General features: G+C 57.3%; 28 protein-coding genes. 24 read left to right on the forward strand and 4 right to left on the reverse strand.

The window, feature by feature from the left end; all coding sequences use genetic code 11:
- Both ABL922_RS07775 and ABL922_RS07780 read right to left on the reverse strand, forming a co-directional pair.
- Window positions 1-11269, reverse strand: an 11269-nt coding sequence (locus ABL922_RS07775; protein WP_349023643.1) for a hypothetical protein, incomplete at its 3' end; no start/stop codon positions are given.
- 173 nt (window positions 11270-11442) lie between these two features.
- The gene (locus ABL922_RS07780) at window positions 11443-12741 is read right to left on the reverse strand and encodes a sugar MFS transporter (protein WP_349023644.1); all 1299 of its coding nucleotides are present in this window, start codon (window positions 12739-12741) and stop codon (window positions 11443-11445) included.
- A 161-nt stretch (window positions 12742-12902) separates the two neighbouring features.
- On the opposite strand from ABL922_RS07780, the gene ABL922_RS07785 reads away from it, so the two are divergent.
- The 7 genes from ABL922_RS07785 to ABL922_RS07815 all read left to right on the forward strand — a co-directional run bounded on the left by ABL922_RS07785 (window position 12903) and on the right by ABL922_RS07815 (window position 22057).
- Window positions 12903-13367, forward strand: coding sequence for an NAD(P)H-dependent oxidoreductase subunit E (locus ABL922_RS07785; protein WP_349023645.1), 465 nt, complete (start codon window positions 12903-12905; stop codon window positions 13365-13367).
- On the forward strand, window positions 13364-14875 hold the full coding sequence (locus ABL922_RS07790; RefSeq protein ID WP_349023646.1) for an NADH-ubiquinone oxidoreductase-F iron-sulfur binding region domain-containing protein: 1512 nt from the start codon (window positions 13364-13366) through the stop codon (window positions 14873-14875). The genes ABL922_RS07785 and ABL922_RS07790 overlap by 4 nt, the downstream gene beginning before the upstream one ends.
- Before the next feature lie 12 nt (window positions 14876-14887).
- Window positions 14888-17728, forward strand: a complete 2841-nt coding sequence (gene fdhF, locus ABL922_RS07795) for a formate dehydrogenase subunit alpha (protein WP_349023647.1) — start codon at window positions 14888-14890, stop codon at window positions 17726-17728.
- Entirely contained in the window at window positions 17728-18516 is a 789-nt protein-coding gene (gene fdhD / locus ABL922_RS07800) for a formate dehydrogenase accessory sulfurtransferase FdhD (RefSeq protein ID WP_349023648.1), read from the forward strand. The genes fdhF and fdhD overlap by 1 nt, the downstream gene beginning before the upstream one ends.
- An 88-nt stretch (window positions 18517-18604) precedes the next feature.
- Window positions 18605-19924: an MFS transporter gene (locus ABL922_RS07805; RefSeq protein WP_349023670.1), complete on the forward strand. Its 1320-nt coding sequence runs from the start codon at window positions 18605-18607 to the stop codon at window positions 19922-19924.
- A gap of 55 nt (window positions 19925-19979) precedes the next feature.
- Window positions 19980-21185: a glycoside hydrolase family 68 protein gene (locus ABL922_RS07810; RefSeq protein WP_349023649.1), complete on the forward strand. Its 1206-nt coding sequence runs from the start codon at window positions 19980-19982 to the stop codon at window positions 21183-21185.
- Window positions 21186-21187: 2 nt separating this feature from the next.
- Window positions 21188-22057, forward strand: coding sequence for an ROK family protein (locus ABL922_RS07815; RefSeq protein ID WP_349023650.1), 870 nt, complete (start codon window positions 21188-21190; stop codon window positions 22055-22057).
- Here ABL922_RS07815 and ABL922_RS07820 read toward each other — a convergent pair.
- On the reverse strand, window positions 22041-23045 hold the full coding sequence (locus ABL922_RS07820) for a LacI family DNA-binding transcriptional regulator (protein ID WP_349023651.1): 1005 nt from the start codon (window positions 23043-23045) through the stop codon (window positions 22041-22043). The two genes, ABL922_RS07815 and ABL922_RS07820, sit on opposite strands and share 17 nt — an antisense overlap.
- Before the next feature lie 211 nt (window positions 23046-23256).
- Between ABL922_RS07820 and ABL922_RS07825 the strand changes: the two genes are divergently transcribed.
- The 5 genes from ABL922_RS07825 (at window position 23257) to ABL922_RS07845 (ending at window position 31892) form a co-directional block, all read left to right on the forward strand.
- On the forward strand, window positions 23257-25785 hold the full coding sequence (locus ABL922_RS07825) for a TonB-dependent receptor (protein WP_349023652.1): 2529 nt from the start codon (window positions 23257-23259) through the stop codon (window positions 25783-25785).
- A 171-nt stretch (window positions 25786-25956) separates the two neighbouring features.
- The gene (locus tag ABL922_RS07830; RefSeq protein WP_349023653.1) at window positions 25957-27468 is read left to right on the forward strand and encodes a tryptophan halogenase family protein; all 1512 of its coding nucleotides are present in this window, start codon (window positions 25957-25959) and stop codon (window positions 27466-27468) included.
- Window positions 27369-28844, forward strand: a complete 1476-nt coding sequence (locus ABL922_RS07835) for a putative 2OG-Fe(II) oxygenase (protein ID WP_349023654.1) — start codon at window positions 27369-27371, stop codon at window positions 28842-28844. Before ABL922_RS07830 ends, ABL922_RS07835 begins: the two co-directional genes overlap by 100 nt.
- Before the next feature lie 110 nt (window positions 28845-28954).
- Complete coding sequence (locus tag ABL922_RS07840; protein ID WP_349023655.1) at window positions 28955-30994, forward strand: glycoside hydrolase family 97 protein; 2040 nt, start codon at window positions 28955-28957, stop codon at window positions 30992-30994.
- Window positions 30995-31103: 109 nt separating this feature from the next.
- Complete coding sequence (locus ABL922_RS07845; protein ID WP_349023656.1) at window positions 31104-31892, forward strand: DUF2569 domain-containing protein; 789 nt, start codon at window positions 31104-31106, stop codon at window positions 31890-31892.
- 244 nt (window positions 31893-32136) lie between these two features.
- On the opposite strand, the gene ABL922_RS07850 is transcribed toward ABL922_RS07845, so the two are convergent.
- The gene (locus ABL922_RS07850) at window positions 32137-32565 is read right to left on the reverse strand and encodes a hypothetical protein (RefSeq protein WP_349023657.1); all 429 of its coding nucleotides are present in this window, start codon (window positions 32563-32565) and stop codon (window positions 32137-32139) included.
- 326 nt (window positions 32566-32891) lie between these two features.
- Here ABL922_RS07850 and ABL922_RS07855 point away from each other — a divergent pair, with 326 nt between their 5' ends.
- The 12 genes from ABL922_RS07855 to ABL922_RS07910 all read left to right on the forward strand — a co-directional run.
- Entirely contained in the window at window positions 32892-33986 is a 1095-nt protein-coding gene (locus ABL922_RS07855) for a phosphatase PAP2 family protein (protein WP_349023658.1), read from the forward strand.
- A gap of 311 nt (window positions 33987-34297) precedes the next feature.
- Window positions 34298-34483: a Flp family type IVb pilin gene (locus ABL922_RS07860; protein WP_349023659.1), complete on the forward strand. Its 186-nt coding sequence runs from the start codon at window positions 34298-34300 to the stop codon at window positions 34481-34483.
- Window positions 34484-34577: 94 nt separating this feature from the next.
- A complete protein-coding gene (locus ABL922_RS07865) occupies window positions 34578-34763 on the forward strand; it encodes a Flp family type IVb pilin (RefSeq protein ID WP_349023660.1) in 186 nt (61 codons plus the stop codon).
- A 116-nt stretch (window positions 34764-34879) separates the two neighbouring features.
- Window positions 34880-35827 (forward strand): Flp pilus assembly protein CpaB, encoded by a 948-nt coding sequence (gene cpaB, locus ABL922_RS07870; protein ID WP_349023661.1) that lies wholly within the window; start codon window positions 34880-34882, stop codon window positions 35825-35827.
- A 4-nt stretch (window positions 35828-35831) separates the two neighbouring features.
- Entirely contained in the window at window positions 35832-37283 is a 1452-nt protein-coding gene (locus tag ABL922_RS07875; RefSeq protein ID WP_349023662.1) for a type II and III secretion system protein family protein, read from the forward strand.
- On the forward strand, window positions 37273-37560 hold the full coding sequence (locus ABL922_RS07880) for a hypothetical protein (RefSeq protein ID WP_349023663.1): 288 nt from the start codon (window positions 37273-37275) through the stop codon (window positions 37558-37560). Before ABL922_RS07875 ends, ABL922_RS07880 begins: the two co-directional genes overlap by 11 nt.
- Window positions 37561-37585: 25 nt before the next feature.
- A complete protein-coding gene (locus tag ABL922_RS07885; protein WP_349023664.1) occupies window positions 37586-39196 on the forward strand; it encodes a pilus assembly protein TadG-related protein in 1611 nt (536 codons plus the stop codon).
- Window positions 39197-39199: 3 nt separating this feature from the next.
- A complete protein-coding gene (locus ABL922_RS07890; RefSeq protein ID WP_349023665.1) occupies window positions 39200-39700 on the forward strand; it encodes a TadE/TadG family type IV pilus assembly protein in 501 nt (166 codons plus the stop codon).
- Window positions 39697-40335: a TadE/TadG family type IV pilus assembly protein gene (locus ABL922_RS07895; protein WP_349023666.1), complete on the forward strand. Its 639-nt coding sequence runs from the start codon at window positions 39697-39699 to the stop codon at window positions 40333-40335. The genes ABL922_RS07890 and ABL922_RS07895 overlap by 4 nt, the downstream gene beginning before the upstream one ends.
- 13 nt (window positions 40336-40348) lie before the next feature.
- Complete coding sequence (locus ABL922_RS07900; protein ID WP_349023667.1) at window positions 40349-41542, forward strand: AAA family ATPase; 1194 nt, start codon at window positions 40349-40351, stop codon at window positions 41540-41542.
- A gap of 2 nt (window positions 41543-41544) precedes the next feature.
- On the forward strand, window positions 41545-42906 hold the full coding sequence (locus ABL922_RS07905; RefSeq protein ID WP_349023668.1) for a CpaF family protein: 1362 nt from the start codon (window positions 41545-41547) through the stop codon (window positions 42904-42906).
- A partial coding sequence (locus ABL922_RS07910) for a type II secretion system F family protein (protein ID WP_349023669.1) occupies window positions 42906-43836 on the forward strand: 931 nt, incomplete at its 3' end. The genes ABL922_RS07905 and ABL922_RS07910, both read left to right, overlap by 1 nt.

A 43836-nucleotide genomic window follows, 5' to 3' on the forward strand; every position in this document is an offset into this window, starting at 1 on the left:
AGGCAAGCGATTTGGGTACCCCGTCATTGACCGTCGCCGAGGTCAGGTTGCCGATGCCGTCATAGCTGTAACTGGTGGTGAAGTTGGTGTTGAAGTTGGCGAGGTTGAAGGTCGGGCCGTTGTTGTTCGACCATCCATAATGCTTGTCATAAGCGATGCTCGACTGAACGGCGCCATCGCGCCAGTCGTAGTAATAGCGCGTCATATGGTCGTCGATCGCGCTGCTCGAGCCGTTCTTCCACGTCTCGCCATGCGCCCACACCACGCTGCCCAGCGCATAGCCCGAGCCAGCTTGCGTGTAGAGATTGCCATCGGCGTCATAATCGTTGCGGGTCAGCGTGCGCCAGCTGTCATAGCCGGTCGCGGCGTAGCGCGCGCGCATCGTGGTCGCATCGTCGGTGAGCACCTGGCCCTTGGCGTTGTAACCGATCGACCGGCTGAAGGTGATGGTGGTCGCAGCCAAAGTATCGATCCCGCCATAATCCGATTGCTGGGTCATCCGGCCGAGCAGATCATAGCCAAAGGACGACCGCAAGGTGCCCCCGGTGGGGGCGGCGGGCAGCGCAGTGTCGGGAAGGTTATCACCATCCTGATCGAGCACTGTGCTGCCTTGCGATGTGTGCACCGTGGCAAGCCGCCCTGCGCCATCATAGCCATAGCTTTCGCGGCGCTCGCTGAAGGTGCCCGAGTTCCAGACCTCTTCATAATCGCCATTGGGATATTCAATTAGATGCCAGCGGCCCAGCTTGACGTTGGTCGAAAGCGCCGCAACGCGTTCGCCCGCGGCATTATATTGGATGTCCCGCCCATCGCCGAACCCGCGCGTGATGGCGCCGCCCGAGAGCACGCCCTTGTCGACGACCAGCCGGTTCGCGGCATCATAGCGGTACCAATAATCGCGGCTGCTCGCGGTGGCGGCGGCATTGCCATAGCCATCGAGCCCGCGCCAGCTCGCCTGCGTCCGCCTGATATTGCCCACCGCGTCATAGCTGTTGGTGGTTGAAGCGGCGGGGGTGGAGGCGCTGCCCGCCTCGGTCCATTGCGTCATGCGGTTGAGCGCATCATAGCTGGCGCTGGCATTTTTGACGACCGCGCCGTACGCCCCGGTCATATATTCGGTCAGCCGGTTGCCGTTCGCATCATAGCTGTAGCTTTCATAGCCTTGCGGGCCACTGGCGGTGGCGACCTGGCCAGTGTTGAACCAGCTGTAGCTTTGCACGGTGCCTGCGGTGTTGCGCGATACCACGCGCCCTGCCTGATCATAGCTGACCGTGGTCGTGCGCCAGCCGCTCATATCGCGTTTGCGCACTTCATGGCCAAAGCTGTCGGTATCGGTTTCGCTGGTCAGCCCATTGGCATAGCTGGTCGTCGCGCGCCAGCCGCCAAAGCTGCCAAGCCCGGAAGTGACGATCCCCGATTGCCAGCTATAGACGGTGCTGGTCACATCGCCGCCAGTCGCGCGGCTGACGGTGACGCGGCCAAGCGCGTCATAATCTGTCGTCGCGGCGTCGCCTGCGCCGTAGAGATTATTCCATGCCTTCAGCCGACGGCCGAGCCCGTCATAGCTGTAATATTCAACCAACTGCCCGGCGCTGCCCGCAGGCCGGGTGATCTGGGTGACGCGGCCCATCTTGTCAAAACTTTGCGCCGTGCTGCGCCCCAGCCCGTCGAGCATGACACGGGCGTCGCGATAGGCATCATAGCGGGTTTCCCAAGCGCTGGCATCGGCGCGGAATTCCTTGGTGACAAGCGCTTCGCTACCTTCATGTCCGGTGCCAGCGAGCAACAGGCGCGTGGTCAGATAATTGTTCGCATCGCGCGTAGCGATCAGGCGGCCGGATATGTCATAATGATAGGTTTCGGTGGGCCGGATGCTGCTCGTCACCCCGTTTTCGGAGGTGACATTGACATAGGGGCTCTGCTTTTGCGTGACGCGGCCCATATTGTTGTAGCTGTAATTGGTGGCGAAACCTCGCGCGTCGGTCTCGCTCGCCACTTCGCCAAAGGCATTGTAGGTCTGGCTGCGGGTAAGTGTCTGGGTGGTCCCCGCAACTTGCCGCCCGGGCTCATAGCTGGTGATGGCCTGCCCGCGCTTGTCATAGGCGACCACGGTGGCGTTGAAGACCGATTGGTTGAACCCTGCCAAACCGATGGAAACCGCTCCATAGCTGCTGTTTACCGAAGCAAGGGCATCGGTCTGGGTGTAATGGCCGATGCTATAGGGTCCGGCATTTACGAGCGTCAGCGTGACATTGCCGTTCGCGTCATGGACGAAGAATTTCCACACCCCGTCGCCAGAGTTGGTTTTGACCAGGCGACCCGCGGCGTCATATTCGAACCGCTCCTGCACCACCCCGCCGATGCTCTTGGTCGCGACCTCGCCATAGGCGTTGTAGCTGGTATCCTGTGACGGCATGTTGTGCCAGCCGCTATATCCAAGATAATCATGGTGGAGCGTTAAAGTCCGGCGACCCGCCAGATCGTAGAGGTAGCTGATGCTACTATTGAGACTTTCTCCGCTCGACCGGGCATGGTCGACATATTCGCGCTGCACATTGCCGCGAATGTCATATTGATAGATCCGTGTCTGGCCTGCCGCATCGGTCATGCTGCGCAACCGTCCGCCGGGGCCATATTGGTAGCGGGTGATGCGGTCATTTGCCGACGAATAACCGCCGGCATAATTATGGTTGATGTCGACGCCCTGCTCGGTCGTGCGAACCAGATTGCCCAAACCATCGTAGAAGAACCATGTGCGGTGGTGGACTGCCACGCCATTTTGATCGGAAATGCCAGGGTCACGCTGCCAGGTCAGGCGACCATGTGCATCATAAGCATAATCCGTGCGATCGCCATTGGCCTCGGTTTTTGCGGTAACCAGGCCGAGGCCATTATAGGCATATTGGATGGTGGAATCGTTGCCTGAACCGCCCAATGCTCCATTGCTGGAAATAGTGAACGAACCGACGCCAACCCGCGTTTCTGTCAGCCGTCGGCCATTTTTGTCGTAGGTGAAATTGGTGATCCGGTCAGCGCTGCTTGCCGGTGTCCATGCCACCATCGACGGAATGTCACTCAAATAGTGGACGCCAGTCCCGATCGGGCTGGCATAGCGCCGTTCTGCCGTGACATTGCCGTCCTCATCGCGGGTCCATAGCGACAGGAAATTGAGCGGATCGACCTTTGCAGTTGCCCGCCCGTTCCGGTCGTAGAAATGATAGGTCACATGGCCATTGGCATCGGTTTCCTGAACCAGATTACCGAACGCGTCATAGACATTTGCAAAAATGATCGTCTGATCCGCATTGCTCACATAAGCCGAATCATTCCAGCTGCCGGTGCGGACGCCTGCGATGCGACGCTCGATCTGGCGACCGTTGCGATCATAAACGAAGCTGGTTTCGCGATACTCGCCGCCGGGTGTTGCGGGCGGCGTGCCACCGGCCGCTGCCGGGAGCCCAACAAGCGTTCCCCAGCTCCGTTCGGTCAGGACATTGCCTTGGCCGTCATAGGTCCAGCTCTTATACTGGCCAACCGGACTGATTTCGGCAACTTTGCGGTTGTCGCGATCAAAGTATGAATAGGTTTTCGCCCCTGCCGGATCGGTTACCAGGATCAAATTACCCCGTTGATCATATTGGTAGGTTTCAATCGGTGTAGCCGACGTATCGCCGCCAGAGGGCGGATCATAAACCTGCACGGCATCGAGCGTCTTGGTCGTCAAACGGCCCAATTTATCGTAGGCATAATATTCGTTGCGCTGATGGGTATAACCGCCTGCATCGGCCTTGTGAATCAGGTTACCGGCAGCGTCATAGAAGAAATAACGAGTGATCGTGCTACCCAAAAGCCCACCGTCGGGAGAATAGACATTCGCTCCATGTTCAACTTCGGTCGCCACGCGCCCTAGGGCATCAAAAGTATAAGTTGTCACCCCTCCAAGCTTGTTCGTTACCTGGGTGCGGTTGCCAGCTGCATCATATTGATAGCTTTCCGTATATCCCTCCGCATCCGTCGTGCTGGCGAGCCGGTTGGCATTGTCGTAGGCGAAGGTGGTGACTGCTGCGGTCGAAGGCGGGTTGTCGATGTTGCCAAAATGAGCGTCCAGATCTGCCTTGGTGGTGCCGTTGCCCGCGCCATAGCTGGTCGCATAGACCACGGTTTTGACGATATTGTTCGCACCATCATATTTGAATCGCGTAACATAGCCTTCGCCGTCGATAGCATAAGCGCGACGACCATCGCCGTCATAATAAATGCGCGTTACGCGATCACGCGAATCTGCCTGCAAAAGCGACCGGACAGTCGCCTCGGACACCTCGGTTGATAGGCCGTCTAATGTCGCTTGCGCAATTCGGTTCGCCCACGCGCGCGTCCAGACAACGCGGCCCTCCGCATCATAACCTGTTTCCACGACTTCACCATGCGGCGAGAGCGAGAATATCTGCCTATTTTCCTTGTCATAAACAAAACGGGTTGCAAAGCCGCGCGGGTCGCCGATGGCAATGACATTGTCGTTGACATCATAAACATAGACGGTTGCCAAATTGAGGCCGAGAGGATCGACCCGTTCAATGTAAAGCCGACCCGTCGAGTCATATTCATAGTCTGTACGGCGTTCAGCAGTGGTGCTGACGCCTTCCGTCATGCGCGTGATCTTGCCGTCGGCACGATAAACATAGTCGGTGCGGATCGCCAGCCCGCCCGCATCCTGAACGACCTGGATCTTCTGACCTTTCAGGTCATAGACTATCAGGTCGATACGCTGCTGCGCGGTGCCGAGCGCCTGCGTAATCTGGATCTGCTGTCCCTTGGCATCATAGGCATAGGCGGTGGTGATGTTGAGCCCGCCTGCATCGCGTATTTCGGTCAGCACTCGACCTGCTGCATCATAGCTATACTGGGTCTTCACCCCGCGCCCGTCGATCACCTCGATCAACCGGTCGGCATTGTCGTAATTTTTAGTGGTCGTGCCCGCATCGTCAGTAACGGTCTTCAGATTGCCGTTTTTGTCATAGGTGTAACTGGTGGTCCGCCCCGCACCGTCGGTTATCTGGATCGTTTGCCCGTAAGCATTTTTCTTGACGGTCGAGACAATACCTTCGGCGGTGGTTGTGGTTATCGTTCGACTGTGCTGGTCATGAACGAAACTTGTGGATCGGCTGTTGCGGTCGATCTGGCTGCTGAGGTTTGAACGGGAATCGTAAGAGAAGTTTGCATGGTTATCCAATTGATCCCATCGCCGAATTAATCGGTTTGCACGATCATAACCATTTGTCCTGTGTCGCCAATCTGTGTTGTTGGTATACTCGACGGTCATGCGGCCGAAAGCGTCGTAATAATAGGTGTTTTGCACTGCGCCTGCGCCGGAGTTGTTCAGGAACCGTCGCTCATAGTAAACCAAGCCGCGACGGAAATAACTTGTCGAAATCGAATCCGTCTGGTCGCTTCCTTGCGGATAAGCGTATTGATTGATGACGTCGCCAAATGCGTTGTAATAATATGACTGATAGTCATTCAGGCCGCCGCCCGGTCGGGTGTGCACCCAAAGTTCGCCCCGATTGTTGTAGGCAAATTGATCTCTGCTATCGACAGCACTATTGGCAATCGCCGCCACGGCATTGCTAACCGTTGCTGTCACCAGCCCGCCGGTTAATGTGCCAAGCGTACCGGCCGCGATCCGTGTGCCATAGACGATGCTGTCGGTTCGATCCTCGAGCGTGTTATAGCGATACTCGGTCACCTCACCCAATGCGTTGATTTCATAACGCAATTGACCATCGCCATCGTAATAGTAGAGTGTGCGCTGATCGGCAGAATTGCCGCTGCCATCTGGCGTCAGCTTCTGGATTAGCCGATCTGCTGCGTCATAGACAAACCGCGTGCCATAAGTTCGGAAAATAAAGTCCTTTTGCGCTTCCGTGGGATTGAGCCCATAGAGCGCTTCCATGTGCATACTGCCCATTCCGCCGATCATGCCGATCAACCGCCCCTTGGCATCATAGCGGAAGCTCTGCGTTCGGGTGTCGCTTGAAACGGTCTCGCTGGTCGTCTCGGTCAGCTTGTTGCCCATGCTGTCATAGGTCCAGACGGTCGTCTCCGTCCCTCCGGTCAGCTGACGGACGCGGCTTATCAGCTGCCCGCGCACGTCATAGGCATAGTCCGTGACATCCTCTATATTACCACCAAGCAGCCATCCTTGCAGATTGGCGATCGTTCGTTGTGCAGGCGTGGTCGCGATGTAGCTGTTGATGTTGAGCCTTCGCCCACGGATTTCCTTCGCTACCTGTCCGCGCGCGGTATAGCTGAACTGCGTGACATTGCCTTCGCCATCAACCGTGGCCACCACATTTCCGCGGCCATCGTAAAGGGTATAGTTCCGTATGTCGCTGGCTGCGCTTTGCGTGATACTCGCCTTCAACTGCGCCCAGGTGCCGGGCAGCGCGTTGGTGAAGGCACCGCTGGGTTGGTAACTTGCCGAGGCGGCATTGGCATAACGCACGGTTTCGATTTGGCGCCCCGCCTTGTCATAAACATATTCGGTCACGAACATGTCTTCGTCGACGGTTGCGACCAGCAAACCGTCATTGTCGTAATAGTTGAACCTCGTCCGATCGACCGATGAATCCCATGGCGCCTGAACAAAGGCAGTGGGCGGACTAGCCATGAAGCTGGATAGGGTGGCAGCAGCGATCACATTCGCATAGTGGGTGGTTTTGATAAGACGGCCCGCGCCGTCGTACATGTAGGAAACCGAAGCCCCCGCCGCATCAATAGTCTGGATCAGGCGGCCTGCCTTGTCATAGATATTCCAGCTCCAGCGATCCGAAACGCTAGACGCAGGGCGAATGCCCGCAACCTCATTATTCGCAAGCGGGTTTTCGAGCGCGGCGATAATGCCCGCCGAAATCGCATTTTCATATTCAACCGTCGCGATCAGCCGGTCGGCTGCGTCATATTTATATTCGGTCAGCGATCCATCGCCATCAACCTCCGCCATCCTGCGCCCCGCGCGATCATAGAGATAATAGGTTTTGGTGCCAACCGCATCGATTTTGATCTTGAGGCGGCCGAGCGAGTCATATTTGAAGCTGGTTAGCGAACCAGGCGTACGGCTTATACTCGGCGCACCCGCTATTATCCCTTGCCCTGCAATCCATCCTTCCGGACGGTTCGGATAAAGATAGACGCCCCCCGATTCCTCGGTCTGAAATGTACGCACAATTTCGATACGGGTTTCTTGGGTCGCCGAGAGGCCGGTTATGTTCCACAGCCCGCCACCTTCTTGCGTCAAAGTGCCCGGTCCCGAAATGATGCGGGCGAAAGAAATCGCGCTGTTCAAATCGCCCCAGCCCGTCGAATAGCCATAAATGCCGAATGACGCGGACGTTCCGCCACCGACACCCTTAAGCGTCACAGCGGTTGTGAAACTGTCACCCGCCTTGGCATGGATGCCAGTGTAAACGCCCGACCACTGGCTGGTAGAATTGACAATATACTGGTTGGCTGCCGCACCACCACCAATCGTTCCAGCACCCGTTACGGTAACGCCCCCATTGCCCCAATTGTTGATATTGAAATCAGGCGCGGTGAACGACCCTCCGCCCGTCGTTGTGTCGTACCGGCTTTTGGTGAACGATTGCGCCCCGACAAGCACGCCCTGCCCTACGCCACCATAAGCGTAGAAATGGGGGTAGCCATATTGGGCTTCGGTAAAGGTGCGCGTCACTTCAATGCGGGTCGGCTCTGTGGTAGACAGGCCATTTATGGTGAAATAGCCGCCGCTCGATTGATCCTGAGTAATCGTTCCAGGCCCCGAAATGATCCGGGCGGACGAGAAGTTGACGCTGCTCCAGCCGCTGACATTGCCCCAAATGCCGAGCGCCGCCGAAGTGAGGCTGCCTTGGCCCTGTATCGAAACCGACCAAGTTTGCGTTTCACCAGGCTCCATCCAGACATTGGAATAGGAAACAGCGTACGTTTGCCCTGCGGCGGTGGTGTAAAGCGTAGCGGGCGCTCCATCGATTGTCCCGGCGGGCGAGCGCGCCGCATTACTTCCCCAGCTGTTGATATCGGGGTTGATGGCATTTTCCTGCACCACCCCACCTCGCGCCTCACTGCTCGCAACCAGCTCGCCGGCGCGGTTGTACACTGAAGTGGTAGTCAGTCCGTTCGCCAACGTGGTGACAGTGCGCGCCTGCGCGTCGATAAAGCTGGTCCATGTGCCGACGCCCTTGGCATCGGTATGGCGAATAGCGCGACCCATGCCGTCATAGGCGTAGGTTTCTGCAGCGCTGCCATCGTTCGCCAGTTTTGAAAGTAGATTACCGAACTGGTCGTAGACATAGGTGGTCTGCAACCCGGCCTCAACCAACGATCCGCCGGCAGTCAAACGGCGATAATTGGTCTCGGTGGATAGATTGCCGCGAAAATCATAGGCATAGTCAATCCATTCAGCCTGGCTCTTGTCTGCGCCCGCAGCCCAGCTTTCCAGTTCCGATAACGAATTTGTGCTGCTTGAATAGCTGTCGGCTGCATAGGTGATCGCGCTAACCATTTGCCCCGGCGCGTTGTAACGATATTCGGCAACCCTTCCTTCGGCACTGATTTTAAACCGCAAATGCCCTTCGCTGTCATAAACATAGCGCGCGGTCATTGCGCCAGTTGGCTGACCCGTGAAATAAACGCCATCGGCATCTGTGGCAGTGTAAGTCGTTGCCGACAGCTGCTCGTTTTTGGTGCCGTAAGTGTAGCGCGTCGTTTGACCTACCTGATCCACCTCTTCGACCAGGTTGCCATTGGTATCATATTTATACCAGCGTCTTTGGGTGATCTGTTCGCCAAGCGGGATTGCAAATCCGCCAGATGAGATGGTTCGCCCCGTCGCTTCACGGATTTCGGGCTTGTAAAACCAAGTCGAATAGCCTGAATTGACGTCGCCATAATAGTTGAAATATCGAACGCCAATGTTGTCGGCGCCGCCCGAAGCTGCCCAACGATAATTGTTATACAACGAATCCACCTTTTCACCGGTGGTGGTGTCAAATACGCCGCCCAACTGATCGGGTGGCGTCGCAGTTGAACCCTGCGGGAGTACAAAACCAACAACTTTGTACCAACGGTCCTGAACGAAACGGTTCCCTTGATTGCCTGGTGCTGGATAATAGAAGTAAGGATTTGTATCGAGCGCACCATTTGCGAGATTTTCAACCGGCAGGTCGCCCCACAGACCAAAATAGACATAATGTTTGTCAACGCTCGACAGTTTGAAATAGTAGGTGAATTCATATGCCTTGTTTCGGTCGATCGCGATTTGGGAGGAGTGGGTGCCGCCACCAGCTTGATCCGGACTGGTTTGCCCGGTCTGCATGGCAAAAACCGGCTGACCGTTCGGCCCTAATGTTGCTCCCCAGCGGGCCTCAGCAGAAAGCCAATTGGCCCAACCATTTACATTCGCAGCACCTCCCGCCAGATTGATCTCTCGCGCTTCAGGCTTGTAATAGTTGGTGTAAAAACCTTGAGTGCCTTCCTGATAATAGTTGAAGAAGCGAATTCCAGCATTTGAGCCGACCGGCTGAGAATCCGCCCAACGGTAAACATTTACATCAGCAACCCGCTCGCCCGAACCTACATCATAGATACCACCTAGGTCACTGTAGCCCGTTAAATTGCCAGCGGTTGACGGCAGGACATAACTTATAACCTTGTACCAACGACCAGCTTTGAAGGTCGAGTTGGCGTTTGGGAAAGTTGCCATGAAATAAGGATTACCATCGGGCGCCCCGGAAAATGCGCTCACTACTGGCGCACTGCCGTCTAGACCGAAATATATGGTGTGTTTGCCAGTTTCAGTCAGTTGGAAGTACGTGGTAAATTCGTAAGCCTTGTTCTTATCGACGACAAAACTATTGGTATAGTTGCCGCCTCCATCAGGAGCGTTGTCGTTTTGTCCTACTTGGATGACAGCTGTAGGTGTGCCATCCGGACCGATTGTTTTGGCCCAACGCGCTTCGTCTATGGTCCAGCCGGGGTTCTGCCAGTCTGTAACTGTTGCGGCACCGGTTGGCAAAGCATCGGGATTTGACGGCCAGTCAGCCAGATTGATCAAGTTTGAACCGCGCTGTTCGCCAGCCCAGCCTGTCTTGTCGAGCAAGTCGTTTGACCGGTACCCTTCAATGACTTCGATAACGTCACCATCGGCATTGTAGATAAACTCGGTGATTTTCGGATTGCCCCCAGCGGTTGCTTCTGGCTGACGCAAATAGGTCAGTTGTCCTGCGCTGTTATAATAAAGCGCGGTAGTATTTCCCAAATGGTCGGTGACGTTAGTGTATCCCGCACCATAGTTGAAACTCGTCGTCCGCGAGGTACTGGAATCCACCCATTCGGTGAAGGACGTAACGCGATTACTGCCATCATAGCTGAAATCGAGCCGCGATCCGTCGGTTTGTGTGATTGATGCAACCAGCTTTGACGTACCGTGATAGCTGTAACTTGTCTCGTAAACCCGCCCGTCGGTGATGCTGTTGTCTTCCGGGCTTAGATCAACCATGACCTTTATAAGGCGATTTGAACTATCGTAGCTGTAGCGCGTACGGGTAAGCGTCTTTGTCGTCCCTGTCTGAGTATCGGTATAAGTTGTCCGCAATTCGGTAAGGTTGTTTCCCAACCAAATCAGGTCCGTATAGTTTCCATCAGCTGTGGTGATGCGGTTGATCTTGTCGCTCAAATAGCTGTACGTTATGCTATTATAGTCGCGATCAAGCTTTTGGACGACGCGCTGACCGTTGCTGTCCGGAGCATAGACTTCGCGGACACCTGTGTCAGCGTCTTCCCAATTCCAAGCGCCGCTATAGGTGATCAGATTGTAGGCACCTGCATCCGTTTTTGCGACATAAGCATTTTTCGACACATTATATGTGTATCGTACAACACTCCCGTCCCAACCGATCCGGTCGATTGTTGCCCCTGCCGTATTTACCGCCCCAATCTGATTTGTAATCCGAGCACCCATTGACGCCCAGTTGTCGCCGTTGTCGTCAGTAAATTGACCAAGGCTGTTATAGGTGCGGTTGATTGCGCTGTCTGGTCCGCGTCCAATCAGGAATTCATCGTAGTTACCAATTATCAGGTTACCGTTGGCCGCGTTGACAGTTACGCGCTCACTCGCTCGCCCATGGCTTGCCACACCCACTTGTCCGCGCGCACCCAAAGCCGAACCTGAGCTGCGTTCCAGCCCAAGCCCGTTTCCTGTAAATATAGCTACCATCGATGATTGTCTTTCCAGCAGACAGAATTTGCCTTCTGAAAATTCAATCCGCCGAAAGCGCCGACAGTTTAGCTAATTTTCTGTTCTATCGGACCAGCCGAAAGCCAATTGTTCAATTATCCGGAACACATGAATCAGTGATGCGTTACAAACCCTGCGTTAAAGACCAGTTGTTATCCCTCAGCAGGCTTCCTTGCGAACAGGCCAAAGCCTGCGATGATGGCGTAGCACAAGGCCGGCAGGATCAGTGCAGTGGCGAGGCTGCCAGTTGCATCAGCGATAACACCGGTGATCAGCGGAATAACCGCACCGCCGAAGATAGCGATGTTGATGATGCCCGAGCCGTCCGCCGCACGCGCGCCCAGCTTCTCACACGCCAGCGTGAAAATGGTCGGGAACATGATCGAGTTCATCAGGCCGATGGCAAGCAGAGAATAACCCGAAACTGCGCCGGTTGTGCTCGTCGAGATCAGGATCAGCGTGATTGCGCCGGCTGACACTGCAGCCAGCACGAGACCGGGGCTGATGACGCGGAGGATCGCAGAGCCGATGAAGCGGCCAATCATCGCACCGCCCCAGTAGATGCCGATCAATTTGCCCGCTGCCTGTTCCTGCAAGCCCAGGACATGCGCCTGCATCAGATAGTTGACGATCAACGAGCCGATGGCGACTTCGGCACCGACATAGAGGAAGATGCACGCAGCGCCATAGCCAAAGCGCGGACGCTTGAGCAGTTGGAAGCCGCCCAGCAGGCTGCTCGGTTCATGCTTTTCGCCCTTCAGCTTATTGCGGAACATCCACACCACACCCGCCACGATGGCAAGCGCCACCGCCAGCCCCAGATAGCCATTCACAATCGCCTGCGTCTCCGCGGTGCGATAGGCATCGAGCTCAGCGCCCGACAGCCGGTCTGCGCTTACTGTGGCGAGGCTGCCGAGAATCAGGATTGCGCCGAAATAGGGGAAAACGGTAGTGCCAAGCGAGTTGAACGCCTGCGCAAAGGTCAGGCGGCTATGCGCGGTCTCTGCCTTGCCGAGCAGGCTTATCAGCGGGTTGGAAACGACCTGCACAATCACCACGCCGCTTGCGAGCACGAACAGCGCGAACAGGAACACGCCATATGTCGCGGTCTGGCTGGCCGGGATGAACAACAGACAGCCCGTCATCATCGTCAGCAGGCCCGCAACCGCGCCGCGCATATAGCCGATCCGCTTGACCAGCGCCGCGCCCGGCAGACCGATCACCAGATAGGCGGTGAAGAAGCAGAACTGCACCAGCATCGCCTGCGTGTAATTGAGCGTGAAGAGCTCTTTCAGCTTCGGGATGATCACATCGTTGAGCGAGGTGATACCACCGAAAATGAAAAACAGCGCCATCACGAACAGGCGCAGCTCGGGCGCATCGATGTGCTGACCCTCGCTCTCGGCTGGATTGCTGTCGCTGCTGCTCGCTGCTTGCGGCGCTAGTGCCATAGTCCCTCTCCACTATATATTTGTTCTATTTTGCATACCTATTGCGGTTCATGGTCCGCGTCACCGTGTTTTCGTATGCCCTACGCTTTTCGCATAACTTTGTGCGTTTGCGATTTGCGCTGGCCTATCAGGCCTGACGGTTTTATCGACCAATCAAACTCATGCCAGACACAGCCGCCTTGCCCTACCCGCACGAAATATGGCGCGAAATTTGTGCGCAGCATGGCAATCGTCCTGATGCGTTGATAGAGATCCTGCATGCGGTTCAGGCCGAGTGCGGATATTTGAGCGACGACGCGCTGAAGGGCGTCGCTCATGCCGTCAATATCTCGCGTGCCGAGATTTATGGCGTGGCCACATTCTACCACGATTTCCGCCGTGAACCTGTTTCAAATCACTGCATCAAGCTGTGCCGCGCGGAGGCTTGCCAAGCGGTGGGTTCGGAAGAACTGGCGCGACATGCCGAAGCGCGACTGGATGGGCACCCGTCAATCCGGCTGGAAGCTGTGTACTGCCTTGGCAATTGCGCGCTTGGCCCGGCGGCGCTGGTCGATGGAGAATTGAAAGCGCGGCTTACACCCGCAGCATTTGATGCAGCGGTCGAAGCGCTGGAGGCGAAGGCGTGAGCGCGTTTCGGATCTTCGTTCCTATCGATGCGGCGGCGCAATCGGTTGGGGCAAACGAAGTAGCAGCGGCGATCACCTATGAGGCTTCGCAGCGCAACGTTGAAATAGAGCTGGTCCGCAACGGCTCGCGCGGAATGCTATGGCTCGAGCCGCTGGTCGAGATTGAAACTGGCGGGGGACGGATCGCTTTCGGGCCAGTTACGGCAAATGACGTGGTTTCATTGTTCGATGCCGGTTTTCTTGAAGGGGGCGAACATCGCCTTGGCCACGGACCGACCGAAGCCATCCCCTATTTCGCCAATCAGGAACGGCTGAGCTTTGCCCGTTGCGGCCTCATCGATCCCCTCAGCCTTGCCGATTATGAAGCGCAAGGCGGGCTCGCTGGACTGCTTCGCGCGCTGGCGATGCAACCGCAAGAGGTTGTCGCCGAAATAACCGAATCCGGCTTGCGCGGGCGTGGCGGCGCGGGCTTTCCCACGGGCATCAAATGGAAGACCGCGCTCGAGCAGCAAGCCGAGCAGAAATATGTCTGTGCGAATGCCGATGAAGGCGACAGCGGAACCTTTGCCGACCGGATGCTGATGGAGGGCGATCCCTTTGCGCTGATCGAAGGCATGGCGATTGCCGGGCACGCCATCGGTGCAGACAAAGGCTATATCTACATCCGATCCGAATATCCACACGCCGTTGCAACGATGCGCCGCGCCGTCGATATTTGGCACGCAGCCGGGCTTTCCGATTTCCGCATCGAAATCCGCATGGGCGGCGGGGCCTATATTTGCGGCGAGGAATCCTCGATGCTCGAAAGCCTGGAAGGCAAGCGTGGACAAGTGCGCGCCAAGCCACCCATCCCGGCCATATCGGGACTGTTCGGCAAGCCAACGGTTGTGAACAATGTGCTGACGCTGGCGGCGGTGGGCGACATATTGGCGAAAGGTGCCGCGCATTACCGCGACTTCGGCATGGGGCGGTCACGCGGAACGCAGGCATTCCAGCTCGCAGGTGATGTGGCGCGCGGCGGATTGGTAGAAAAGACCTTTGGCGTCACTTTGCGCGAGCTGATCGAGGATTTTGGCGGCGGCACCCGTTCGGGGAGACCCTTGCGCGCGGTGCAGGCGGGCGGACCGCTGGGGGCCTATATTCCCGCTTCCGGGCTTGATATCGAAATGGATTATGAGGCACTGACCGCCGCAGGTGCGATGCTAGGCCATGGCGGCCTTGTGCTGTTCAACGATAGTGTCGACATGGCGAAGCAGGCGCGCTTTGCCTTTGAATTTTGCGCTATCGAATCCTGCGGCAAATGCACGCCCTGCCGCATCGGCGCGGTGCGCGGCAAGGAAGTGATGGACAAGGTGATCGCCGGCGAAGATCGCGAGAGCAATCTGGCGCTGGTTGAGGATTTGTGCGAGATCATGACCGATGGCTCGCTCTGCGCGATGGGCGGGCTGACCCCGATGCCGGTGTTGAGCGCGCTGCGGCATTTCCCCGAAGATTTCGGGCGGGAATAGAGGAGACAGGCGTTGGCGATCCTGAAGGAAAAGGATTTCGGCACCCCGGCTGCCACCTCCGAACGGATGGTGCAGATCGAGATTGATGGCTTTGCCGTCAGCGTTGCCGAGGGCACGTCGATCATGCGTGCAGCGAATAGCCTTGACCTGCCGATCCCGAAATTATGCGCAACCGACAGCCTGAAAGCCTTCGGTTCCTGCCGCCTGTGCCTTGTCGAAGTCGAAGGCCGCAAGGGCACCCCCGCATCGTGCACCACCCTTGCCGAAGAGGGCATGAAGGTGCGCACGCAGAGCGAGCGGCTGGCCAAGCTGCGTAAGGGTGTGATGGAGCTCTATATCTCCGACCATCCGCTCGACTGCCTGACCTGCAGCGACAATGGCGATTGCGAATTGCAGGATATGGCCGGTGCCGTGGGCCTGCGCGAAGTCCGCTATGGGCATGACGGAGAAAACCACACCCAATCCGCCAAAGATGAGAGCAACCCTTATTTCACCTATGACATGTCCAAATGCATCGTCTGTTCGCGCTGCGTGCGTGCTTGCGACGAGGTTCAGGGAACGCTGGCGCTGACCATCGAAGGACGCGGTTTTGACTCGCGCGTGGCGGTGTCGCTCGGCGAAAATTTCTTCGACAGCGAATGCGTGTCGTGCGGCGCCTGCGTGCAGGCCTGCCCCACCGCGACGTTGCAGGAAAAGAGCGTCATCGACTTTGGCGTGCCCGATCGGACGGTGCTGACCACCTGCGCCTATTGCGGCGTAGGCTGTTCGTTCAAGGCGGAACTCAAGGGCGATCAGGTCCTGCGCATGGTGCCCTATAAGGATGGCAAGGCCAATCACGGCCACAGCTGCGTCAAGGGTCGCTTTGCCTTTGGCTATGCCACCCACCCCGACCGCATCACAAAGCCTATGATCCGCAAGGCCATTACCGATCCTTGGCGCGAAGTTAGCTGGGAAGAAGCCATCGGCTTTGCTGCAGACCGGCTGAAGGCCGCGCAAGCCCAATATGGCCGCAAATCGATTGGCGCGATTACATCCTCACGCTGCACCGCTGAAGAAATCTGGGTGGTGCAGAAACTGGTGCGCACCTCCTTTGCCAACAACAACGTCGATACCTGCGCGCGCGTCTGCCATTCGCCCACCGGCTATGGCCTGAAGCAGACTTATGGCACCTCGGCGGGCACGCAAGATTTTGACAGTGTGATGGAGGCGAACGTCATCCTTGTCATCGGCGCGAACCCGACAGACGCGCATCCGGTCTTTGCCTCGCAAATGAAGCGCCGTCTGCGCAAAGGCGCCAGACTGATCGTCGCTGATCCGCGCTCAATCGATCTTGTCCGCTCGCCGCATATCGAGGCCGCCTATCACCTGCCCCTGCTGCCCGGCACCAATGTCGCGCTGATCAATGCGATGACGCATGTGATCGCGACCGAAGGCCTGCTCGATGAAGCCTTTATCAAGGAACGGTGCGACTTGCCCTCTTTCGCTGAATGGCTGGATTTCATTCGCGGTGCGGAAAACGCGCCCGAAAATGTGGCCGCGATCACCGGCGTTCCAGCAGAGGACATCCGCGCTGCCGCCCACCTCTACGCCACCGGCGGAAATGCAGCGATCTATTATGGGCTGGGCGTCACCGAACATAGCCAAGGCTCGACCATGGTGATGGGCATGGCCAATCTGGCGATGGCGACGGGCAATATCGGACGACGCGGCGTGGGCGTGAATCCCCTGCGCGGACAGAACAATGTTCAAGGCTCGTGCGACATGGGCAGCTTCCCGCACGAACTGCCCGATTATCGCCCGGTCAGCGACGATGCGGTGCGCAAGGTATTTGAGGATGCCTGGGGCGTATCGATGGACGCAGAGCCCGGCTACCGCATCCCCAATATGTTCGACGAAGCCTGTGCGGGCACCTATAAGGGCATGTATATTCAGGGCGAGGATGTCGCCCAGTCAGACCCCAATACCACGCATGTCGAAGCGGCGCTCTCCGCGCTCGACATCTTGATCGTCCAAGATCTGTTCCTCAACGAAACCGCACGTTTCGCCCACGTCTTCCTCCCCGGCACGTCGTTCCTCGAAAAGGATGGCACCTTCATCAACGCCGAACGCCGTGTAAACCGCGTCCGCCCCGCGATGAAGGAGAAGACCGGCAAGGCCGAATGGGAAGTGACGCAGGAACTGGCGCAAGCACTGGGCTATCCGATGCATTACGACAATGCGGCGCAGATCATGGACGAGATTGCACAGCTCGCCCCCTCCTTCGCCAATATCTCGTTCGAGATGCTTGACCGGGTCGGATCGGTGCAATGGCCGTGCAACGACGCGGCGCCTGAAGGTACACCGATCATGCATGTCGAAGGTTTCGTGCGTGGCAAGGGCCAGTTCGTCACCACCGAATATGTGCCTACCGAAGAGAAGACCAACCGCAAATTCCCGCTGATCCTGACGACAGGCCGAATCCTCAGCCAGTATAATGTAGGCGCGCAGACACGGCGCACGCACAATGTCGATTGGTGGGAAGAGGATGTCCTCGAAATTCATCCGTCCGATGCGGAAATGCGGGGCGTGCGCGAGGGGCAATGGGTGTCGGTGCGGTCGCGCAAGGGCGAGACTGTTGTGCGCGCAAAGATTTCCGAACGGATGCAGCCGGGCGTGGTCTATACCACCTTTCACCATCCCGAGACCGGGGCGAATGTGGTGACTACCGAACTGTCGGACTGGGCAACCAATTGCCCGGAATATAAGGTCACGGCGGTCGAAGTTACGCCCGCCAACCATAAATCCGAATGGCAGCAAGACTATGCCGAGCATGCGGATGAAATGCGGCGGATTGCCGGGGTTCCGGCGGAATAGTGTTTCCTGTAACCGTCACCGGCACACCTCCTGCAGTCGAACAGGATATCGGCCTGAGCAATGGTGCGCATTGGGCAGTGCCGGAGGAAACACCGGTTGCCTTCGTCTATGGGGGTAGCAACTATGCCGTGATGCTGGCGACCCCGGCCGACCTGATAGATTTTGCCACAGGCTTCTCGATGACCGAAGGAGTCATCGATGCCCCCGACGATATTGCATCACTCGACATCCACCATCTGGCGCAGGGCACCGATTTGCGGCTGCGGTTGAACGAACGCTGCCAACAACGGCTGGACTTGCGCCAACGCCGCCGCACGCTTCCAGGCAATGCCGGATGCGGGCTTTGCGGGATCGAGAATGCAGAGGAGTTTTTCCAGCCGCTGAAACCGGTTGCTGAAAAAGTGGTGCAGCTCAAAGACGCGGTTGTCGAACGTGCCTTTAATGAACTGCCCACGCACCAGCCACTAAACGCCGCCACGCGAACCGTCCACGCTGCCGCATGGGCTGGCCCTGACGGCGGCATTGTGCTCGCCCGCGAGGACGTCGGTCGCCATAACGCGCTCGATAAACTGCTGGGTGTTCTGGCAACGGAGGGAGCAGATTTAGGTTCCGGCTTTATCGTCATGTCGAGCCGTTGTTCCTATGAGATTGTGCAGAAGGCAGCGCGCATGGGCGTCTCTGCTATTGCCTGCCTTTCCGCGCCAACGGCTTTTGCGATTCGCAAAGCGCGTGAAGCGAATATCGCCATCCATGTCCGCGACGGCAGCGGAACAGCCGCAATTTCCTAGCAGGAGCGACGTACGGCATATCAGTCTTGCAATCGATTGCAAATCTGCATAGGCTGAACGCGAGAGAGAGGGACTAACCGTGACAGCCATGCAAAAGCCGCACCTTTCGGTCGCGCAAATCCTGCAGATGAATCTGGGTTTTCTGGGGCTGCAATTCAGCTTTGGCCTGCAGCAGGCGAATATGTCCCCCATTTGGGGCTATCTGGGTGCCGAGGAATCGAACTTCGCGTGGCTGGGTATCGCGGGGCCGCTGACGGGCCTGATCGTCCAGCCGATCATCGGATCGATGAGCGATCGCACCAGTTCGCGCTGGGGCCGGCGCACGCCCTATTTCCTGATCGGCGCCGTAATGTGCTGCCTGGGCCTGTTTTTCATGCCGCTGTCGGCGAGCATCTTGATGGCCTTCTCGTTGCTCTTCCTGCTCGACGTCGGCAACAATGTGACGATGGAGCCCTATCGCGCCTATGTGAACGACCGGCTAAATGCCGACCAGCGCAGCTTCGGTTTCCTCAGCCAGAGCGCTTTTACCGGTCTGGCGCAATGTCTCGCCTATCTCAGCCCGACTATCCTTGTCTTCTTCTTCGGCCTTAGCCGCGATGCAACCTCGGCAGGCAATATCCCGACCTTCACCCTGGTATCCTTCTGGATCGGTGCCGCGCTGTCGATCGGGACAATCCTCTGGTCGATCCTGCGCGTGCCCGAATTAGCGTTGTCCGAAAACGAAAAGGCGCGGATCGCTGCCCTTCCCAAAACGGCGGGTGCGACGATGCGCGAGATCTGGGACGCCCTTCGCGAAATGCCCAATGCGATGCGCGCGATGGCGGTGATGAGCCTGTTCCAATGGTATGCGATGTCGGGCTATTGGGGCTATGTCACCAACTCGATTTCGCGCTCGGTCTATGGCACCGCGGACGCCAGCACAGCTGCTTATCGCGAAGCCGTGCTAACCAATGGACAGGTCGGCGCCTTTTTCAACCTGATCGCCTTTGTCTCTGCACTCGCGATGGCACCGCTCGCGCGCAAGGTCGGTGCCGGAAGACTGCATGCCGTGTGCCTGACGCTTGCCGGTATCGCCATGCTGACCATACCGCATATCGGCGACAAATCTCTGCTGTTCGTCGCCGCCATCGGCATCGGCCTTGGCTGGGGCAGCATCATGGGCAATCCCTATATCATCCTCGCCGACACAATCCCGCCCGAGCGGACCGGGGTTTATATGGGTATCTTCAACATGTTCATCTGTGTACCGATGCTGATCTTCGCGGGCACGATGACCTTTGCCTATGAACCCTTGCTCGGTGGCGATGCGCGCAACGTCCTGATTGTTTCCGGCGTCTGCATGCTGCTGGCGGCGATCGCGGTGTACCGGATCAAGGAAGGTCGCGCGCACCCTGCCCATCCAGCCTGAAGGCTTTCCAAATCCCGCAACGATAGACCATTTATGCAATCGATTGTTGTAATCCATGAAAACCGCGATTATGGCGTCCGCTAACGCACCGGGAGTGAGTGAATTGCACGTTTCATTGGCAGACATTTCGACGTCGCACTGGCGCGCCTGGCATGTCGCGGCGCTTGCCGATTTCAGCGAACAGACCATCCCGCAAGCGCCTGCAAACCTCGCCCGAACGCTGCTCGACGGACTATATCTGTGGGATATGTGGCCGCTGCAGCTTTCCGATGGCAGCACAGCCAAGCCTGATGGCTGGACCGTATGGTTCATCCTCTCGTCACCCGCCATCCCCGATCCGGACCTGCGCCACGGTCTTGCGCGCATCCGCCTCGTCATCGAAAAGGATGGTGAGTGGCGCGATTGCGGCAACGCGCTTCCCGATGGCCACAATCCCGGAAGCCGTGAATGGGCGGGCACGTCGGTGTTCGATCCCGATACCGGCAAGGTCACATTATTCTACACCGTTGCAGGCTATCCGGGCGAAGACCCGATCACTTTTGCGCAACGGCTATTCCAGACCAGCGGCAAATTGCGTTTCGAATATGGTGTTGCCGAAATCACCGACTGGTGCGCCCCGACGGAATCTGTGGAGTCCGATGGGCACCACTATATGATCGTCAACCAGAAGGAAGGCGTTCCCGGCTTCATTAAGGGCTTTCGTGACCCGGCCCATTTCCGCGATCCCGCAACCGGCGGCGATTTCCTGCTCTTCACCGGCTCTATTCCAAACGCCAAGAGCGACTGGAACGGGTGCATCGGCATTGCCGAGGCAACAAGCGCCGGTTTTTCGGGATGGCAGTTACTCCCCCCGCTCGTCGCAGCTGATGGTCTGAACAATGAGCAGGAACGCCCGCACGTAATTGTGCAGGGCGGGCTCTATTACCTCTTCTGGTCGACGCAGCGAAAGGTGTTCGAACCAAAGGGTCCCAACGGCCCCAACGGTTTGTACGGTATGGTCGCGCCCAGCCTCTTCGGTCCCTATGAGCCGATCAACGGTACCGGGCTGGTGGCAGCAAACCCCGACAGCGAGCCGTTCCAATATTATAGCTGGTGGGTCATGGACGATTTGCAGGTCGCGAGCTTCGTCGATCTGGTCGGAGTCGGTACTGGACCCGTTACAGATGACCCCGCGTGGCGCCGTGAACATTTTGGCGGCGTCCCTGCCCCGCGCTTCCGCATTTGCCTTGACGGCAACCGCGCTTGGGTCGACCAAGGCTGACTATGACTGCCTATGGATTGATCGAAGCGGGCGGCACCAAATTCGTGCTTGGTATTGCCGACGCGGATCGCACGATACGCGCAACACATCGCATCCCGACAACGACGCCGGATGAAACCATTGGCGCCGCTGTTCACTGGTTCAAGGCGCAAGACGAGCCATTGGCTGCCATCGGTATCGGATCCTTCGGCCCACTCCAACTTGATAAGGCCGCAGCGGATTGGGGCCATATAACCCGCACCCCCAAACCGCATTGGGCAAATACCGACTTGGTCGGTCCTTTTACCGAGGCCTTTGGATGTCCGGCAGCCATTGAGACCGATGTCAATGCCGCTGCGCTTGCAGAGGCCAAATGGGGCGCTGGTACATGTTGCGGCTCGCTGCTCTATTTGACGATCGGGACGGGTATTGGCGGCGGTTTTGTCAGCGGTGGTCGCTTGTTGCACGGTCTGTCTCACCCGGAAATGGGCCATATCCGCTTGCCTCGCCATCCGGACGATATGGAATTCAAGGGCGCCTGCCCCTTTCACGGCGATTGCCTCGAAGGTCTTGCGAGCGGTCCGGCGATCATCGCGCGATGGGGCCGCTCGCTTTCTGAGCTAGCGCCTGACCATCCGGGTAAAGCCATTATCGCCTGGTATCTGGCGCAGGCCATCGTCACCTTTCAGGCCGTCATGGAACCCGAGCGCATCGTACTCGGTGGTGGTGTAACAGGCACAGCTGGCCTGCTCGACCTTGTCCGCACCGAGGCCAAATCTGCTGCTGCGGCCTATTTTGCAGGTGATCCCGAAAAGGTGATTGTCGCACCGGGATTGGGAGAGCAGTCTGGTTTGCTCGGCGCACTTGCCGTAGCGCTCAGCTCGACATCCTGACGATCAACTGCGGCTCCATCACCACCGATTGCGTATCTTCGCCCGCGATCCGGCGCAGCAGCATATCGACCATATGGTGCGCTCCCTGCGTTAGGTCCTGACTCACAGTTGATAGCCGTGGCACAGTCTGTTCGCAGATCGCCAGACCGTCATAGCCGATGACATGGACATCGCCGGGAACCGCAAGCCCGAATTCGGACAAGGCCCGCAATGCGCTCATCGCGATAACGTCGGATGCGGCAACAATGCCTTGCGGACGTTCGCCAACCGATCCCAGATAGCGCGCAATGTCGGGATGCGCGGCCTCTGCCACCAGATGTGCGGGCAAGACTGACAGAGTTTCGGACAACCCGGCCTCCGCCATGGCATCACGGCAGCCTTCCAGACGCTGCCCGATTTCGAGCGCTTTGGGATCGCCGAAAAAGGCCAGTCGGCTGCACCCGCGATCAATCAGATGCTTGGCCGCCATAAAGCCGCCCTTACGGTTGTCCGATCCGACCGAGCAGTGCACCTGTCCCTCGGTGTAGCCACCCCATACTACCAAGGGCCGATAGCGCGTCGCCACCCTGTCGAGCGTTGCAACCTGATCTGATTGGCCGATGACAATAAGTCCATCGACTCGACCCGAATCGACAAAGCGATCTAGCCAGTTGCCGTCCGTCGGGATCACGCGCGAAAGGACAAGGTCATAGCCTTTTTCGGTCAGTGCATCGGCGAGCAGACCGAGCATAGTGATGAAGAACGGGTCCGAGATATGCTGGCCGGTTTCATGCCCGAGCGGAATCAGCACGCCGATGGCGCCGGTGCGCTGGATGCGCAAGTTGCGCGCCATGATATTCGGCCGGAACCCATGTTCATCCGCCAGCGCCTGTATTTTCTCCCGTGTTTTCTTGCTGATAAGTTCGGACCCGGCGAGCGCGCGCGAAACCGTGCCGGTCGATACACCGGCGAGTTCGGCGATATCCTTGATTGTCCGAACCTTGACCATGCTTGGCTGAATTCCCTGTTGTCTTCCATCCTTGCCGGATAACAGTATAGAATTGCAAGACGAATTTGCGGCATTTTTGCAACGGCTCGCATAAAAAACAATCGATTGCATTTTTGCATTGCAATCGATTGTCATTGCTGTATCCACCCCATGCGATCGTCGGCCAGGAAAGGCCTTCGGCGATAGGATTGGATCGATACTGGGAGGTGTTATGCGCAAGGCATATCTAAGGACATTTGCATCTGCAGCGACTCTGGGGCTGGCTTTGGCGAGCCCTGCAATGGCGCAGGATGAGGCCGCAGCTTCGGAAGAAGAAGCCGGCATGCTCGACGAAATCGTCGTCACAGCGTCTGGGCGGGACCAGACCAAGATCGAAAGCTCGATCTCGGTCACCAGCGTCAATGCGCAAATGATACAGGATTTCCAGCCCAGTTCCGAAGCTGAAGTCTTCAAGCTTCTTCCCGGCATTCAGGTGCCCGGCACCTCGGGCCCTGGTGGTAACTCGAACATCGCGGTTCGCGGCCTTCCCGTTGCAACCGGCGGTGCGCCGTTCGTGCAGTTGCAGGAAGACGGCCTGCCCGTCGTGCTGTTCGGTGACATCCAGTTCGGTAACAACGACTATTGGACGCGCTTTGATCCGTCGGTCGCCAATATCGAAGCGGTTCGCGGCGGCTCCGCCACAACCTTCGCCTCGCAGGCACCTGGTGCTGTCATCAACTATATCAGCAATTATGGTCGCGAAGAGGGTGGTTATGTCGAGCTGAAAAAAGGTATCGACTATAACGAAACCCAGCTCAACTTCCGCTATGGCGGTTCGCTGACCGACAGCATGAATTTCCACGTCGGCGGCTTCTTCAAAAAGGGCCGTGGTCCGCTCGACGCTGGTTACAACACCAGCGAAAGCCTGCAGGTTAAGGCAAATCTCACGCAGGAATTTGCCGACGGCAAAGGCTATTTCCGCCTGCTGTTCAAATATGCCGACACACAGGAACCCAACTACACCGGCGCCCCGGCCCTCGCTGCCATCAGCGGCGGCAAGGTAACTTCGGTTGGCGCATGGCCGGGCTTTGACGGCCGCAAGGACACCAACTATTCGAAGTACAACCAAAGCTTCCTGATCTACAACCGCGATGGCGATCTGGAGCGGGTGAAGATGGACGGCATCACCACCAAGCAGAAGTCGATCGGTGGCCAATTCCACTATGAATTCTCGGACAATTTCACCGTAGATAACAACTTCCGCTGGTCCGACATCAGCGGCGGTTTTGCGTCACCCTTCCTCGGCATTGCGACCCGTGCGAGCGTGCTCGGTTCGACCGTTAACGGCCGCACCGTTGCTGCGATCCGCTATGCAAGCGGGCCGAACGCTGGCCAGCTCTACACAGGCACCTATGTCGACAATAACGTCAACGTCAAAACCAACATCCGCGATCTTGGCAGCCTGGTGAATGACCTGACGCTGGCAGGCAAGTTCGACACCGGCTTTGCCGAACTGACCGCACGCGTCGGCTATTTCTACATGGATCAGGACATTGCGATGGACTGGCATGTGAATAAGTCGCTGCGCGAACTGAGCGGCAACAGCCCTTCGCAGCTTGATCTCTATGATAGCGCCACACTGACCGGCGTCGCCAACAAGATCACGCAGGAAGGCATCTCCGGTTACAACAACAACTGGGGCAATTGCTGCGCACGTGACTATGATCTGTCCTACACCAACACCGCGCCTTATGCGCAGCTGGTGCTCGACAATGATGACTTCAATCTCGACGGCAGCGTCCGCTTCGAACGGGTGAAGGCAGCGGGCTACACCATTGGTGGTGGTGCTGAGTTCAACATCAACTCGAACGGCGTGTTGATCCCGACGATGACAGCCAATGGCGCGCGTGAAATCCTCGACTACAGCCGCAGCTACACCAGCTGGACCGTTGGTGGTCTGTGGAAGGTTTCGCCTGACCTGTCGCTCTTCGGTCGCACCTCAAAGGGTGGCCGCTTCAACAGCGACCGCCAGACTGTCAGCGGCAAGTTTAACGCCGATGGCAGCCTTTGCACCCGTGCACAGGCAACCGCGCTGGCTTGCACCGACGGTGTCACACCTTCGGTCGACTTCGTCACCCAGCACGAAATCGGCATCAAGAACCGTGGTTCGCTCGGCAGCGGTCGTTACTCGGTTGAATTCACCCTGCTGAAGGGCGATTTCAAACGCAGCGACTTTGAACCGACCGTCACCGGCATCTGCCCGGGCGGCGGCTGCGTCATCGACAACAGCTTCAAGACCAAGGGTGCGGAATTCTTCGCGACTTTGAACATCGGCGATTTCAACTTCATCGCCAATGCGACCTACACGAAGGCGAAGCAGAAGTTCACCTCGACCCGCAACGGCACGCAGGTGGCAGGCTCGGCCAACTTTGGTCGCGCCCTCGGCATCCCCGATCTCAGCTACTCGCTCACTGCATCCTATGACGTTGCCGAAATCGCAACGCTGGGCGTGACCGCGGTTGGCCAGTCGGGCACTTTTGACGGCACGCTCGAATATCCCGGTAAGACAGTCTTCAACACCAATTTGAAGGTCCGTCCGATGGAAAATCTTGAGCTCGGCCTCAACGTCTACAACCTGTTCAACACCTATGACGCGCGCGGCAATGGTGTGGGCGTGTTCCAGACGGGTACGCCAGCAGGCATTACCGGCACACCGGTGATCGGCCAGACCTTCACGGGCTCGCTACGCTTCAGCTTCTAATCGGGGGAGCGAAGGCGCGCCGGGTCGCATCGGGCGCGCCTTCCACCGATCAGACTAACTCTTGCAGATTGCCTCCACGGTCTGCAGAGACATTCGGGGATTGCAGCGGCTCAGCCCTTGCAATCCCTTTTTTTATTGGCGCAGCGCGCGCATTTTTGAGATGGGACGGATGTGACACACCCCGACAAGGCGATACGCGAGATATTGATCGTTGGCGGCGGCTCGGCAGGCTGGATGACGGCGGCTGCGCTCTCCAATGTGCTCACGCAAGGTTGCACGATCACGCTGGTCGAGTCTGAGGAGATCGGCACCGTCGGCGTCGGTGAAGCGACCATCCCGCCGATCCGCACATTCAACCAGATGCTCGGCATCGACGAGCGCGAGTTCGTCCGCGAAACGCAAGGCTCGTTCAAACTGGGTATCGAGTTTGTCGATTGGGGCAGTCTCGGCAACCGCTATTTCCACCCCTTTGGCCCGCACGGGAAGCCATACGACATCCTCTCGGTACACCAGCAATGGCTGCGCGACCGCGAAGCAGGTGAGACAAGCAATTTCGACGATCTCAGTATGGCCTGGCACATGGCCAAGGCGGGGCGGTTCAACCTGCCCAGCCCCGATCAGCGTAATGTGTTGTCCACCTTTGACTATGCCTTTCATTTCGATGCCGGGCGTTATGCGCGTTATCTGCGCGGCTATTCGGAACAGCGCGGCGTGCGTCGGGTTGAAGGCAAAATTGCCGATGTCCGGCTGAATGGCGAAAGTGGTTTTGTCGAAGGCGTCACGCTGCAGGATGGCCGCACGATTGATGCCGAATTGTTCATCGATTGCTCCGGCTTTCGCGGGCTGCTGATCGAAAGTGCATTGCAGACCGGCTATGAAGACTGGACGCACTGGCTGCCGTGCGACCGCGCGGTCGCAATGCCCTGCGCCAAGGCCGGTGAGCCCACCCCTTTTACCCGATCAACCGCGCGCGAGGCGGGCTGGCAATGGCGCATCCCGCTGCAGCACCGCACCGGCAATGGCTATGTCTATTCGAGCCAGTTTCTTTCGGACGACGCAGCGATTGAAACCTTGCGCGCCAATCTCGACGGAGCGCCATTGGCGGACCCCAACCAGCTCCGTTTTGTCACCGGCATGCGACGCAAATTCTGGAACAGGAATGTCATCGCCATCGGCCTTTCGAGCGGCTTTATGGAACCATTGGAATCGACCAGCCTGCATCTGATCCAGGCCGGTATTTCGAAGTTGCTGGCGCTGTTCCCAGACCGCGATTTCGATCCGCTGCTGATCGACGAATATAACCATATCGCGATCACTGAATTCCAGCGCATCCGCGATTTCCTGATCCTGCACTATAAGCTGACGACGCGCGATGACAGCGAACTGTGGCGCTATTGCGCGGCAATGGACATCCCCGACACGCTGCAGTTCAAGATCGATCATTTCCGCCGCTATGGCCGACATATCGCGCGCGACATGGACCTGTTCGGAGCGCCGAGCTGGCATGCTGTGCATATCGGCCAGGGCAATATCCCCGAAGCGAGCGATCCCATAGGAGCCTATCGCAACGACGAAGGCCGTGAATGGCTGCGCAAGCTGCGCGCGGCGATGGCATCGGCGGCGGTGCAGCAACCGACCCACCAGCAATTCATCGACCAGCATTGCAAGGCCCCGGCGATTTGACCGACCTGATCCAGCGGGCCGCCGAATTGCGTGCGGCGCAGCGGATGGAAGAGGCGCTGGAAACAATCGCGCAAGCCGCAAAGCTTCACCCCGAAGATCCGCGCGCTGCGTTCGGGTTTGCGCAGATCAGCTTTGAATGCTGGCGTCCGGCAGCTGCGCTTTTTGCCCATGCCCGCACGCTCGTTCCCGGCAATCCCGATATTATCCGCAACCACGCGCTGGCCTTGGCTGCGGAAGGCGATGGTGCGAGGGCCCGGAGGCTGTTGGAAGATACCCTGAAAGCCGCACCCGGCTGGGTCGATGGCCACCGAATTCTGGCTGTGCAGCGCATTACCGAGGGTGACGAAGCAGGTTTTGATCGCAACTATGCCGCAGCGGTAAAATCCGAACCTCAAAATACTGCGCTTTGGATGGGATGGTTCCAATTGCACGCCCAGCGCAAGAATTGGGACCGGGCTGGTGAAGTGCTGCGCGATGCTATGGCGCAGATTACCCGCAACCGTTCGCTTGAACTGGCCACATTGTATCTCGCCAGCGAGTCCGGTTCGGCGCGCGACGATGCGGAGTTGTTCGATGCGATCGCCGATCTGGCAGACCCAGGCATCGATCTCTGCCGCGTGCGTCACCATTTGCGTGACGGCGATGCGCAAAGTGCGATGGCGATTGCCGAGCGCCACACCAACGGGCCGGCAGCCCGCATGTTCTGGCCCTATCTCAGCCTGTGCTGGCGGTTGCTGGATGATCCGCGCGCTGGCTGGCTTGATGGAGCACCCATATTTGCCGATGCAATCGACCTCGATTTCTCCGCTGCCGAATTGGCAGAGCTAGCCGAAGTGCTGCGCAGTCTGCACCGTCTGAAAGCCCCCTATCCCGACCAGTCGGTGCGCGGCGGAACGCAAACCGACCGGCAGCTTTTCTTCCACCCCGATCCGGCAATACAGGGAGCGCGGCGGAAAGTGGCGGAAGCCGTCCAAAACTATGTCGAAGCCCTGCCCGCCGTTGACGCCAGCCACCCGCTGCTCGGCCCGGCACGCGACCAGCCTGTGTTGTTCGAGGGCAGTTGGTCGGTAAGACTGGCGGGAGCTGGCTATCATGCGGCGCACACCCATGTGATGGGCTGGATCAGCTCCGCCCTCTATATTGTAGTTCCCGAGCCCATATCCGCAGGCTCCGCCCCAGCAGGACATCTGGCGCTCGGCACACCTCCGCCTGAGCTGGAGCTTTCTCTATCTGCATACCAGCACATAGAGCCCCAACCGGGTCGCCTCGCCCTCTTCCCGTCGACCCTGTGGCACGGCACCGAACCCTTTGCCGAAGGCGAGCGGATGACAATTGCATTCGACATACGAATTCCGCAGGTGTCAGCCGTTTTTTAACATACGTATTCCAGCTTCTGCACAGTTGTATGTCGCCCGCTTTGCCGCAATGAATAGCGCCAACCAAAACAGATCCGCGCAGGAAGCGGATCGACTGAGAGGAGCCAGTGATGCAGAAAAAGGCAGTTCAGGCAGCAGTTGTGGCGTTACTCGCGCACGGCGCGGTTCAAGGGGCTCCGCTTGCCACAGGCAGCTCGCCCGACGGATCAATCACCGTCAGTGTCGAACTGGATGGCGACGGGCGCGCCCATTACAGCGTCAGCCGCAAGGGCAAATTGCTGATCGCGCCGTCAAAGCTCGGATTCATCCTGACCGACAGTTACGACATGGTGCGCGGTTTCAAATTCGAAAGCGCGGAGACCAAGCCAACCGTCGACGAGAAATGGGAGCAGCCCTGGGGCGAGCGCCGTTTCGTGCGCAACCATTATAACGACCTGATCGTCCGTTTCCGCCAGCCAACCTATCTGAAGCGCGCGATGAACGTCCGCTTCCGCATTTACGATAACGGCGTCGGCTTCCGTTACGAGATTCCCGAGCAGGAAAATCTCAAGACGATGAAGATCGCTGACGAGATCACCGAATTTTCGGTCGCCAGCCCCGGCACGGCCTGGTGGATCACTGGCGGAGAGTGGAATCGCTACGAGCAGATTTATCAGAAGACCCCGATTGATGCCGTTTCGACTGCGCATACCCCAATCACGATGCGGCTCGACGATGGCACACATCTGTCGTTCCACGAAGCGGCCTTGATCGACTATTCGGCCTTCTGGTTCAAGCGCGGCGAGAAGCAGACCTTCCGCACAACGCTGTCGCCTTCGTCCAAAGGCCCACGCGTTATCCGCGACACGCCTTTCGCCACGCCCTGGCGCGCGATCCGCATCGGCGACAGCGCGGCAAGCCTTGTGGAGAACGACCTTGAGCTCAATCTCAACGAGCCCAACAAGCTGGGCGATGTCAGCTGGTTCCGCCCGCAAAAATATGTCGGCATCTGGTGGGGCATGATCTCGGGCAAATGGAGCTGGGCCGAAGGACCAAATCACGGCGCCACCACCGCACGCACCAAAGAGCATATCGATTTCGCCGCCAAGCACGGCTTTGGCGGGGTGCTGGTCGAAGGCTGGAACAAAGGCTGGAACGGCGAATGGTTCGGCCATGGCGACGAATTCAGCTTCACCGAAGCAGTGCCCGACTTCGACCTCAAGGCCGTCACCGACTATGCCCGCAAAAAGGGCGTCAAACTGATCGGGCATCATGAAACGGGCGGCAATATCGCGGTCTATGAAGCGCAACTCGATGATGCAATGAAGCTTTATAGCCAACTCGGCGTTGATGTGGTCAAGACCGGTTATGTCGCCGACGCGGGCGGCATCATCGCCCCCGGCGACAAGCCGGGCGAGGTGCGCAAGGAATGGCATGATGGCCAGCGACAGGTGCAGCACCATTTGAAGGTCGTCGAGACGGCGGCCAAATACAAGGTCGCGGTCAACCCGCATGAGCCGGTCAAGGATACCGGCCTGCGCCGCACTTACCCCAACTGGGTCGCCCGCGAAGGCGCGCGCGGCATGGAATACAACGCATGGGGCGAGTTCGCGAACGGGCCGGAACATGAGCCGACCTTGGTATATACCCGCATGCTTTCCGGGCCGATGGACTTCACCCCGGGTGTGCTTTCGCTGACCAGCCCGACAGGCAATGCCCTCGCTTCGACCCGCGCCAAGCAGCTGGGTCTTTACCTTGCACTTTATTCGCCGATCCAGATGGCAGCGGACCTGATCGAGAACCTCGCCAAATATCCCAAGGAATTGGAATTTATTGCAAAAGTTCCGGCAGACTGGGCAGAATCGAAGCTGATCGCAGGCGAAGTCGGTGAGTTCGCTATCTTCGCGCGCAAAGACCGCAACAGTGCGAATTGGTACGCGGGCGGCGTCAACGATGCTACCGCGCGAATGGTCGATATCGACTTCGCCTTTCTCGAACCCGGCAAGACCTATCGCGCCACGATTTACAAGGATGGCCCCGGTGCCACTTACAAATCCGATGCGCGGCACAATATCGCCTATGAAACCAGGACAGTGAAGCAGGGCGACAAGATGCCGGTCTGGCTAGCACCGGGCGGCGGTTTTGCGGCACAGCTGGAATTGGTGAAGTAGGCATCGTCGCGCCGCGATCCAAACCCGCCCGCCGAAATACTTTATTAACCCTGTCCGTTTAGCCTTGTTCCCGAACCACCCAAGGGTGAAATTTCGGGGGTAAGGCAATATGCAGGGCTGGATGAAGGAATTCGGCGAACAGCTGCACCGCAAGAGCGTTTGGGCGATAGCCTCGCTGGAGCATGGAATCGGGCGGTTGATTATCATCTGGGTGATGGTTGCTGGTGCCTTGTCCGCATTGCGTATCGCCTTCGCCGCCTCGCCGATCGATGGCCCGGTCGTGCTGCTGCAAACAATATTGCCCTATATCCTCGTTATCGGCGCGCCGGTTGCGGCATGCCTGATCGGCAACGCCCTATTCCAGCGCGGCGCCCTGTTCGAACAGCCCCAGATCCGCCTCGCCCGCTATGGCAAATGGAACGCCGTCGACTGCCTGACCGCTAGACAGCATAAATTGTTCGGTCCGACCGGCATTATGGCCTCGCTGGTGATCGGCATGATGATCAATGTGCCGGTGCGGAGCCTTGAATTCCTTGCCGCCGTCCCCGCGATGAACGGCCATGCACCGCTTTGGGGGCAGATGCTGTTCGCCGCGATGACGACCGACGTTGTCGTGATGAACTTTCTATATATGATCGCCTTCATGATGGCACTGCGCAACGTCCCATGGTTCCCGCGTTTTTTGCTGATGGTGTGGGGGGTGGACATAATTTCGCAGGTCAGCATCGCGCATTTTGTGAGCAACGCGCCAAACCTGCCGGTGCCGGTCGGGGATGCGATGGGTGATCTGCTGAGCGGCAATGTTAAGAAAGTGACGATCAGCGTTGCAATCTGGCTGCCCTATCTGCTGTTGTCGCAGCGGGTTAATCTGACCTATCGGGGGCGGCTGGCGGCCTGACGGGCGCAAATGCCATAGCCGCTGCAACCGCGAGCATCTTCAGTGGGTAGTTGTAGTAAAGTGCCGCGTCATACATGGCGAACACCAAAGTAGCCACGATCACTCCCAAAGCGGAAACATGAACGAGCAAGTCCATTTTCAACCGCGCAAATTGGACAACGGGCAGTATTGCCACCGCCAATAGGAAGACCCCTACAAACCCGGTTGCGAACAACGATAGCAGTACGATATTATGCGGCTGTCTTTATCCACGGAAGCTATTCCAATCCTGTAATTGAAATTGGTCGATCCCCCCACCGAAAATCGGTCGTTCCAATATTTTGGGCATAACCTCCAGCCACATCGCGACGCGGCCGTTGGACACATCGATATCTTCTCCTGCCACGTGAGCGAAGCGAATGATCCCGTATGACGGATTAGCGATCGGCAAAGTCAAACTCATCAAGGCAAATATTACGTGCAAGATAAAGACTAGCAGTGCCATCAACATCCGACCGGGCAGGCCGCGATAGCGAATGTTGTGCCGATCTGCGAAGCTGTAAGCTTGTTTTACTACACATCCCCCCCTGTACAACAGACGAATACAACCTGTTGCCTGCGATTCATACAGGCCATCGCTCTGCTTTCCATTGTTTTTTCGCCCGAATATCCAAAGGGCAGGAAGATTGTCCATTGCGGCTATTCACAACTACCTTCCAGTTCATTGTGGCGAAAAAGGAAGGCTAGAAATTATCGCGGTGGTCGCGCCCGAAACACAGGAGACCTCGAAAGTGTCGATCAGGGATACAATAAAATGCTACCATATGACGATGCGCATGGAATTCTTCGAACATCGCAAATATGGATATAACTTATGTCGCTATGAGCTTTCCATATTACGTTGAACTTGATAGCCGAGTAACAAGGCGGGAGTTAAGCAACACGAACATAAATGACCTATCGAATCATCCTTCAAATTCGAAAATGCTTTTGACGGACGGCGCAAGGGGGCGTTCGCAAATGCTGCATCTCAATCGTGCGTTGGGTGGATTCATTACTGCCTGTAAGGCAGACGCGCTGACGCTATCGGTCGGTGGTCTGTTCATATTAGCATCGCTCGCCGCAATGGCCAGCATCGGGATTTACGGTTTCCCTTTGGATGGAAGTTTTTCCCTGCTGCTTACATTTGCCGCCACTGCGGTTTTTTTTGGCGGATCTTTTTTGCTAATCGCACTTCTCCGCGAACGGCCGGAAAGCCCGATTGGCTTTACGCGAAAATTTTTGACGCGCCATGCCTCGTGGGAGCGCCTGATGCGGCATGTGCCGCTGATCCTTCTGGTTTCGCTGTTCCTCCCAGCTTTTTCAGGCGTAAAGAGTTCCATCTCGCTCTTTGCAACCTATAGCTGGGACGGGTTCTGGATTGAGGCCGACCGGATGATCCACGGGATGGATGCCTGGCGTTTAATCCATCCGGTTGTCGGCTACCCCTTTGTCACCTTCGTTCTGAGCGCGCTCTATATCGTCTGGCTGCCAATGCTGCTGATTGCGCTGGTCTATTTCTCTTTCCTCACGAACAAGCCGATATTGAGGGCTCAGTTTTTGCTCACCTATTTTTCGTGCTGGGCCATATTGGGTAGTCTGTGCGCAATCGCTTTTGCCTCGGTGGGCCCATGCTTCGTTCACCCTCTGGTCGGGCGAGAGGATTTCCTACCTCTGATGGACTATCTGGACTACGCCGACAGCCAATGGCCGATCTGGGTGATCCCTATCCAGGATCGGCTGGCCGCACAGTTGGCCGCAGGCAGCCGGGAGCTGGGCGCCGGCATCACGGCCATGCCGTCGATGCATGTCAGCATGGCTTTTCTCTATTGGCTGGCCGCGCGCCATGTGAACCGGTGGCTCGGCTGGGCGATGTTTGTCTATATGCTCTGCATATTGGTTGCCTCTGTGCATCTGGCCTATCATTATGCGGTCGATGGCTATTTATCGATTATCTTGACTCTACTGATTTGGAAGTTGTGCGGCCATTTCGCGGTCCGCGCGCATCCTTGGTTCAAACAATTGGAACCGCCGTTTTCCTCACCTTCGATCGACGCAAAAGCTAGTTCTAACTAAAGTTATATATCGTTAGTAAAGCGTTGTGATTCGGTGATTTTTTGGCAGGACTCGTTGTAAAAATACCGCATGGTTAACAAATCCCTAAAATAACTAGCTGTTAAAATTACGTAAATTTTACCTGTTGACCCTTGCAGCTGTTTAGCAGGATGGTTGCAGCATCAAGGGTGGACCATAGCGAGTGGGCCGGCGCGATGCTGGCAAAATAATAACAGGGTCGCGACGGTTCAATCACTACCCCCCCTTGGTTATCCACGATCCGGCATGAAGCTGGACGAGGAGACTCTCAAACTATGTAAAGGGGTAGTATTATGCGTAAATTTGTAACTTCGTTCCTGCGTGACGACAGCGGCGCTTCGGCAGCTGAATATGCTCTCATCCTCGCCATCGTCGGTGCCGGTATTGCCGTGGCTGCGATCGCTCTGGGCGGTGCCATCGGTGGCGCGCTGAACGACGCCAAGACCTGCATCAGCACCAATGGCGTAACCTGCAAGTAATTGATGCGGTGAACTTAATGAGATTCTCCCCGCTCTAACAAACGGGCGGGGAGTTTCCCAGAAGAAGAACAGGGTTAAAATAAGGGGTGATAATATGCGTAAATTTGTAACTTCGTTTCTGCGAGATGACAGCGGCGCTTCAGCAGCTGAATATGCTTTGATCCTTGCAATCATCGGTGCCGGCATTGCCGTTGCTGCAATCGCTCTGGGCGGTGCTATCAGCGGTGCGCTGAACGACGCCAAGACCTGCATCAGCACCAATGGCGTAACCTGCAGTTAAATAGAACTGTAGGTGAAATTACAAGCTGCTCCCCGCCTGGTTTGACCAGGCGGGAAGTTTCAGGGGGCTTCCTGCACAGGATGCCAGATTGAAATCAAATTCGGGTGGGGGGTCGCATGGCGAACCGGAACTGGATCATAATTGCGATAGCGGCGATCATCGGGATCGTTGCCGTCATTCTTGCAAACAGTTATCTGACTGGCGTTGAAAACCAGCAGGAACGCAGCGCCGAAGAAAATCGCATGGTCCAGGTGGCTGTTGCCCGTGTACCCATGGCTTACGGCACCGCCTTGACCGCAGAAAACATCCGCATGGTCGCATGGCCTGTAACATCGCTGCCGCCAGGCGCCTTCCAATCCACCAGAGCGCTTCTCGGAGTCGAACAACGCGTTGTTCTGCGCCCGATCGAGGCCGGCGAACCTATTCTTCCGGGCAAGGTGACTGGCCCGGGTGGCCGCGCAAGCATTTCCGCCCTGATCGACGAAGATATGCGCGCCGTAGCCGTGCGCATCAGCGATGTTTCTGGCGTCGCCGGTTTCGTCCTTCCTAATGATACCGTGGACGTATTGCTGACCCGCACGCCGAAAACAGAATCTGAGGGCCAGATCGATCCAATTACCGATGTGCTGCTGCAAAATGTGCGCGTCATCGCGATCGACCAGGGCGCTGACGACAAGAACAACCAGCCCGTAGTCGGCAAGACTGCAACGCTGCTGGTCGATCAACAGGGCGCGCAGAAACTTGCCCTTGCCTCGAACGTTGGCTCGCTCTCGCTCGCTCTGCGCAATGCGGCAAACCAGGATGTTTTCATGGCGCAGACAGTCGGCACACGCGACCTCGGCCAAGGCAGCGTCTCGCCCAGCTTTTATAACCAGCCGCGCAGCGGAACCGCAGCTATGGCGTCCAGCCCCTACCCTATCCCTGCGATGCAAGCAGCGGCAATTGGGCAGGCGCGCAACGCAGCAGGACCAGTTCGTCGCAAACCCGCCAATTCGGTCGAAGTCGAGATCGTCCGCGGTACGGCCAGTTCTTCCTACGATGTTTCGCGCCACAGGGGGTATTGAGCGCATGAAAAACCTGAGCTTCATCTTTGGCACTGCTCTCGCACTGTCACTCTCCGCCGCCCCCGCCGCGTTGGCCCAGGGCTATCAGAGTTCCTCAGACGCCGGGCTACACGCTGGCCAGCTCGATGTTCCGCTGAACAAGAGCCAGGTGCTGACGGTCGACCGGCCGTTCGGCAAGGCTATGATTGGCAGCGAGGAAATCGCCGATATCATGCCGATCACCAACCGCTCGCTTTATGTGCTCGGCAAGAAAATGGGCACCACCAGCCTGACGATATATGACAATGCGAACAACGTGATATCGGTAGTCGATGTTGCTGTGGGCCCGGATATTGTATCGCTACGCCGTCAGCTTTCCGAACTGATCCCCGGCGAACCCATCGGCGCCAAAATCTCGAACGAAGCTGTCATTCTGACCGGTATTGTCTCAAACGGCCCTGCCATCGACCGTGCTATTCAGCTCGCAAAAAGTTATGCAGGCGACAAGGTGATCAACATGATGTCGGTCGGCGCCAGCCAGCAGGTGATGCTGGAAGTACGCTTCTCCGAAATCTCGCGCCAAACGGGCAAGCAAATTGGATTGAGCGGCTTTGGTTTTAGCGATGGTGGCAGTTTCGGTGCCGCTATCGGCAATGGTGCCGGGCTTGTCCCCGATCCATCGACTGGCAACGGCGTGCTCCGGCTCGATTCCATCACCGGTGCCTTTGGAGTGTTCCGCAAGGCCTTTGACGTTGCCGGGCTGAATATCGACGCTGTGCTTGATGCGCTAGAACGAAAAGGTCTGGTCAAGACCCTCGCCAATCCGACGCTCGTAGCGCTTTCCGGCGAAACCGCATCCTTCCTGGCGGGCGGTGAGTTTCCTGTTCCGGTGGCGCAAGGTAACAGCGGCGGCGGCGGCGGAGGAGGCGGCAATAGCGGCAGCATCACCGTCGAGTTCAAACCCTTTGGCGTCAGTCTCGCCTTTACGCCAACGGTACTGGCCGATGGCGTAATCAATCTGGCCGTAGAACCAGAGGTCAGCTCGATCGACCCCACCGCTTCGATCACCGTCAACGGACTGGTCATCCCCGGCCTGCAGACGCGGCGCGCCAACACTGTGCTTGAACTGCGCGACGGCGAAAGTTTTGCCCTGGCTGGACTGATCCGCAAGGACTTCCAGACGACCGTACGGCAGGTTCCTCTTCTGGGCTCTATTCCAATTATCGGGTCGCTGTTCCGCTCGTCGGGCTTCCAAAAGGGTGAAACCGAACTGGTGATTGTGGTTACCCCGCGTCTGGTGCAGCCGATCAAGGCTGGCGCACCCGTCGCGCTGCCAACCGACCGGGTGCAGAACCCCAATGAACTCGACCTGTTCCTGATGGGACGCACCGACAAGGCCGTGGGCATCAATCCACTTGATCCCAATGCACCTCCTCCAGAGGCCCCCAAAACGGAAGGCGCCGACTATGATTTTTGATCGCAAAATGCTCGGCTCTGCACTGGCTCTCGTGCTGCTTGCGGGCTGCACACCTAATGATACCGGCCTTGGCGATGCGGTGCGTGCCAATTATGCGGCGCAGGTCATAGAACCCGAACCACAATATGCCGAGGCGATGACCGCCAGCGGCGATCAAACGGCGGGTGCTCAGGAGCGATATCGCAAGGGCAATGTGAAACAACCGGTAGCCGAGAAGACAACCAGCGGAGTTACTGGCGGCGGCGCGTCCGGTGGCGGCTCCTCTGGCGGCAATTAAGTCTTAAGTAATAAGGAGATGAGCGGTGATACGATCGATAGGGAAGAAACTTTGGCGTGAAGAAAGCGGGGCTGTCGCCTCCGTTTACGCCTTAGCCTTGCCTGCATTGGTCGCGATCGGCGGTATCGCCTTTGATTATGCCCGATTGGCTGCAATGGACACAGAGTTGCAAAATGCAGCCGATCAAGCCGCATTGGCGGCCGTAACACAATTGGACGGAAAAGCCGGGGCCTGCGCCCGTGCGTCCGCCACCGCAGTTTCGCATCTGGCCAACCGGACTGTCTATTCCAATGTGGGTGGGACGCCGGACATTACTGTAACTGGCGAAGCGACGTGCGACGCAACCGGCAAGATCAAATTCTGGCAGAACAAGGCAAAAACGACGGCAGCAACCACAGACGCCAATGCCCGTTTTGTAGAAGTGACGGTCAACGCCCGCACGGCGCGCTATGCCCTGACGCCGATTGTTGGCGCGTTCAACTCCGGAGCAATCGATGCAGCTGCTATGGCTGGGCTGGGCTCTTCGGTTTGCAAAGTCCCGCCGATCATGATCTGCAGCCCGGATCCCTCTGTACCTTTCGATGCCAATGGCAGAGTCGGCCAAGGCGTCGTCGCAACCGGGCACAGCCCCGGGTCGGGAAGCAACAAGGACAACGCGAACCAGGGCGGCAGCCCGGGAACAGGCAGCAACACCACATGGGCTCCGGGCGATTTCGGTTTTCTGCAGGTGAACGATCCCGACGCCAACAACCGCAATGCGGCTTTGTTGAGAGCACTCGCTTACGAAAATCCACCTACCGATTGCGTCCAAATCGACGAAAATCGGGTTAGCACCGGAAATCCGCAAGGTTTATACGATGCGATCAACACCAGGTTCGGGATTTATGATTTCAACAATAATGGTGGCGGTAACGTACTCTCAACTTGTGAAGGCGGCGATTGCCCCCCTGCCCCAAATGTCCGCATGGATTATGTGAAGCAAGGCAATGGCAATAACAGTTGTAAAATCAAGCGGGGTACGGGTGGAAATGGATTTAGTCTGCCCGACAGCGGCAGCGAGTTTAAGCCTGTAAATCCCGGTGGCGCCTACAACCCAGTCACCGCGCTTCATTCCAATACTAATGCCATTGCAGCCATGGGACTTCCTAGGGATAATTGCCACTATACCAGCTTCAATACCGGCTCCACGACTTTGGGATTTTGTCCCGGCGGCAATGGTCGCTTCGGCAGTGGCGAGTGGGCCCGGCAGGACTATTTCACCAAATACCATAATTCAAACCGTCCCGCCAACTGGCAGACAATCAGCCGTTACCAAGCCTATTTGTGGGAGCTTTCAGGTAATATGCCGACGGGTGGTGCGCCGACGTGTGGCCTTCCAGCCAGTAACGCCAATCGGCGATTGCTGACGGTTGCAGTGGTCAGCAACTGCTCCAGTTTGAACGGCGCCTCACAACCGGTCGTGATCGACGAATGGGTTGATGTTTTCCTCGTCGAACCAGCAAGCGATGACACTTTACGGTGGAACGCCTTTAAAGATGCAATCTATATGGAAATCATTGGCAAATCGACCGTTGCGGGTGCCGGTGTTTTTGGCAATCAGACGGTGCGCCGTGATGTGCCTTATCTGGTGGAATGAGCAATGCGTTCGCTCTTTCTGATCGGTTCTGAAAATAGCGGCGCAGCAGCAGCCGAAATGGCGCTGCTCGTTCCTCTGCTCTCGATACTTATGTTCGGCTCATTCGAAATGGGCAATTTTTTCTGGAGCGAACATAGGGTGGTGAAGGCTGTGCGCGATGGGGCAAGATTTGCAGGACGACAGCCATTCGCCAAATTTGCTTGCGGTTCTGCCAGCCTCGCGGATGCCGCATTGGAAACTCAGATCAAAAACCTCACTCGTACCGGAACCGTCGATGGAACCGGTGCCGCAAAGGTTTATGGTTGGGCCAACACGCATGTTACCGTCAGTGTGGATTGTCCGGCAACTGCTCTAAATACCGGTATTTACAGTGGCTTGGCCAATGCACCACGTGTTACCGTTTCGACCACAATTCCCTACAGGTCGATCCTGCAAAATCTTGGCTTTAATACGACAGGCCTCAATTTGAGGGCGCAAGCGCAAGCTGCGGTGATGGGTCTATGAAGCTGTTCTCGCGCCTCGCCCACGATGAAAACGGTGGCCCAGCCGCGGAATTCGCGCTGGTTTTACCGGTTGCTTTGCTTTTCCTCGCCGGCATCATCGATGTCGGGCGCTATATGTGGACCTATAATGAAGCCGAAAAAGCAACGCAAATGGGCGTTCGATATGCTGTGACAACAGATGCTGTGCCATCAGGCTTGGCAGGATACAGCTTCGCTCAAAGCTGCGCAGTCACGCAAGGCAATCAGATTTCTTCGACCCAGTTTCCCGGCATGACATGCCAAGGAGGCGGAACCGTCGCGGCACCCACCGTCAATTGCTCATTTCCCACGGCCAGCAGTTGTTCGAACGCCATACCGACAACGTCAAACGCTCCAGCCTTTCGCGAAATTGTGAACCGTATGCGCCTGTTCAAGCCGGACATTTTGCCAACACAGGTACAGATACGATATAGTAATTCGGGTCTGGGCTACGCGGGTGACCCCACGGGTATGGATGTGGCCCCGCTGGTAACAATTACTGTCACCGGTCTGCAATTTAAGCCATTGACGACACAGATTTTAGGGACGGCTTTCACCATTGGTCCGTTCAGCTATTCGCTGACCATGGAAGATGGCGAAGGCACCTATTCGAATTAGGATGGAATTTTAGATGGGCGTTTCTGAAAATATCACTTTCACTTCGGAGGATTGGGTTTTGGACCTGAAATCGCGTTCTGTTTTGCTGGTCCTTTCTGAAGCTGAAATGACGAGTGCCCAGTTTGACGATGTGGCAATAGGACAGGCGCAGGTTTTGCTCGCAACAATGGCTCCTGACGCACGCATCGACGAAGCCCAGCTTGATGCGGCAACAATCCTGATCCTTGAAATTCGCCCCGACATGCCCAAATCGCTTGATCGGCTGAAACAGATCAGGGCATCGCACCCCCGCCTTCCGATTATCGCCGCTATCCGCGATTCCAACCTGTCGCTGGTCCGCATGCTTCTCAAGCAGGGAGTGCGCGACGTTGTCGCATTGCCGCTGGCGCAATCGGAATTGGCGTCGATCATCGCCGAAATCTGCGCTGAACTCGATGCCAGCCGCGCCGCCGAAGTGCAGCAGGGCCAGTTGATTTCGGTGCTCAAAAGCATTGGCGGCGTGGGTGCCACCACCGTTGCCACGCATCTTGCGGGTGAACTGGCACAGAGCAATCACGGCAAGGGCGTGTGCTTGATCGACCTTGATCTGCAATTTGGTGATGCTGGCGCCTATCTTGGTCTTTCCTCGCAGCTTTCGATTGCCGACCTCATCGCCGCAGGCGCGCGGATCGACCGCGAACTGCTCCGTTCGGTCGTGTCGAAAAGTGAAAATGGCCTGCACGTGATTCCGGCGCCAATGGATATCATGCCGCTGGAGGCCGCCAATTCGGAACAGATGCTGCGCATCATCGAACTGGCACGCGAAGAATATGATCATGTGATCCTTGACCTCCCGTCTAACTGGACCAATTGGACCTTGTCGCTCGTGGCTCTGTCGGACGTCGTATTTCTGGTGGCCGAATTGTCTGTCGCCAGCCTGCGCCAGGCGAAACGCCAGCTGCAACTGCTCGCCAATCAGGGTATCAATCACGACAATATCCACGTCATCGCCAACCGGGTAGAAAAGCGGATGTTCCGCACCATCAATCTCGATGACGCCTCGCATGCACTGGGGCACCCGATCGAATATAGCATCCACAACGACTATCCGCTGGTTCGCGCCGCGCATGATCAAGGGGTGTTGATCAACGCTATCCGGGCGCGCAGCAAAATCGGCACCGATATTGCCGCGATGCTGCCACTGCTCACGAAAGAAACGGACGCCTGAATATGTGGCAGATACGCAAAGCCGATGTTCTGGATACGGGCTCCGTGGCGAATGAAACCGCGAAGAAGGCGCTGGAGCGTCATGCGGCCGACACCGACTATATCGACTTGAAGGTTGAACTGCACCGTCGACTGATCGACCTGATCAATCTCTCCGCGCTGGAGACGATGACCCGGCCGCAGATTGAAACCGAAATTGGCGAGCTGGTTCACGAGCAGCTGGCCCAGCAAAAACATGCATTGAACCATGACGAGCGCAAGCAACTTGTCGCGGACATTCTTGATGAGCTTCTGGGCCTTGGGCCTTTGGAGCCATTGCTTCAGGATCATAGCATCACCGACATTTTGGTGAACGGCCCCGAAGTGGTGTTTGTCGAACGCAAAGGTGTGCTGGAGCGCGTCGAGACGCGCTTCAAGGATGACAAGCATCTGCTGCGCATCATCCAGAAAATCGTCAGCGCGGTTGGCCGCCGTGTCGATGAATCGTCACCTTTTGTCGATGCCCGCCTGCCCGATGGCTCGCGCGTCAACGCGATCGTGCCCCCGCTCGCTGTCGATGGCTCGCTGCTCTCGATCCGTAAATTCTCCAAAATTCCGATCAATATGGAAAAGCTCAGCGAATTGGGCAGTGTTCCCACGCCGATTGCTGAGGTGTTGAAGGGCGTGGTTCGCGCGCGGCGCAATGTACTCATTTCGGGCGGTACCGGGTCGGGTAAGACAACTTTGCTCAACGCAATGTCGGCCTTTATAGACGAACGCGAACGCATTGTTACTATTGAAGATTCTGCCGAACTTCAGCTGCAGCAAAGCCATGTAGCCCGCCTCGAAACCCGCCCGCCCAATATCGAAGGCAAGGGCGAAGTTACCCAGCGCGACCTGGTCAAAAACGCTCTGCGTATGCGCCCTGATCGCATCATCGTCGGCGAAGTCCGCGCTGGCGAAGCGTTCGACATGTTGCAGGCAATGAATACCGGCCACGATGGATCGATGACCACGGTTCACGCCAACACGCCGCGCGATGCGCTATCGCGTATCGAACAGATGATCGGGATGAGCGGCATCGACATTTCGCCTCGATCTGCGCGAGCGCAAATTGCTTCGGCGCTCAATGTTGTCATCCAGATCGGTCGATTGTCCGACGGCCGCCGCCGCCTTCTCAGCCTTTCGGAAATTGTCGGCATGGAAGGTGAAACCATCACCATGCAGGAAATATTCCGCTTCCGCATGCAGGGTCGCGACGAAAATAATATGGTCATAGGCCATTTCGAGGCAACCGGCATCCGACCGAAACTGCTCGAAGATCTCGCCGCACATGGCGTTTCGCTTAACTCCGATCTGTTCCGCCCTGATAAGAGGATCGAATAATGGATCCCATTGTCCTCAGGGTCTTGGCACTGGTCGTCATATTCGCTTCCGTGTTCCTCGTTTCGGAACGGGTGATCGCAACCCTTCGACAGCGGCAGAGGGGATCGCGCGCGATCAACAAGCGCTTGAAGATGATCGAAGGCGGGCTTGATCGCGAAATCGTCACATCGCGCCTTCGCAAATCTGCGCCTGGCAGTTTTACCGATATGTCCGGCATTATCGGCAAAATTGGACGTTCGATCGAGCGCGCAGTTGTCGCCTCGGGCATTCCGCTGCCTCCTCACCAAATCATGCTGGGCATGGCGATCGCATCAACGGCAGTGGCCGGACTCATACTTCTCAGTGCCGGCATTGCAGGCTTTGGCATCGGCCTCGGCGTTATCCAGCTTTCCATCGCATTGGGCTTCTGCTTTGGCGGCGCAATTCCGATGATGGTCCTCTCACATCTCGCCTCGAAACGGCGCAAAAAGATGCAAGAGCAGTTTCCGGTCGCGCTTGATATCTTCGTACGCGGTTTGCGATCCGGGCACCCGATTGCATCGGCGCTCGATCTTTTGACGAAGGAAATGGAAGATCCGCTCGGAACCGAATTTGGCCTTGTCGTGGATGAGGTATCCTATGGCGCCGATATGCGCGACGCGCTGCAGAACATGGCCGACCGCTGGGGAATTGACGATATCCAGATGTTTGTCGTTTCGCTTTCAGTGCAGAATGAAACTGGTGGCAATTTAGCCGAAATCCTTGCCAATCTCTCGGCCGTTATTCGCGATCGCCACACAATGTACATGAAAGTACGCGCTCTGAGTTCGGAAGGGCGAATGACTGCGCTAATCCTCACAGCCCTGCCTATCATGACCTTTAGCGGGCTGTTTATGATAAATCCGTCCTTCTACATCGACGTGGCGCAAGATCCCATTTTCCCGATCGGCT

The sequence above is a fragment of the Sphingorhabdus sp. genome, assembly GCF_040079335.1.
In the GTDB taxonomy this organism is placed as follows: Bacteria; Pseudomonadota; Alphaproteobacteria; order Sphingomonadales; family Sphingomonadaceae; genus Sphingorhabdus_B.

Bases quoted from the DNA above. Each gene is read 5' to 3' on its own strand.
- ABL922_RS07780 (WP_349023644.1), bottom strand. From the start codon at position 12,741: ATGGCACTAGCGCCGCAAGCAGCGAGCAGCAGCGACAGCAATCCAGCC.
- ABL922_RS07785 (WP_349023645.1), top strand. From the start codon at position 12,903: ATGCCAGACACAGCCGCCTTGCCCTACCCGCACGAAATATGGCGCGAA.
- ABL922_RS07805 (WP_349023670.1), top strand. From the start codon at position 18,605: ATGCAAAAGCCGCACCTTTCGGTCGCGCAAATCCTGCAGATGAATCTG.
- ABL922_RS07810 (WP_349023649.1), top strand. From the start codon at position 19,980: ATGAAAACCGCGATTATGGCGTCCGCTAACGCACCGGGAGTGAGTGAA.
- ABL922_RS07815 (WP_349023650.1), top strand. From the start codon at position 21,188: ATGACTGCCTATGGATTGATCGAAGCGGGCGGCACCAAATTCGTGCTT.
- ABL922_RS07820 (WP_349023651.1), bottom strand. From the start codon at position 23,045: ATGGTCAAGGTTCGGACAATCAAGGATATCGCCGAACTCGCCGGTGTA.
- ABL922_RS07825 (WP_349023652.1), top strand. From the start codon at position 23,257: ATGCGCAAGGCATATCTAAGGACATTTGCATCTGCAGCGACTCTGGGG.
- ABL922_RS07835 (WP_349023654.1), top strand. From the start codon at position 27,369: ATGGCTGCGCAAGCTGCGCGCGGCGATGGCATCGGCGGCGGTGCAGCA.
- ABL922_RS07840 (WP_349023655.1), top strand. From the start codon at position 28,955: ATGCAGAAAAAGGCAGTTCAGGCAGCAGTTGTGGCGTTACTCGCGCAC.
- ABL922_RS07845 (WP_349023656.1), top strand. From the start codon at position 31,104: ATGCAGGGCTGGATGAAGGAATTCGGCGAACAGCTGCACCGCAAGAGC.
- ABL922_RS07850 (WP_349023657.1), bottom strand. From the start codon at position 32,565: ATGGACAATCTTCCTGCCCTTTGGATATTCGGGCGAAAAAACAATGGA.
- ABL922_RS07855 (WP_349023658.1), top strand. From the start codon at position 32,892: ATGCTGCATCTCAATCGTGCGTTGGGTGGATTCATTACTGCCTGTAAG.
- ABL922_RS07860 (WP_349023659.1), top strand. From the start codon at position 34,298: ATGCGTAAATTTGTAACTTCGTTCCTGCGTGACGACAGCGGCGCTTCG.
- ABL922_RS07865 (WP_349023660.1), top strand. From the start codon at position 34,578: ATGCGTAAATTTGTAACTTCGTTTCTGCGAGATGACAGCGGCGCTTCA.
- cpaB (WP_349023661.1), top strand. From the start codon at position 34,880: ATGGCGAACCGGAACTGGATCATAATTGCGATAGCGGCGATCATCGGG.
- ABL922_RS07875 (WP_349023662.1), top strand. From the start codon at position 35,832: ATGAAAAACCTGAGCTTCATCTTTGGCACTGCTCTCGCACTGTCACTC.
- ABL922_RS07880 (WP_349023663.1), top strand. From the start codon at position 37,273: ATGATTTTTGATCGCAAAATGCTCGGCTCTGCACTGGCTCTCGTGCTG.
- ABL922_RS07890 (WP_349023665.1), top strand. From the start codon at position 39,200: ATGCGTTCGCTCTTTCTGATCGGTTCTGAAAATAGCGGCGCAGCAGCA.
- ABL922_RS07895 (WP_349023666.1), top strand. From the start codon at position 39,697: ATGAAGCTGTTCTCGCGCCTCGCCCACGATGAAAACGGTGGCCCAGCC.
- ABL922_RS07900 (WP_349023667.1), top strand. From the start codon at position 40,349: ATGGGCGTTTCTGAAAATATCACTTTCACTTCGGAGGATTGGGTTTTG.
- ABL922_RS07905 (WP_349023668.1), top strand. From the start codon at position 41,545: ATGTGGCAGATACGCAAAGCCGATGTTCTGGATACGGGCTCCGTGGCG.